The organism is Tessaracoccus massiliensis (assembly GCF_000826065.2).
In the GTDB taxonomy this organism is placed as follows: Bacteria; Actinomycetota; Actinomycetes; order Propionibacteriales; family Propionibacteriaceae; genus Arachnia; species Arachnia massiliensis_A.
The window spans coordinates 397,920-449,136 of record NZ_LN623542.1; the positions used below are offsets into that span (position 1 = coordinate 397,920).

The following is a 51,217-nucleotide window of genomic DNA, read 5'->3' on the forward strand; positions in this document are numbered from 1 at the left end:
GGGTTGGGGCTCATGGCGAGCGCCAGGAGCTGGTCGAGGTTGAGGTGCTGCTCCATCGCGGCGGCGAGGGTGTCGATCATGGCCTCGCGGGCGTCGGCGAATCCCGGCGCATCCGGCCTGGGCTGCCACGTTGAGCCGGCCGCACGGGCGGCCTCCGCCAGCCATGCGCGGCGGAAGTCATCGGATTCGAAGGCGCCGTGCCACATGGTTCCCCAGGTGTTGCCGCGGCGGGTGCCGTCGAGGAACGGCTCGTCGGTGCTGCCAACGGAGGCGACCCCGTGGTGGATCTCGTAGCCGGTGGTGACCGGGTGCCCGCGCCACTGCCCGGTGGGGCGCGAGAGGGTCTTCTCTGCGCGGAAGTCGGTGCGGTGGCCGAGGATTGAAAGTCCACGGGCGCTCTCGCCCTCCACGCCGTCGGCGATCTCGCCGCCGAGCATCTGATAGCCCCCACAGATACCGACGGTGGTGCGGCCGTCGCGGTGACGCTCGGCCACGACATCGGCGAGGCCGCGGTCGCGCAGCCAGGCGAGATCGGAGACGGTGGCCCGCGATCCGGGCAGCACGAGCACGTCGGCGTCGTGCGCCACCCGTGGGTTGGTGGTCACGACGACGTCGACGCCCGGCTCCGAGGCCAGCGCGTCCACGTCGGTGGCATTCGAGATGCGCGGGAAGCGGATGACGGCCACCCTCAGCGACGCCTCGGGCGCGGCGGCGCGGGTGCGCCAGCGGCCCACCTCGAGGGTGTCCTCGCCGTCGAGCCAGACGCCGTCGAGCCACGGCAGCACCCCAAAGCTGGGCATGCCCGTGCGGCGGGTGATCTCGTCGAGGCCGGGAGTGAGGATGTGGGCGTCGCCGCGGAACTTGTTGATGACGTAACCAGCCAGCAATGCGCGGTCCGCGCCATCGAGGAGGGCCCAGGTGCCGTAGAGGGAGGCGAGTACGCCGCCCCGGTCGATGTCGCCCACCAGCACCACTGGCAGGTCGAATGCCGTAGCCAGGCCCATGTTCGTGTAGTCGCCCCGACGCAGGTTGATCTCCGCGGGCGACCCGGCGCCCTCGCAGATCACCAACTCGTGCGTCTCGGCCAACTCGCGATAGGCCGCGTGCGCGGCCTGCGCCAGATGGGCCCGATCCGTGGTGTACTGCCCAGACCTGAGCTCGCCAGCAGGCTGGCCGCGCAGGATCACGTGGCTGGTGCGTTCGCTGCCGGGCTTCAGAAGCACGGGGTTCATGGCGGTTGAGGGCGTGACCAGCGCCGCCTGCGCCTGCAGGTACTGGGCCCGGCCAATCTCGCCGCCCTCGACCACCATCGAGTTGTTGCTCATGTTCTGGGCCTTGAAGGGCGCCACGTCGATGCCGCGGCGCCGGGCGGCGCGGCACAGGCCCGTCACCACGAGGGATTTGCCCGCATCCGACGACGTTCCGGCAATCAGGATTCCGGTCACCGCTTCCTCCTCACGAGTACGGCCAGGGCGGCCGTTGCGGCGACGACAACCGCGCTCAAGGTGCCCGCCTTCCGGGCGTGCTCGGCACCCGGCCGGGGGCCGTCACCCAGCAGGCCCCGCTCCTCCACCCGCCCGGCGTAGACGTTGGTGCCGCCCAGCTGCACGCCGAGCGCGCCGGCGAACGCAGATTCGCACCAGCCGCCGTTGGGGCTGGGGTGGTTGCGCGCATCGCGCAGCATGATCCGCCACGCCCGCCGGGCGTCCCCTCCCACCAGCGGAGCGGCGGTGCAGGCGAGCGCGCCGGTGAACCTGGCCGGGGCCAGGCAGAGCAGATCGTCGAGCCGCGCCGAGGCCCACCCGAAGTTCTCGTAGCGCGGGCTGCGGCTGCCCACCATCGCGTCGAGCGTGTTGACGGCGCGGTGCGCCAGCAGCCCCGGCACGCCAGCGATCGCGCCCCAGAACAGCGACGCCACCGCGGCGTCGGCCGTGTTCTCCGCCACGGATTCGACGGTGGCCCGGGCCAACTCCGCAGGGTCGAGGGCGTTCGGGTCTCGGCCGCAGAGATGGGTGACGCGCTCCCGGGCGGCGGCCAGATCGTCGGCATCGAGATGGTTTGCCATGAGGTGCGCCTCGCGGCGCAGGCTCGCCGCGCCCAGGACGGCCCACGTCGCCAAAGCCGTGACTGCAGCCCGAGCCCAGAAACTGGATCTGGTCAGGCGCTCCGCCGCGACCCCGAGCGCCACCACGGGCCCCACCGTCGCCACCACGTGGCCGACGCCGGCGGCGCGGGAATCGGCGTAGGTGTGCTCCTCCACCTTGGCTGCTGCTTGGCCGAAGATCGCGACGGGGTGCCCGCGGTGAGGGTCGCCGGTGAGGGCATCCGCAGCAACGCCAAGGAGCAGCCCGAGTGCGCGTGGCCCGATCATGCGAACTCCTTCGGGCCGACGACGGCGGCCGAAGGCACGTCGACCCACTCGACGTCGCGGTGCCCCAATCCGTCGATCGCGGCGCACAGGATGCGGATGGTGTCGCCGTGGCTGACGAGGATGGCGTCGGTGGCGAGATCCGCGAGAAACGCGGTGACGCGCGCATGGACGTCCTGCACGGATTCCCCACCGCCCCAGCGGACCTCGGTGATGTGCTGGCCGGGCGGGGTGGGTTCTGCGGCCAAGTCGTCGTAGTGCTTCCCCTCCAGTTCCCCCAGACCCTGTTCCCGGAGGCGGGCGTCCACCTCCACCGTCCCGCCCAGGTGGTCCGCGATGATCTCGGCGGTATCGAGGGCGCGAAGCTGGTCACTGGAGATGATGCGCACGCCCGCCGGCAATTGCGCGGCCGCCTCCACGGCCTGCGCTCGGCCCAGGGGCGTCAGCGGCACGTCCATCGTCTGGCCCTGGAGGCGACGCTCGCGGTTCCAGGTGGATTCGCCGTGCCGCACGAGCCAGATCCTCACCCCGGCTGTCATGCCCGCCCCCTGTGCAGTTGACTGTAGGCATGACGGTGGTGATTGTGGGCGGGACGCTTCAGGCGCGTCGCCTCGCGGCGGAGCTGAATGAGCGAGGAGTGCGCGTGGTCTCCACTCTCGCCGGCCGCACGGCCACCCCTGCCGAGGTTGCAGGTGAGGTGCGCGTCGGTGGCTTCGGAGGCACCGCCGAGATGCGCGATTGGCTGCTGGCCGAGGGCGCCGTCGCGCTCATCGACGCGGCTCATCCGTTCGCCGCCGCCATGCACCGGCGCTGCGCCGTGGTGGCGCAGGAAGCGGGTGTGCCGCTGCTGCGGCTGAGCCGCGCGAGTTGGGCCGACCGCCCGGACGCTGAGGGCTGGACATGGGTGGACACGCACGACGAGGCGGCCGCCGCCGTCGCCCGCACCCCCGCGCTCATCACGGTCGGCAAGCAGGGGGCCGCCGCATACGCGCACATCGACGGCGCCGTCCTGCGCATGACGGAACTGCCCGCCGACCCACTCGAAGGGCTGGCGGAGGTGCTGCTCCAGCGCGGCCCGTTCACGATCGACGGCGAACGCGCCACGTTCACGGAACTCGGCATCCAAACCCTTGTCACGAAGGATTCCGGCGGGGATGAGACCAGCGCCAAGCTCGACGTGGCCGCTGAGCTGGGCTGCGCCGTCGTGGTGATCCGACGCCCAGCCACGCCGGGGGTGCCCAGCGTGACGGCCATCGGCGAGGCTCTCGAATGGTTGGAGAATCACGGGTTCATCCCTCCGGCGTGAAGCCCGCGACGTCACCGATGACGGTGATGGCTGGCGGCTGCACGTCGTTGCTCTCCGCGACGGCGGCCACCTGGCCGAGCGTCGTGCGCCAGACCTGCTCCCCCGCGACGGTGCCGTTGGCGATGATCGCGGCGGGCTGTTCGGCGGGGCGTCCCGATGCGAGGAGCGCCGCGGAGATGGCGGCGAGGTTGTGCACGCCCATGAGGATGACGAGGGTGAGCCCGCTCCTGCCGAGCTGCTCCCACGCGACGGTGCTGCGCTCGTCGTCCGGCGCCACGTGGCCCGAGACGACTGTGAAGCCCTGAACCAGCCCGCGGTGCGTGACCGGGATGCCCGCGACGCCGGGGACCGCGATGGCGGACGAGACGCCGGGGATCACGTTGACGGCGATGCCAGCGGCGGCGCACGCTTCCCACTCCTCTCCCCCGCGGCCGAAGACGAAGTTGTCGCCGCCCTTGAAGCGCACCACGCGCTTGCCGGCCTGCGCGTGCGTGACGAGCAACTCGTTGATCTGCTCCTGCGGCGTGAAAGCGCCCCGCGGGATCTTTCCGGCGTGGATGATCTCGCAGTCGGCGCGGCAGGCCGCGAGGGCGTCGAGGGGGGCGAGGCGGTCGGTGACCACGACGTCGGCCTCCTCCAGGGCCCGGAGGCCGCCGACGGTCAGCAGATCCGGATCACCTGGGCCTCCGCCCACGAGCGTGACGGTGCCTGGGGTGGGGCGAGCAGTCATGGGTTTCTCCTGAGGTTCTGCAGTGCGACGGCGAGTGCCGCGTTGGTGTGGGGGTCCTTGGCCGCGACCCGCAGCCAGGTGGCGTCGAGGCCAGGGAAGGTGTCGGCTCGGCGAGCGGCGAATCCCTCGACGAGCAGGGCCTGCTGCGCTTGGGGATGGCCGGTGTGGATGAGCGCGAACGGGGCGGCCATTGGGGCATCGATACGGGCGCTGAGGTCGCGTGCCATCTCCTGCCACGCCTCGGCGCGCGAGGTGGCGTCAGCCTCTGCCACCGCGATCGCCGCGGCCACCGCGGCGGCCGAGAGGCTCCAAGGCGGCTGCTGCTCGGCGCAGCGCGCGATGGTGCTGGCGTCGGCGGAGATCCAGCCCAGCCGCACCCCGGGGATCGCCCACAGCTTGGTGAGCGAGCGCACCACCACGATGCCGTCGGTGTCGCCCAACAGGGATTCGGGCTCCCGGGGGATCGAATCCAAGAAGGCCTCGTCGACGACGACGCGCAGCCCGGCGTCGCGGATCCGGCGGAGATCTGCGGCCGGGTGGAGCACCGATGTGGGGTTGGTGGGGTTGCCCACCCAGACGGTGTCGCAGCCGCGCGACCTCGCCGTCTGCACCACGAGATCTGGGGACAGCGTGAAGGGCGGTGGCAGGATCATCCGCTCGACTCTCACCCCGGCGGCGCGCAGTGCAGCCTCCGGTTCGGTGAACTGCGGGTGGATCATCAGGGCGCCGTCGGAGGGGAGGGCTCGGGCCAACAAGCCGAAGGCCTCGGCCCCGCCGGCGGTGGGAAGGACGAGTTCGGGCGCGAGACCGTGGACCGTGGCCAGCGCTTGGCGGGCCGGGGTGGCGTCCGGGTACTGGCCGATGTCTGCGGCCGCGATGGCGTCGAGCAGGAACTGCGGCGGCCCGGCCGGGTGGGTGTTGACCGCGACGTTGATGCCGCTGGCTCGAGCGTCCACGTCGCCGTGGTGGTTGAGGTCAGCCGTCTGCCGTTCGGCGTACGACGCGGCGGCCGCGGCGAAGCGCCGCGCGAAGTGCGGGGCGCCCGCCCAGTGGAGGTGCAGGTAGGACGCGTGGAGCGTGGCGGTGGCGGCGCCGTCGTGGGTCGCATCCCACCGCCAGGCCGGGGTGACGGCTGGGCCGACAGTGGCGCGCGTGCGGTGGAACTCGTGGCCCCAGACCTGTTCGCCGTCCCTTGTCAGGAGCGAATCAGGAGCAGTGGCGCGACGGTAGCCCATCGTGAGCCGGGAGTGCATGGCTGCGTCCAGCGGGATGGCGCCGGCCATCGCTTCGCCCTCCAGCGTGCGGCCGAGGTAGAGCATGCCGGCGCACTCGGCGACCGTGGGCAAACCCGCCGCCACCTGGGCCGCGATGTCGTCAAGCAGGGCGCGGTTGCCACCCAGCTCCGTCGCGAACACCTCGGGGAAGCCGCCGCCGAGGTACAGCCCGGCCGTCTCATCGGGGAGGGATGGGGCGATGAGCGGGTCGAACTCCTGGACGTCGCAGCCCGCCGCTTGGAGGAGCTCGGTGGTCTCGGCGTAGCGGAAGGTGAAGGCCCGCCCTGCCGCCACCGCGATCACCGGCCGGTTGGCGGCGGGTTCGACGCCAACGCCCTCCAGATCGAGCGCAGCCGACGGCGACCACGGCGCCACGTCCAGGTCCGGCGCCGCGCGCGCGATCTCGAGCAGGCGACCAAGGTCCAGCCCTGCCTCCACGCGGTCAGCCAAGGCCTGGACAACGTCGCGGGCCTGCTCCCGCTCCGCAGCCGGCACGAGTCCCAGGTGCCTCGAAGGCACCTCGATGTCGGCGTCACGGCGCAGCACTCCCAGCACCGGCAGGGTCTCCTCGACGGCGGCCCGCACCTCCTGCTCATGCCGCGGGGAGGCGACCTTGTTGAGCACCACGCCAGCCACCTGAATCCCTGGATCCCACGTGGCCATGCCGTGCACGAGTGCGCCGATGGAGCGCGACGTATGGGAGGTGTCCACGCACAGGATCACCGGCGTCCTCGTGAGGGCGGCCACGTGCGCGGACGAGCCCTCGCCGCCGGTGCCGAGCCGGCCGTCGAACAGCCCCATGACGCCCTCGATGATGGCGACGTCCGCCATCTCCGGCGTGGCCGCGCCATGCAGGAGCAGCGGGGCGATCAGCTCCGCACCGCACAGCACCGGGTCGAGGTTGCGCCCAGCCCGGCCGCTGGCCAGGGCGTGGTATCCGGGGTCGATGTAATCGGGGCCCACCTTGTGGGCGGAGACCTTCATGCGCCGCGCGAGCGCTGCGATGAGCCCGACGGTAAGCGTGGTCTTGCCGTGCCCGGAGGCGGGGGCGGCAATCAGGAGACGTGGCAGGTTCACCATTCGATGCCCGCCTGCCCGCGCTGCCCGCCGTCGAAGGGGTGCTTCACCTTGGTCATGTCCGTGACCAGATCTGCGGCCGCAACCAACTTCTCGGGCGCCCCCCGCCCGGTGATGACCACGTGCTGCGACCCGGGGCGGTTGCGCAGGTGCGCCAGCACGTCGTCGGTCTGTACCCAGCCGCGCGCCATGGGGTAGGTGAACTCATCCAGGATCAGGAGGTCGTGGCGCTCCGCGGCCAGCTGGGCGCGCACGTGCTCCCAACCGATCCGGGCCAATTCCTCCGCCTCGAGCGGCTGGTCCGCGTGGGGCCGGGACCACGTCCAACCACGCCCAAGGTGCTCCCACGTGACGGGCCCGCCCACTCCGTCGCGGCGGTGTGCGTCGTCGAGCGCGCGGAAGGCGGCTTCCTCCCCCGTGCGCCACTTGCCGGATTTCACGAACTGGTAGACGCCCACGTTCCAGCTCTGCGCCCAGCCGCGCAGCGCGATGCCCATCGCCGCCGTCGTCTTCCCCTTGCCCTCGCCCGTGTGGACGATCAGCATGGGGCTGTTGCGCCGCTCCTTCGTGCTCACTTCACCACACTCCAAGCGACGACGGTGCGCAGCGGCTTCCAGGCCCGCCACGTGGCGAGCGGTTCGAGTTGCTCGACGGCGATCCGCGCGAGCTCGCCGCCGTATCTGCTGTGTGCGTCCAGGAGACGAATCTCGGTTTCGGCGGTGACGCCGTGCGCCACGAGCCGGCCGCCCTCCCGCAACGCGGCGACGCACGCGTCGATCACCTCGGCGGTTCCCCCGCCGCCGATGAAGATTGCGTCTGGAGTTTCTTCCCAGCTCAGGACTGTTGGGAGGGCGTCGCCCACCACCACCTCGACGGCGCCCGGCGCCAGCTTCTCGATGTTGCGGCGGATCCGAGCGGCCCGCTCCTCCCGCTGTTCCACGCCAATGGCGCGGCAGCCCTCAGCCGCCCGGGCCCACTCGATGGCGATGGACCCGGCACCCATTCCGATGTCCCAGAGCAGCTCGCCCGGGGCGGGGCGGAGATGGGCGAGTGCGGAGGCGCGCAGGTGTCGCTTGGTGATGAGTCCGTCGTCCTCGAACACGTCGTCGGGGAGCCCTGGTACCGGGGAGATCATGGCTGTCCTTTGTGGGTGCGGAGCGCAGCGTCGACGGTGCGCGGAAGGGGGTCGAGCCCCAGGGCTCGGCCGACGGTGATCGCGTGCGGGACCCGCAGGTGGGCGACTCGCATGAGTTCGGGGTCGCCCAAGCCGGTGGCTGCGTCGGTCTGGGTGAGTTCGCCGTCGACGAGGACGGCCACTTCGTCGGCCCATTGGTAGGCCAGGTCGACGTCATGGGTGGCCAGCACGATGGCGGTGCCGCGCTCATGGAGCCGTGCGAGCGCGGTGAGCAGGCCGGCGGTGCCCACCTCGTCGAGGCCTGCGCTGGGCTCGTCGAGCAGGAGTACAGACGGGCGCAGCGCGATGGCCCCGGCGCTGACGACGCGCTTGCGCTCGCCGTAGGAGAGTTGATGGGTGGCCCGGCCTGCCAGCTGCGTGATGTCGAACAGTTCGAGGGCGTCCTGCACCCGGCCCCGCACTTCGTCCTCTGGGAGGCCCAGGTTGTAGGGGCCGAATGAGACGTCCTGCGCGACATCCGCGGAGAGCAACTGATCGTCCGGGTCCTGGACCACGAGCTGGACCCGACGGCGGTGCTCGCGCAGCTCGGCTCGCCCCCGCCCGAGTGCCTTGCCCGCGACGCGAACCTCACCCTCCCTGAGTTCGAGGGCGCCGGCCAGCGTGGTGAACAGCGTGGACTTGCCGGAGCCATTGGGGCCAACCAGCGCCATCCGCGTGGCCGGGCCAACGCAGAGGTTCACGCGCCGCAACACGTCGCGATCCCCGCGCCGCACCGTCGCACCCACCAGCTCGAGCATCACAACACCACCGAGGCGAGGCCGCCCACGCCAACCACGGCAGCCGTCGTGACGAGCAGCGCCGGGAAGGGGCGGGTGGGGTGAGGCAGGGTTTCGAGGGCGTCGAGATCTCCGCGCAGGTCCAAGCCACGCTCCAGCCGGGTGGCACGCACCGCGGTGCGCATACCAACGGCGGTCAGCAGCTGCCCCCAGTTGCGCCAACGACGGCGGAACCCCAGCCCCGGCGCGTCGCCGTGGCGGCGCTGGTAGGCGGAGCTCAGCGCCAGGGCCGAGGCCGCCACCACGTAGAGCAGGCGGTACATCAGCGTGGCGAGATCGAGGAGCGGGCCAGGGATGCGCGCCCGGCGGAGCAGCGTCAGTATGTCCACCATGGGCGTGGTCAGCGCCAGCGTGAACACCGCCAAGCTGCCCGCCACGGCATGGCCGAACACCTCCAGACCCCGGAGGATGGAGTGGCGGGTGACGCTGAACGGCCCCCACTGTGCTCCGCCCGAGTCGCCAACGACCACCATGATCGACACCGCGCCCACGGCTATCGACACGAGCGGGATCAGCATCGCCCACCCCAGAACGCGCGCTGGAATCCGCGCCCAGCCGACGATGTAGGCCACCGCCGCCAGCGCGACGATCACGGAGCCCGGCCACGCGGGCAGCGCGAGCGCCGCGACGGTGAGCACTGCCGTGCTGATCACCTTCGCGAGGCAGGAATGGCCACGCCACGGGCTCGCCCAGGCCGCGTCGTCGAGGGCCGTGATGCTCACGGCGCTGGCTGTGGTTCTGCCGCGGCCTCCAGCTTGCGACGGGTCCGGAGGGCGCCCACGGCGTAGCCGAAGATCGCGCCACCCACCCCTGCCTGCAGGGCGAAGAGACCGGATTCCAGTTCACCGCTGTCTGGCGAGAAGACGGGCTCGAACCAAGGTTCGACGCCGTCCTCCTCCAGCATCTCGGTGACCAGTGCATCGGTCCCTGCGAACTCGGAGCCTTGGCCGCCGCCGCCCCAGATGAAGACGGCGCCCATGATCACGGCGATCAGCACCACCGCAATGACGTTCATCCATGTGGTGTTCTTCTGCTCAGACACGGGCCAGCTCCATCTTCTTCAGGCGGTCAGCCGCGTGGGTGCTCAGGAGGTTGTAGATGACGATGCCGAGCAGACCCTCGGCGATGGCGAGCGGAATCTGCGTCACGGCGAAGACTCCGGCGAACTTCACGAACGCCCCCAGGAAGCCGGAGACCGGATCCGGGTGGGCGATGGCGAGCTGGACGGACGTGGTGACGTAGGTGGCGAGGTTTGCCATCGCCATGGCGAAGAACACGCCCAGCCAGGCCGGGCCCTTCGCCGCCTTGATGAGGCGCCAGAAGGCGTAGGCCGTCCATGGGCCGACCACGGCCATCGAGAAGGCGTTGGCGCCCAGCGTGGTGAGGCCGCCGTGCGCCAGGAGCAGCGCCTGGAACAGCAGCACCAGGGTGCCCAGGAACGCCATCACCGGTGGCCTGAAGATGATGGCCCCCAAGCCGGTGCCGGTGGGGTGGGAGGAGCTACCTGTCATGCTCGGCAGCTTGATGGCCGACAGCACGAGGGTGAATGCACCCACGGCGGCCAGCAGCAGTTTGGATTCGGGATTGGCCTTTGCTTCCTTCACGACGGCTCTGGCGCCGTGAACTACAAAGGGTGCAGCCGCGCAATACCAGGCGACGCAGTGGGTGACGGGGAGGAACCCCTCAGCGATATGCATGGATACCGCTCCTTTCTCCGGGATTACGCGTCCCGGTACGAGGCCCAAAAGGAGCAGTTTCTGACTTCCGTCTTTCGACGTTCACAGTGGCGCGACCGTGCCGGCTCTTCCCGGCTTCCTGCCCACCTTTTGGGTGGTAGCCCTCATACTTCCACAGTTGCCCCGGCCGGGTGCCGTTGGGGTCGCCGTACTATCTTCAGGGCATGAGCTACCAGCGTGATCCGCAGCAGATCTACCGGGAATCCTTCGAAATCATCAGGCGTGAAGCCAACATGGAGCGCTTCCCCGCAGACGTGGAACCCGTTGTCGCTCGCATGATCCACGCCTCCGGCTCCGTCGATCTGGCCGATGACATCGACTTCACCCCCGGGGTCGCGGCCAGCGCCCGCGCAGCGCTGCTGGCCGGCGCGCCCATCCTGTGCGATTCGACGATGGTGGCCACCGGCATCATCCGCTCCCGCCTCCCCCGCGACAACGAGGTGGTCTGCCACCTGAGCGATCCGGCCCTGGCCCAGGAGGCGGAGGCGCTGGGCACCACGAAGACCGCGGCCGCCGTCGAGCGTTGGCGAGATCAACTGGACGGAGCCATCGTCGCGATTGGCAACGCGCCAACCTCCCTGTTCCGGCTGCTGGAGGTGTTGGCCGAGACCGACGCCCGCCCCGCCGCCGTGATCGGCATTCCGGTGGGATTCGTGGGGGCCGCGGAGTCGAAGGAAGCGCTGCGGGAGAACGACTTCGGGTTGGACTACCTGGTGGTGCGCGGCCGTCGAGGCGGCAGCGCCGTGACCTGCGCGGCGGTCAACGCGATCGCGTCGCGGGCCGAGATGACCAACGAATCGGTGTGACGTGAAGGAACTCATCGTCATCGGGATCGGCATGGGGTCCCCCGCTCACCTGACGGGCGAGGCCGCCGAGGCCATCCGCTCGTGCGATGCCTTCCTGGTGCCCGACAAGGGCGAGACGACGGACCAGTTGGTCGATGCCCGCCAAACGCTCGTGGAAGCGGTTCGGGGCGTCGAGGGTTACGAGTTCGTGCGGGTGCCAGACCCGGATCGGCCCAGCGACGGCGACCCGCTCGAGGGGCGCTACCGCAAGGGGGTCGCCGAGTGGCGCAGGGCGCGGGCGATGGCCAACGTCGAGGTGCTGGAGCGGCTGCCGGAGGACGCCGTCGTCGGCTTCCTCGCGTGGGGGGATCCGGCCTTCTACGATTCGACGATCCGCATGGCCCAAGAGGTCGCCGAGGTGCATCCCGCGACGGTGCGCGTGATCGCCGGCCTGTCGGCGTTCCAGATCCTGGCCGCACATGGCGGCACGGGGCTCAACACCGTCGGATCTTCCGTGCACATCACGCCCGGCCGGAGGTTGGTCGACGAATGGCACCCGGGACTGGGAACCGTCGTCGTGATGTTGGATTCGTACCTCAGGGTCGCCGAGCTCGCCGAAGAGCACCCAGACATCCGCATCCTCTGGGGGGCGTTCCTGGGGTTGCCGCAGGAGGTCATCATCGACGGGTTGCTGGGCGAGGTCATCGAGGAGATCGCCTCCACGCGGGCGCGGCTGCGCGACGTCCACGGCTGGGTGATGGACACCTACGCGTTGTACCCGCCGCGCTGAGGTTCGTGATGCAATGGGCCCATGTTCGCAGAGCCCGCTGACATCGCCCGCGCCTTCGCCGATGCCTGGAGCAGGCAGGACGCGGATGCCGTGGCCGGCCTGTTCGTGGAGGACGCCAGCTTCGTCAACGTGACCGGCATGTGGTGGCACGACAGGGAGCGGATCCGCGCCGCCCACGCGCGGGGCTTCGAGGTGATGTTTCCCGAGGCGCAGGTACGTCTTGGCCGCACTGAGGTGCGGATGTTGGGCGATGACGCCGCCGTCGTGCATGCCCGCTGGCACATGCGGGGGCAGATCAAGCCGGATGGGTCGCCTGCCGGGGATCGCAGCGGTGTGATCAGCTTCGTGGCCACGCGCACCGTCGACGGGTGGCTGGCCGTATCTGCGCACAACACCGACACAGCCCCGGGGCGAGAGACCCATGTCGCCTCCGACGGCGGGCTCACCGCTGAGCGTTACGCCTGAGCGTCCCCCGCCCTGCTGGGCAGACGGCACGGCATGATGGGGCCATGGAACTCCGCCAGAACCCCTGCTTGTCCCGCTGCGATTGGCACCCCACCAACGAAATCCGCGAGGACCAGCCCATCTTCGAGTGCAAGGCCTGCAAGTCCGAGTGGGCGCCGTCGCAGCCGTGGACGCCACAGAACTGGGACGGGAAGGTCACTGAGGACGTCCACGCCGCCAAGGTCGCCTACCGCTGACGGGCGGACTTGTCCACAGGGTTATTCACACTGGGCATAAGTCACACTGGTGTAACTCAACTGGCGCTGAGGGCCGGTTCGACAGGAGGTTGTCGAGCCGCAGCCAAGATTGAACAAAGGCCCTCTATTCAAAATACCGTTCAAAGTAGAGCGTCGCCGAGCGATCACCCGACCCCAAGAGGCTGTGGTTGCTGTCATACGCAGCCGCAATATGACCCCCTATATGAGGCGTCATATAGGGGGTCATATTGCGCTGCCCAAGGCTCGTCTTGAGCGCAACCGCTGTATCACTGCCTGTATTGCGCGACGTATAGGGCGTCATATGCCAGAGAAGGGGCACGGGGAGATGCCCTCCCGGAGACCTCGCGTTTCGGCAAGCGCGCCCCACTCCTCCTAGCCCGAACCTGAAGCGCCCTGGGTTTGGTTCCGAGTCTCAGCAAGGAGAATCGGAGTATGCCCAAGAAGTTCAGTCCCGAGCTACGTGACCGTGCCGTCCGGATGGTCTACGAGCGCCAGGCGCGTGAGGGAGGCCCGCGCGCGGAGTCGATCCGTGCCATCGCGCCCCAACTCGGTGTCGGCCTGGAGACCCTGCGGATCTGGTGCAATCGCTACGGCCCCACCGAACCAGTCACCGGCAGCGGTGAGTCGCTTGAGGAGGAGAACCGGCGCCTGCGCCGCGAACTGGCGGAGGCTCGTCGAGCCAACGAGATCCTTAAGGCGGCCTCGGCTTTTTTCGCCGCGGAGCTCGACCGCCCCACGACGAGATGATTCGTTTCGTCGACGAGCACCGCGACCGCTATGGGGTCGAAGCGATCTGCCGCGTCCTCGGCCAGACCGAGACCGGCTTCATCACCTCTCGCGGCTACCGGGCCGCCAAGGCACGTCCCGCCTCGGCCAGGGCGCTGCGCGATGAGGTTCTCCTGCCCGAGGTCCGGCGGATCCACGCGGAGAACTACAGCGTCTACGGGGTGCGGAAGATGCACCACGCGATGCGCCGGGAGGGCTGGGACGTGGGCCGTGACCAGGTCGCCCGCCTCATGCGGGCAGCTGGCCTGCGGGGCGTGCGGCGTGGCCGTAAGCTGGTCACCACGCGCTCTACGCAGGAGCCCGATGCCCGCCCGGACCTCGTAGAGCGGCGGCTCATCGCAGACCGACCGCATCGCCTGTGGGTTGCTGACATGACCTACGTGCGGATCCTCGCCGGGTTCTGCTACGTCGCGTTCATCACTGACGTGTGCACCCGCAAGATCGTCGGCTGGGCCGTCTCTTCCACGCTCCACACCGACGGCCTGCCGCTGCTGGCCTTGGAGCACGCGCTGCTGACCAGCGGCGCAGTCCGCAGCAAGGGTGGGCTGATCCATCACAGTGACCGAGGTGCCTAGTATGTTTCGCTGGCCTACTCCGACGCTTTGATCACCGCCGGGGTCACCGCCTCAGTCGGCTCCGTCGGCGATTCGTACGATAACGCGCTGGCCGAAACGGTCAACGGCCTGTTCAAGGCCGAGCTGATCCACTCCCGGCGGTTCTGGGAGTCCACCCAGGCGGTCGAGATCGCCACCATGGGCTGAGTCCACTGGTGGAACAACGACCGTCTGCACGAAGCTCTCGGCTACCGCACCCCCGCGGAAGTCGAAGCGTCCTACACTCACACCACGACGACCGCGCCCGCGACCGTCTAACCACGGAACAAAACCCAGGGCGCTTCAAACCCAAGCCTCATAACGAGACATGTGGCCTGCGAGGGTTCAATGAGATCGAGTGGGTCGCCGGCCCGGCCTGACGCCGATTTCGCGGGTGACAATCAAGATTGAACAAACGGCCGTCTATTTAAAATACCGTTCAGACTAGAGCGTCGCCGAGCGATCGCGTCGCCTACAGGGATGCTGTTGGCATGGACATCTGTGAGTCGAGAGTCAGGCGATGAGCCCCCGGCGTCGTCCACTGCAGGCCCGGCGTCGGTGGCGAGCGCAGAAGGCTGTCCGTGAGCGCCGTCTCCGGAGCGCCACCGAGTTGGCGGGGGTGTTGGTGACCAATGGCAACTGCGCGTTTCCGGGTTCGGGATGGGACGCCGCTGAGATCGGCCACGCTGCTGCCGCCAGTAATCTCGCGGCGGCGACTGCGGCTGCTCCTGCGCTGCAGTTGTGTGCCGCGTGCCCGGTTGTTGAGGAGTGCCGGGAATGGGCAACTGTCGATCGCTATACCGGGTTGGCGGCGGGGAGTTCGTGGGTACGGGGCACGGAGTACGACGCCAGCACTACGCGAAACAACTCCCGGCCGAGGGCATTGCTGGCCAGCTAGGCGGAGTGCCGGCGGTACCAGGCTCGGGCGGCCAACGCGTCGGCTGCGTCAATGATCGGCCGGCTGTGCAGTTTGCTGCGCAGGGCATCCCAGAGGTAGGGCACGTTCTGTTGCGCGCACCACGCCGCCAGGACATCCATCGTCTTCTCGGGCGTGGGTGCGGTCGCCAGTGGCGCCGCTGCTTCGGGTGAGTCCCTTAGCGTGGTGGCATTCTTGAGGCCTTGATCGGCGGGTTGAGAGACCCAGTGATGGGCCATCGGGAATGCTCTATCCGAGAAACGACCAAGTAACTCTGAAAGGACTCACTACCGATGACCCATCAGCACCAGTCTGCCCTAAAGGGCTTGATCAATGAACTCCTCGACGGGAATCAGCACCTGGAACGCGGTGAGGCCCAGCGGCGGCTGCTGGAGGCCGCGATGCAGGAACTGATCGAGGCCGAAGTCACTGCCCGGATCGGCGCGGGCCGCTACGAACGCAACCCGGAGAGAGTCACCCGCCGCAACGGCACCCGGGAGAAGAAGCTGGCCACCCCTTCTGGCACGTTGGAGCTGCAGATCCCGAAACTGCGCGAAGGATCCTTCTTCCCCTCGTTGCTGGAGCCCCGCCGCCGAGTTGATCAGGCGTTGTGGTCAGTGATCGCTCAGGCCTGGATCGGTGGCGTCTCGACCCGCCGGGTCGACGCGCTGGTCAAGGCATTGGGCACCGAGGCCGGGATCTCACGCTCCACGGTGTCTCGGATCTGCTCCCAGATCGATGAGTACGTCGACGAGTTCCTGACGAGGCGTCTTGACGAAGCCTCAGGCTGGTATCCCTACCTCTGGCTGGATGCCACCTACCTCGATGTCCGTATCGGCGGGCGGGTCGTGTCCCAGGCCGTCGTGATCGCCACCGGTTGCGCGGTCAACGGACACCGCCAAGTGCTGGGCATGGCCATCGGTGATGCGGAAACCACCGACTTTTGGACCGAGTTCTTGCGCTCTCTGCGAGACCGCGGACTCAAAGTCGCCAGCCCATCCGATCCACTCGGGGTTGCCGTGGTCGTCTCCGACGCCCACGAAGGTTTGAAACACGCGATCAAGGCGATCCTGCCCGGAGCTGCCTGGCAACGCTGCCGGGTCCACTTCGCCCGCAACGTGACCCGCGCGCTCGGCTCGGCCCGCTCCAAGCCCGTCAACGCACTGATCGGCACCATCTTCGCCCAAACCACCGCTGAGGCCGTCGAGGCCTGCTACAAACACGTCACCGCGTCCCTCGAGGCCTCCGGGTTCACCGAGATCGCCGGCATGCTCGACAAAGCACAAAACGACCTGACAGCCTTCGCGAAAATGCCAACCGAGCACTGGCGCAAGATCTGGTCGAACAACCCCATCGAACGCCTCAACCGAGAGATCAAACGCCGCGCTGACGTCGTCCAGATCTTCCCCGACCGCGGCTCCGTGACCCGCCTCATCGGCGCGATCCTGCTCGAACAACACGAAGAATGGCACTACGGCGAACGCCGCTACCTCTCCGAAACCTCCATGCGCCGCCTCATCGACATTCTCCATGAGCACACCGACACACCCCTCGACCGCCTCCCCCTAACCGCCTAGGAGGGCGCTGAACAAGGCGCGATCTCTGCGTCGCGTTCGAGGTGGGTGGCGGGCGGACGCCACCAATGGGCCGTCGAGCGGCATTTCAGGTCAGCACTCTGGGTGCGACAACGGGGTCTTTCCGCCCGTCCTTTGGGCATTTCGCGCGGCTGTCGGGGCGGCTGCAAGGGGGCCGGCCGCGACCGGTCAGCCCAGGACCCAGGTCCCGTTCTGGTACTGCAGGCCCATGGTGAGGAGGCGGCGCAGGTTGAGTGCTGCGACGCGGTGGTGGAGCCAGTTGTTGTTCTTCTCCACGCCGCGGTAGGGGACGCGACGGGCTCCGTGGGTAAGCCAGGCGATGGAGCGTTCGACCATCGGACGGTGCTGTCGGTAGGTGGCCTGGAAGCTTTCGTCGGTAGCGCGTTTGCGGTGCGCGCGTTGAAGCAGGTCGTGCTCGTGGAGCACCAGTTTGCGGCCGCGTTTGGCGGTGGTGCATCGGGGTCGCAGTGGGCAGCCCGAGCAGGCGGACTCGAAGGTGACGGTGTTCTTGGCCGACACCGGTCGGGTGACGCCGGCCGGGCAGGTCACCGTCCCGGCGTCGGTGTCACGGACGAAGTCGTCGAGGGTGAACCCGTCGGGCACCGCCGGCCGCAGCGGCCAGGGCTTGATGATCGGTTCGTGGCCGGCCTGGTCGAGGTCGTGGAGCATCTCGCCGGTGCCGTAGGCAGAGTCGGCCAGGACCTCGACCGGCTGGCCTTCGCCGATCGTGGTGTCCTCGGCGAACAGGGCCGCGCCCACGTTGGCGTCGGAGTTCGCAGGGCCGCTGGACTTGGTCGCCTTGACCGCAGTGGTCAGCCCTGTGTCGGGCTCGACGACCACGTGGGCCTTGTAGCCGTCCTGGCGCCGTTCGCGGGTCTTGTGGGCGTGCCGGGTGTCGGGGTCGACGGTCGAGATCACCCGGTCCGGCGCGGTCCGCCGCGCGATTCGCCAGCGGCCGTCGGTGCCGTCGGAGTCCTCGGCCGGCTCGACGTCTTGGCCCGCGACCAACGCCAACAGGGCGACCGCTTCGGCCGGCTTTCCGCCGTTCTTGGTGATCGTCTCGATGTCGAGGGCGGCGAGCAGCGCCAGCGCATCGTTGACCAACGCGGTGACCAGCTCATCGCGCGCCGCGGGATCGTCCCACAAGATCGGCGGCTTCCCTGCCGAGCTGTAGTCCTGACCGGTCAGCACAGCCAGCCGGATGCACTCGGTGGCGATCAGGTCCTTGGCGCCGGGCACCTCGCGACCGACTCGGCGGATCTGGGCGATCAACTGGGTAACGGTGTCCTGGCGGGCAACCGCGTCATCGAGGATCGTCGAATCCAGCGCCCGGCGCTGCCTGCCCGCCACCGCCCCGGTTTCGGCAATCACGTCGCGGACCACCTCGAAGATCCGCTGCGGACGGTCGCTGGCCGCAAGCCGACGCCGCCAGTAGGTCAACGTCGAGGGATCGAAGCCCGCCTTGTCGATCGCGTATCCGCACGCCGCCTTCCATCGCAGATCGAAGGTCAACGCGTCGACCGCTTCGCGGTCGGAGTGGCCGTACAGCGCCTGCAGCACGATCACCGAGGCGATCACCTCACCCGGGATCGAGGGCCGCCCACGGCCAGAGGGAAACAGGTCCGCAAACAAGGTGCTCGGGAACAGCCGGTCCCGATGCTCGGCCAGCAGCGCGAACACACTGCCCGACTCGAGCAGATGCCCGGCCACCGATTCCACGTCCAGCAGTTCGCGCTGCCGATCAGACTCACCCTGCATACGCACAGGATTTCAGCCCCACCCGCCGACCGTGGGAGGCGCGCCTTTGTTCAGCGCCCTCCTAGAAAACACCACGCAAAGGGACTTGACCGCTGCTTCCAAGACGCTGGCCCGCTGGCGGGCATCTGCGGTGGCCAAGACGGTTGCGCGAACTCGGCGCAGACCGACGGTGAGCGTGACGGCGTCTCTCCAGATGGCGAAGTCCCCCGGACCTGCTTGGCCGATCTGGCGCAGGAAGTAGTGGGGCCGTCGGGGTGTCGGGTCTGCTGCACGAGTAGGTGACATCTGAGGTGGCTAGCCCGGGAGGGTTAGCCTGGAAGGATGTCATCATGCCCAAGCCGTTTCCCAAGGAGTTCCGCGACGATGTTGTTCGCGTGGCGCTGAGCCGTGATCCGGAGGTCACGTTGGCGCAGATCGCGAAGGACTTCGGCGTGCACGTCGGCACGCTGGATAAGTGGATGCGTCAAGCCAGGATCGATGCCGGTGGACAGACCGGTTCGACCACGACGGAAAGCCGGGAGCTGCGCGAGCTGCGCAAACGCAACAAGCTGCTGGAGCAGGAGAATGAGGTGCTGCGCCACGCTGCGGCGTACCTGTCGCAGGCGAACCTGCCGGGAAAATGATGTACCCGCTCGTCCGCGAGCTGGCCGCGACCGACGCCCCGCTGCGGGTGCCGGTCGCGGTGACGTGCCGGGTACTGGGACTGGCGTGCCAGCCCTACTATCGGTGGCTGGCGCAGCCGGTCACCGATGCCGAGATCACCGAGGCCTACCGCGCGAATGCGCTGTTCGATGCCCACCGCGACGACCCGGAGTTCGGCTACCGATACTTGCTCGATGCGGCTGCCGACGCCGGTGAAGTGATGGCCGAGCGGACCGCGTGGCGGATCTGCTCGAACATGCGCTGGTGGTCGGCGTTCGGTAAGAAACGCGCCAAGAACGGCAAGAAGCCCGGTCCACCGGTGCACGACGACCTGTGCGCCGTCACCGATGAGCACGGTGTTACTCGGCACGAGTTCTCCGCTATAGCGGCGAACGAGCTCTGGCTGGCCGATATCACCGAGCACCGCACCGGCGAGGGCAAGCTGTATCTGTGCGCCATCAAGGACGCCTACTCGAATCGGATCGTGGGCTACTCGATCGATTCGCGGATGAAGTCCCGGCTCGCGGTCGCCGCCCTCAACAACGCCGTCGCCAGGCGCGGTGAGGTCGCCGGCTGCGTCCTGCACACTGACCGCGGCAGTCAATTTCGCAGCCGGAAATTCGTGCGGGCCCTGCATCGTCACGACATGGTCGGCTCGATGGGGCGAGTCGGTGCAGCTGGTGACAACGCGGCCATGGAGAGCTTCTTCGCGTTGCTGCAAAACAACGTCCTGGACCGCCGCACGTGGGCCACCCGAGAGGAGCTACGGATCGCGATCGTGACCTGGATCGAGCGGACCTACCACCGACGACGTCGCCAGAGCACGCTCGGCCGCTTGACCCCCATCGATTACGAGACCATCATGAGCAAGCCAGCCGACCAGGCTGCGTAACTAGGAACTGTCACCTATCCGTGCAGCAGTCCCGTCGTAGGTGTTCAGGCGCTGCTGGCTGAGGCTCTACTTCGCCTGCGGTTAGGTAGCAGCGGTGGTTGGTGCACGCAGTGATCCATGGAAGACGCCAGATCAGCAGGTGCGCACCGTTGACCGAGCACTGTGAGCACCGGGTACGCCGCCCCACCCAGGTCCAGGGCCGTCCCTGACCCGTCGTGGTCTGTCGCAGATGGCCGGGGAGGGCTCCTCCGGCCCACCTGTTCAGGGTCAAGGCGAGGACATCGCCCGGCCCAAGGCGGGTGAGGCTGACCGCTTTGTCCATCTGGTCCGGCGTGAGGATGTCGTCGTTGGGGACCCCGATGTCGCTGCACAGCCTGTCGAGATTCACGGCGTTGAGTTGGGCGAGGCGTTGCAGAAATGATGACCACGATTCCCCAGCAACGGGATGTGGCCACGTGCTGGGCAACCTGCTGGCCGAAGCGTCGCCGGACATGATGCGCCAGCTGCTGCAGAACATGATCAACCAGCTCCTGTCTGCTGATGCCGACCAGGTCTGCGGCGCCGACTGGGGCCAAGCATCGGCGGGCCGGCTGGTTCAGCGCAACGGCTACCGACACCGACCCTTGGACACCCGCGTCGGCGCCGTCGACGTCGCCGTCCCCAAGCTGCGTTCCGGGACCTACTTCCCGGAGTGGCTCTTGGAGCGCCGCAAACGCGCCGAAGCCGCTTTGATCACCGTGATCGCAGACGTCTTCCTCTCGGTGATGAACGAGGCTCCCGTGCGTTCCTCGAGGGACCAGTGCCGGGCTTCCACTATCCATGAGGGCGCCGGGTCGGTTCGTGCCCGGGCCGCGGCAACCTTCTTCGCGTACGCGTTGAGCCGTTGCCAGTCGATACTGCTGTGGTCGTATCCCTCGCGGATCTTCTGCCAGTCAGCCATTCATCCTCCTGGTCGTTGGTGTTGGCTCCTACGTTGGCTGGTTGCGATGCTGGCGCCACACAGGTGGTGTCCCGCGAGGCAGGATGTGCCCCGGCCACCTGGGGTTCAGGCTGGCAGCTTCTTGCCGCATTCGCTGCAGCGCCTGCTGCCCCAGAAGCTGCGGACGATGTCGGCGCCGCAACATGGTGACGTGCCAGGACGCCGCGGCGGTTTCGGAGGGGTCGCGGACTGTGGCCTCGGGTTCTGCAGCAACTGCTTCAGGAGTTTTGACAAGCCGACACCTTTGGCGTGCACGAGCAGTTTCCGGCCCGGCTCTCGGTTGGTGACGACTCCACTGTGGCCTCGTTCCGGGTTGTCAAAGTCGAACACGAGTGCATCGCGGGCGGTGAAGGGGTGTCTGGTCGCTTCCTCTGGGCTGATCCAGAACGGCTTGCTGGTCTCGGTCGTCTTGACCACTTGCTGAACCAGTGAGCCGTCGTAGAGCAGCAGCGTGTGCAGGATTTCCGATTCGGTGACGATGTTGCCTTTTTGGCTGGGGCTTTCCCGGTGCCAGTAGCGGGTGTCCAGCACCCACGCGTCCGTCCCCTTCGGACAGCCGGCACGGCGCTTCTCAGCGGCGACCTTGCGGGCGTAGGTCTGGATTCGGTCCCACTCGAGGACGCTCCGGTCATACTCTTGCCGGATCTTCTGCCAGTCAGCGGCCATCTATCTCTCCCTCGGGTTTGGGCTCCCCGTCGCGGTGCCGGTGCAGATGGTGGCCGGGGCTGCGTGATGGCCCCGGCCACCGCGGTGGTTGATTGGGTTAGGCTTTGTTGCCGCATTCGCTGCAGCGTCTCTGTTGGTGGTTGTCCATCTCGAAAGCTGCGCCGCAGCAGTCAGACAGGTTGTCACCCATGTTCTTCACCCCCTCCCCGCGCTCGCTCCGATACGCTCACTGGTATGGGAGCCGCTCGAGGTTCGCCTTCCAGTTGGCGAACGGTTTCCCCTTGGACCCGACGAAGAAGTTGATCGAGATTGGTTGGAGGCTCTCCGTCTTCTCGGTGTTCGGGTAGATGGCGCTGCTCTCGACGTAACTGACGCTGTGGGACCAGAACGTCCCATCCGGCGCCAGAATCGTCCAGCTGTTCCCCCACGCCTCCTTCCAGAAAGTGCTACCACCGGAAGGTGTCACGGAGTTGCTGTAGTTGTCTGAGTCGATCTCCCAGCCGGTGATGGATCGGCCGTCGTCGAGTGTCCACGTACGGGTCCTTTTGCCTCGTTGCTGCATCGCGGCGATGGTGTCGGCGACGGCCTGTTTGAAGTCGGCTTCGTAGTCCACTGTTACTCCTGGACGGTTTGGTTCCTTATATGGTCAGGCATCCGATCGACGATGTACACGGCTAGTTCCCTCCAAGCCTCGAACTCAGCACCATGCGCGCCAGACATGTTCGTGAACACCCAATCGCCGGTCTCCATCCAGAAGTCGTCCGTGAGTTCCAGGAACGTGGACAGTTGATGGAGCGAGTTACGGAACCGGGGGCCTCCCTCAATGATCGAGAGGTGCCCGGCCTCGATTGCCTGTCCGGTTCCTTGCAGGGTAGCGAAGTGCTGCTCGAGGTAGGCGCGCGAGTCGCTCATCAGCTCTGCCCACTCGTGTGGGATTCCAGACCAGGGATCCGACGTTCGCTGTCGACGACGTCACGGTCCGCTTGGGGCCGGCACCGCTGTGCCGCATACTCCCCCTCCCTGATGGAGACGCGGTAGTCGCTGATTTCCCTCTTGAGATCTGCACGTGTTGGCATATCTGTCCCCCCTGGAGTGTGGTCGCACCTCCCTGGAGCCGGGCTCCGAGGCGCACTATTTGACAGTCGGGACCTCACATCGATGCGGGGCCCGCTGTAGCGAAGGAAGGTCAGCGAGCGTCGCCGCAGCCGACACACTTCTTGTTGTTCGCGCCGTTCCTTGCGCCGCACTTGCCGCACACACCGTCATCGTTCGACATTCGGATTCCCCCTCAGGATGTTGTGGTGCCTGGCGTCGGTGCCGAGCTCCCACCCGGACAATATCGGCCCGGAATGGAACTTGCAAGACCAAACCGAAACGGTGTCGGTGCTGCCTTGCCCCGTACGCATCGGATCGTTGGCAGTGGGTCGCTTTGTGCCACACCAGTTGATTTGGCAGCAGAGAATCCGCAGGAGAACGGTGAAAAAGTAACGGTGGCAAACGAGCGGTACGACCGGAAGTTCCTGCCCGGCATCAAGGTCGCATGGCAGGATGGGGTTATGACATCAGGGGGGCTTCGGGGGCGTCGGCGACCACGTCCGACGATCAGGTTTCTGAGGTTGCTGCCATTTGATTCGTTTCCCGATGCGGATCAAGCACGCTGCATCGCGCAGGGTCGGTGGCAGGACATCGACATCAGCAGAATCAGACACCCATTGATCGAGGACGCAGCACTGCGTTTCGCCCAGGGCGACCCGACGAAGCATCGAAGTTCTTCCGCGCTCGCCGACCGTCCCGTCTATGAAGTGCGATCCCGCACCGGTGCTGGTTGGCGGGGGGCGGTCGTGCTCGATGATGCCGGGGACCCTTGGCTGATCTGGGCTGACAGGCATGACCAGTTTAACGATCATGCTGCTGACGCGTTGAAGAGAGCATCCATGCAGCACTGGCTTCCCAAGCCGGTGGAGTACAAGCTGCGGCTAAGGGATGACGCCGCCGAAGCCCACCGAGCATGGAGGGTGGCCGCCGTGGCGACGTTCGTAGAGGTTGTGGCAGAAGCTCTGGAGAGCGCCGAGCAACGCTCAACCGTTCAGCTTGCCTGCGCAGATGGTGAGGAACTGAGGGTAGATGTGGAGCTTGACCATGACCTTCCCGGGGGACACCCCGAGGACGATACGTCTCTGCTGACAGTGATGATCCGGGTGGGAAGCCAGCAAGCCGACGATTTCCTACGGTTCGTCCTGCCTGCAATCCAGCCTGACACTTCCCGTATTGATGCCGTCTACGGGCGAGACTCCACGCTAGAAACCTGGGTGACGGTAAGCCAAGCGGAACTAACGCTGTTCATAGCAGCCGTCCGTCTGGCGGCAGCCCCCAACGGCGCGGAAGCGCTATGCGCACCCAACACCCACCTGCACTACGTGGACAAGTACACCCTCGCCGATCTGATGATCGAGGGCCGTGCAGCCCGCGGGATCTGCGGCTTCTGGTTCGTTCCCACCCGAGACGAGCATGCCGCGCTGCCTGTCTGTCCGAAATGTGAGGCTCTCGAGCCGGCCGCAGAACGGACGGTTCATCTGATCCGTCAGGCGCTAGCCGTTGAGAACCTCTAGTTCCTCAAGATCGGTTTCAGTTAGCGCGGCGGCACGATCCTGCACGGCCTTCAAACCGTGCTCGCGCGTTCCAAGGAGTTCATGGACATGGGCGTTGGCGCGTTCGTGGCGGTCGATGTAGTCAAGCAAGTCAGCCATAGCGATACGGCGGTGTGTGCCGACGCGACGGAATTCTAGAAGACCACGGTCCATGAGTTTGAGCAGATGTGGGCGACTGACCTTGAGCAGTTCCGCAGCTTCGGCCGGGCTGAGCTCGCTTCCCTGCTCCAGGAAGGTGATGTCCCTTCCGCGGTCCATTGCCTCGACGACGTACTGAAGCATGACCGCGATGGGCGAGCCAGATGGCAGCGTGCGGGCAAACTCGACGGTTAGTTCGAGCTCGGAATTCTTGACTCCATTGGCGTGCAGCGTGGTCGGCATGGCCGTTCTCAACTTTCCCTGTCCTTGGTGTAGTAACTGTAACACCTGTCATAACTGTAACTGTGTTCGTTGGGAACCGCAACTCCCGACCCGCATGGAGCGTTGTCTCCAGCGTCAACACCTACACCCAGCATGAGGCACCCATCTGGGGCGCGGACCGTGTCGCCCGCAACGCTGAGTTCATGGTGCAGGGCCGGTACAACACCCTCAATGCCGCCACCCTCGAACTGTTGGCCACGGTATGACCGGGGACAGCTACCAGCACGGCTTCAAGGCCGGCTACAGCGCCGCGAAGCAGTTCTACGGGCTGGCGGCACGGGAGCGTCTGGAGCGCATCCAGCGGGCCACCGAGGAGCTGCAGGCCGATCGACTTGGCCGCAGCGATCTTACGAGAGGGACTCAGTGCTTCACAAGACTAGGGACGTGATGATGCTGTCGGTCAGGCCAGCGTACGCGAAAGGGATTCTGACTGGGTCCAAGAGCGTGGAACTGCGCCGCACGCGACCGAGCATCAAGGGCGATCAGTTGACAGTCATCTACGCGTCGACCCCTGTCCAAGCCGTCATAGGTGCTTGCACGATCAGCTGCGTGGAGAGCGGAGAGCCACAGGACCTGAAGTTGCGGTACCTGACCGAAGCTCAAATCAGCGAAGATGAATTCGATAGGTACTTCGAGGAAGCCGAAGTGGCTTGGGCGCTCCACCTCCGGCAATCGATGTTCTTCGAACAGCCCGTTTCGCTGGAACGCCTCAGGGCATCCTCAGTCCTGCCGGTCCAGAGTTGGCGGTTCCTTGATTGGCGAGCCTTTGCTGCTCTACTTACGTCAGAAAGCGACCGGATCAAGCTTGGGAATCTGTTAGCAAGTGGTTCGGGGTAAGAGTGGGTACGCTCTTTTGAGCACGCCAAGACGCGAGAACTTCCATTGTCGCCACAAGCATGGTCGGTACGCTGCTGGTTGAACTCCAAGTGGAAGGCAATGATGGCGACGGTTGATTAGGTAATTGCTGCCTTCGATGCAGCGGGTTCGCAGTCGGAGCGTGGCACCAAGTTCGAAGAGTTGATGGTGGACTACTTTCAACTCGACCCCACTCTCTCCTCTCGCTACACCAACGTTTCTCGCTGGGTGGATTGGGCGCATCGCGGAGAGTCCCCGGACGTAGGGATCGACCTCGTTGCCCAAGACAAGGAGACGGGCGGCTGGTCTGCGATCCAGTGCAAGTTCTTCGCCCCGAACCACTACCTCCGCAAGGAAGACATCGACTCCTTCTTCACCGCCTCCGGCAAGAAGTGGGACGGCGTCACCGGGACTGCTGCACGGATAGGTGACAGTTCCTAGTTACGCAGCCTGGTCGGCTGGCTTGCTCATGATGGTCTCGTAATCGATGGGGGTCAAGCGGCCGAGCGTGCTCTGGCGACGTCGTCGGTGGTAGGTCCGCTCGATCCAGGTCACGATCGCGATCCGTAGCTCCTCTCGGGTGGCCCACGTGCGGCGGTCCAGGACGTTGTTTTGCAGCAACGCGAAGAAGCTCTCCATGGCCGCGTTGTCACCAGCTGCACCGACTCGCCCCATCGAGCCGACCATGTCGTGACGATGCAGGGCCCGCACGAATTTCCGGCTGCGAAATTGACTGCCGCGGTCAGTGTGCAGGACGCAGCCGGCGACCTCACCGCGCCTGGCGACGGCGTTGTTGAGGGCGGCGACCGCGAGCCGGGACTTCATCCGCGAATCGATCGAGTAGCCCACGATCCGATTCGAGTAGGCGTCCTTGATGGCGCACAGATACAGCTTGCCCTCGCCGGTGCGGTGCTCGGTGATATCGGCCAGCCAGAGCTCGTTCGCCGCTATAGCGGAGAACTCGTGCCGAGTAACACCGTGCTCATCGGTGACGGCGCACAGGTCGTCGTGCACCGGTGGACCGGGCTTCTTGCCGTTCTTGGCGCGTTTCTTACCGAACGCCGACCACCAGCGCATGTTCGAGCAGATCCGCCACGCGGTCCGCTCGGCCATCACTTCACCGGCGTCGGCAGCCGCATCGAGCAAGTATCGGTAGCCGAACTCCGGGTCGTCGCGGTGGGCATCGAACAGCGCATTCGCGCGGTAGGCCTCGGTGATCTCGGCATCGGTGACCGGCTGCGCCAGCCACCGATAGTAGGGCTGGCACGCCAGTCCCAGTACCCGGCACGTCACCGCGACCGGCACCCGCAGCGGGGCGTCGGTCGCGGCCAGCTCGCGGACGAGCGGGTACATCATTTTCCCGGCAGGTTCGCCTGCGACAGGTACGCCGCAGCGCGGCGCAGCACCTCATTCTCCTGCTCCAGCAGCTTGTTGCGTTTGCGCAGCTCGCGCAGCTCCCGGCTTTCCGTCGTGGTCGAACCGGTCTGTCCACCGGCATCGATCCTGGCTTGACGCATCCACTTATCCAGCGTGCCGACGTGCACGCCGAAGTCCTTCGCGATCTGCGCCAACGTGACCTCCGGATCACGGCTCAGCGCCACGCGAACAACATCGTCGCGGAACTCCTTGGGAAACGGCTTGGGCATGATGACATCCTTCCAGGCTAACCCTCCCGGGCTAGCCACCTCAGATGTCACCTACTCGTGCAGCAGACCCCGATCCGAGAGCTACTTGGTCGCTGGGGCAGCTGTAACACTTCTACTGCAACATCGCGTTACAGGCGGGGACTCACGACTAGAGGGCGGGTGGCGCCTTCGAGTCCGTAGACGGCCATCAGGTCGTCGGCCTTGACCACTGAACGCCTACTACGAGCGGCCGGCGATGCTCAGCCTGTTGGGTGATGTCGAAGGGCGCGAGGGTCAGGCGCGGGCGCGACGGGCGTGCAGCGCGCGCACCCGCTCGGCCAGGTGGGGAACCGGGCCCTCAACATCGGCGTCCGGGACCACCTGTTGGATGGGCAGGGGCGCGACCGGGCCAGGCTCGAAGCCGATCTCGGCCAGCCAAACACCGAGCTGGGCCGACGATGACGCGTAGACGATGCGGCCAAGGCCGACCCAGCCGTGCGCTGCCGCGCACATGGGGCAGTGCTCGCCCGAGGTGTAGACGGTCGCCGCTCGACGCTGGTGGGCATCGAGGTGGGCCGCTGCCCAGCGCGCGATCGCGAACTCGGGGTGTTGCGTGCGGTCGCCGGATGCCACATGGTTGTGATCCTCGAACAGCACCTCGCCGTCCGCTGACACCAAGATGGAGCCGAAGGGCTCGTCGCCCGCCTCAAGGGCGCGCTCGGCGAGCTCGACGGCCCGGGTCAGGTGGCGGAGGTCGTCATCATCGATCGACATGCCTAGCAGGGTAGCCGAGGAGATGGCTCGACAGGTTCGCCGCGACACCCTGACTTCACCTGCGCGCAGTCACTGAGCGCACGGCGCTAGATTGCCGCCATGGAGATCACCCGCCCGACACCCACCTACCACGAGTCCTTCCTCGCAGCCTGGGCCGAGTTCGACGCCGAAGGCCCCGATGCAGGCGACTGGATGGGCGCCTTCCACCACACGCGGGAGGAGGTCTCCTCCCCCGAGGGATTCGCGGCGATGTGCGCGCACGACCTCCAGCAGGAAATCAACCCAGACGACGGCTGGGTCCCGGCGACCATGCTCTGGGCCGTGGCCGACGGCGAGTGGCTTGGCCGAGTCTCCGTCCGGCACGAGCTCAACGACTTCCTCCGTCAAGTTGGCGGCCACATCGGCTACGCCGTTCGGCCCAGCGCGCGCCGTCGCGGGATCGGCGGGTTGCTCATGCGTGCTGGGCTCGATCGGCTGGCTGAGCTCGGCGTCGACAACGCGCTGGTGACCTGCGACGACGACAACGTCGCCTCCTACCGGATCATCGAGTCTGCGGGCGGGGCCCTGGAGAACGTCGTGGAGGGGAAGCGACGCTACTGGGTCCCCACGGCCCCTGTTGGGACCGTCCGCGAGCATCTGGTCATCGTCCCCGAACTCGACGATGCCGAGGCGCTGGCCGAGGATCTCCGCGAAGAGGGCTTCGACAGCGTCCGCGTCGTGCGAGAGGCGGCCAAGACCGCAGAGGATGATGAGGACATTGAGTGGGCCGTCCACATTGTCGACACTCGGCCCCTCAGCGCCGATGAGACCACAGCGCTGCGGGAGCGCCTTGTCAGGATCGCAACCGAACTCGACGGCTGGTACGACGAATAGGCAACTGGCCATGGGCTAAGCCAGCCACTCCTACGAGCCGTTCAGCCACGGGAAGATCACCGGCCGCCACAGGAGCACCTGAACAACGCGGGCGATGAGGAACACGGCCATTGGGATCGCTGCTCTCGCGACCCAACCCAATCGATGAGCCAGGCAGGCGGCGGCCCCCATTGTCAGAAGGGCCAGCAGCATCGGCGCTGCCTGCAGCACTTCCTGCCACCCGTTCGGCCAGCAATTGGGGCGAACGCACGGGCGTTCATCGATGTACATCTCTGAGAACGCGACGTTCAGGACTGTGGCGAACCCAGTGACAAACAACAACCATGCGGCTGCCGCCAACTGACCGAGGTTGACCCACCCCGCCCGCCAACGGCTGGACCCGGTCACCAGCAGTAGACCCACCACGGCGATCCCCATGTAGCCCAGTTCACATGGCACGGACGGTGATGCCGTCGAGAATCTGCTCAGGGTGACTCACGGCATCCCTGAACCGGACCCCGCCCACATGGCCGCATAGCTGGCGACGAGGATCCGCGGCAGGAAGGTCACCCACGCGAGAAAACCCCAAGCCAGCCGTTTGGCGAGAGGCTCTTCCGTGGACATCCTTCACACTAGGTGCCTCGCAACGGGCGGGCCATCAACTTTGGGGCAGCGAGGCTCGTCCTTCGGGTGGAGACGCGCCCAGAAGACGTCTGCAGGGATAGGCTCGATGCATGATCAAGCAGCGCGAGGGGACGACGTACGGCGTCCCGGTGGGCATGTTCGCGATGGCGATCATCGCCGCCGTCGCGCTCCTCTTCAGCCCTGGGGTGTGGCCCCTCGCCGCGGTCGCCTTGGTGTGGGCCGTCTACTACGCGCTGCGGCCGTGACGGCGCCGTCGCTGGTCATCCAATTCGTCACCGTCTGGTTGGCGATGGTGGTCATGTTCTTCACGACGTGGTCTGACCTCGCCGGTTCGCTGCTGCTCAGCCTGGGTGTTGCGTTGCTGTTCGCCGTGGGGTTCTTCGCGCTGTGGATGATTCCCGTCGGCTTGGCAGCATCGTTCCTTGCCAGCGGCCGCACGTCGTCGGCCGTCAGGCCAAGCTGACAGACAACTCCGACGCTTGGGCTGGACGATGCTGATTCCTCAGCCCGGGACCTACCCCTCGTCGCGCATGATGAGATGGAGTGCATGACCGATGTAGCCACCTCTGGCCGACGGCGGGTTCTCGCCCGCGTGGGCGTGATCGCGCTGGCGCTCGTGTCGGCCCGCACCCATCTCGTCGCGAACTCCCCAATGCTCGGCAAGACGGTCACCGTCAGTGCGGTAGATGTGGATGGTGGCCATCGAGTACAACTCCATCGGCGGCAAGGCGGAGGTGCTCAAGGCCTGCTACGACGTCACACTTGCTGGCGACGACGAACCCGTCCCCATGAACGAGCGCCCCGAATTCCAGGCGATGCTGAACACCCCCAGCGCCGCGGTGTTCATCGAGCGCTACGCCGCGTGGTGCCGCACGGTCTTCGACCGAGTGGCCAGCATCATCGGCGCGGTCAGCGCACCGGGCATTGGGGACGCCGGGGCTCAGGCGTTCGCCGAAACCATCGAGGCCGAGCGGCGCCTCGGCACGACGCGGGCCATGGGTCGACTCATAGAAGTCCACGGCCTACGCCACTCGGGGTTGAGGTCGGCGTCCTGCAGCGTGGTGGTGACCACGTACTTGGGCAGCGTGTTGTAGCGGGCGGATTCCTCCGTCATGGTGGGCCACACGGCGCGAACTCGGTGTAGCTCTGGCGGCCTAGGAGCAGCGCCGCGGCTTCCTCCTGCTCACGACCCTTGAGCTCGTAAGCCGCTGGGTCGAACTCCACCTCGGTGAACGTCCATTGAGGGTTCTCCATCACGCCGTCGAGGGAGAGGAATGTGGTGACAATGACCTGCGCCATGGTCGCAAAACTAGCGCCTTGAACTCTGCCTGTGAAGCGCCGAGCGGCCCCTACCCCGAGCACTGGGGAGGGGCCACCGTGGGCGCCGTCAGCGACAGTTGGGTCGGCCTGGGGCGCGGTGTCGGGATTGCTCCCGGTCCGTTTCCCCAGGCCGCCCGCCGAACCGGACGTGCGACTTTCACCGCATCCGGCTCTCCATGAGAGAGGGCTGGTTCAGCTGGTGGTGACAGCTGGCCGGTCCCAGGGGGTAGGAATGTGGTAGCCGCGGTAGCGGTACCTGGTCACCGGGACGCTGGCGGCGCCGGTGAACCTCTTCCCGTTGTGAGCGAGGCGCCAGGTTCCGGGCAGGCAGTACCTGCGGCGGAGTTCCGGCCATCCGAGTCGGCGGTGCTTCTTGCGTAGCCATGCCGTGATCCGCTCCCACGTGTAGGAGTCGATCGCGGCGAAGGTTGCTTTGGCCACCGCATACCGGAAGTAGTTCGCCCATCCCCGCAGCACCCGCCCGAGATAGTCCATGAGGTATCCCGGGTCCTGGTGCAGGGTGTTCCTGTAGGTCATGGTCTTCACCCGCTGTCTGATCGAGGCGATCGCCTTCTTCGCGGGCAGGGTGTAGACGTACCACTTGTTGCTGCCTCGTCTCCGCATCCGTCGGATGTGGAAACCGAGGAAGTCGAACCCGTGGTCGATGTGGACCACGCGGGTCTTCTCCGGCGACAGACGCAACCCCATCGGGGCCAGCACGTCTGCCACCTCGTGACGCAACTGCTCGGCGTGTTCCTGCTGACCCTTCACCACGATGACGAAGTCATCGGCGTAACGGATCAGCCGGTAGGACGCTTTGCCGTGGTCACGGCGCCAGGCCCGCTTTCCGGCCGTGCCCATCTCATGGTCCCAGCGGCGAGTGAACTCGTCATCGAGGACTGATAGGGCAATGTTGGCCAGCAGCGGGGACAAGATCCCGCCCTGTGGGGTGCCGGTGATCGTCCCCTCGGTCGTGCCCACCGTGGTGAGCACTCCCGCTTTCAGGAACGCCTTGACCAGCGCGAGCACCCGCTTGTCACCGATCCTGCACCGGAGCCGGTCCATCAAGGCGGTGTGGTCGATCATGTCGAAACACGCCTCAATGTCGGCCTCCAGCACCCACTCATACGATTTGCTCGCGAAGTGGTGGATCTCGGCGACCGCGTCCTGCGCGCGCCGGTTAGGTCTGAACCCATAGGAGCACGACTTGAAGTCGGCCTCGAAGATGGGTTCCAGGACCAGCTTCAAAGCTGCCTGCACCACCCGGTCGGTCACGGTCGGGATGCCCAACTTGCGCAGCTTGCCGCTGGCCTTGGGGATCATCACCTGCCGCACCGGCACCGGCCTGAACTCTCCAGCCCTCAACTGGGCTCGAATGTTTCGCAGGAACTCCTCCACCCCGACCCCGGAACTGATCCGTGCCACGGTGACACGGTCCACCCCGGGAGTCTTGGACCCCTTGTTCCCGGCGACGCGTTCCCACGCCATCGTCAAGAACGCCGGATCACACACAAGGTTCCACAGGTCATCGAACCGGCGACCACCATCGGTGGCCGCCCAACCATGCAGCTTGGTCTGCATCCTCCGTACCCCCAGATAGGCCCGAGCATCGCTGGGCCATCCGGAGGCGCCGACATTCACCGGCGCGTCTTCGGACATTACATTCACCTTCTTCTGCTTTCTCTCACTGCCGCCCTTCCCCATGTGACCGGCTTTCCCGGCCTCGGAGTACTACGGCGGCTCCGCCCCACCCACACCCTTCGGCAGGCAACGCACCTATCCCCAAGAAGCGGGGAGCGGAATGCGGATGGTTCCCACGTTCACTGTTGTTCGGTTGACGGGCGAGGCGTCCGGCTTTACCCCTGCGGCATCGTCGTGGCTACGCCGTAGACCTTCACCACGACCTGCCGGACCCGACACATACCACCGTTCCGACAGTTCCCCCCCCGCCACGACCATCAGCGACGGCCCCGACAAGCGGTTACGCACCGCAAACCAGCCCCGATCCACCGGGTTAGAGCTGGGCGACGATTAAGAGGCTTTACGACACCGGTTCCTCTCGTACACCTTCCCGTCTTGCTCACCAGACACGGCCCATCCGGTAGTACTGGACCGTCCTGACTTTGTCACGGCTGCTCCCACCCACCCCAGGCGTTCCCCCAGGACAGGCTGCCGTCAGCTTCACTTGGCCGCTACGACGGCCAACCAATGCAGGTCTCCCACCTCCATCCGATACAACAGCGCCTCGTGGCGCACGACGACCTCGTCGAGATTCAGGCCCTGACGCAGCGCTTCGCCGTCGATGATGGCGTGGAGGTACTGGGCTTCACCGCCGTACATCTCCGCGAATTTCGCCTCCGTGGCGTAGAGCCGGCCCAGCAGCACCTGCTTCTCCAAAGTCGCCTCGTAGAAGTACCCAATGGAACGACGGTGGGCCTCCACCAGCGGGGTCGCTTCGGGGAAACCGGGTTCGACACCACGTTCGCGCGCCTCGGTCAGTTGGGCCACGAACGCGTCGTGGTCACGCTTGACCTGCTCCCAATCCTGAAGGCTCATCGACGCCTGAGCGGCCTGCGCCTGTTCCCATTCGGGGGTATCCCCCCAGCGTGCCTCTGCCTCCGCCTGGTAGTTCGGCAGGTTCTGGCCGAAGATCTTCACCTTCTCGTCCATGGTCATGACGTGCCCTCCTTCGAGCAATGTGTCGACTGCCCGGACCATCCCGTGCAGTTGACGGATTCGTTCCACCAGAACTTCACGCTGTCGACGGAGCACCTCCTCCGCCGGCCCACCCTCCTTCATCAGGCTGAGGATCTCCTTCGATGGGAGCCCAGCCTCACGGTAGATGAGGATGCGCAGCGCCGCGTCGAGGTCATCGTCGGTGTAGATCCGATGCTCAGACCAGGTGCGGAAGCTGGGCTCGAACAGCCCAATCTGATCCCAGTGCCGCAGGGTGCGGGTGGTGACTCCCAGGATCTGGGCCGCTTCTCCGATGGTGTATTCGGTCATGGCCTCACTCTTTCGGTTGACGTTGCGTCAAGCGCAAGCGGGATCGCGGGGGAACAGCCGTCAGAACAGGTGGACGAGCACCCCGATGAGCAAGGTGGTGGCCGCGGCGAGGGCACAGCCGAGCTCAACGAGCATGCCCAGACCCACGGACTTGAGCGCTCCGACGCTGGAGGTGAGGGCCTTCTTCCAGTCGCGCACGCGCAACCACTCGGAGAGCAGAAGGCTCGCGGCGAACCCGATGGGCAGGCCGAAGAACGGCAGGACGAACAGGCCGATGACCCCGGCGATGAGGCCGATGATCACGGAGCGGCTGGGGATGTTGCGCTTCTTCAGGCCGCGCCCGGTGATCAGGTACTGCGCCGACATCCCGACGAGCACCAGCGCGGTGCCGATGCCGAACACCAGCCAGCCGGCGGCACCGGAGCCACCGAAGATCGCCCACACCAGCAGTCCGGTGATCACGGCGAGGCTGCCGGGCAGCACGGGCACGACGATCCCCGTGACCCCGACGACGGTCAGGAGCACGGCGATGATGGCGACAACCAGATCAGGCACACGACGAGAGTACGCCCGGATGGGCAGTCCACGCCGGAGCGAATCCTCCAGCTATGTATGTGTCCCGGCCTTGGCTAGATCCGAAGGCCGGGGCACCTACATAGGTGAAGGGCGGAACGGGCTCCATACACTTGTCCAATGCGACTTTGGAGCCTCCACCCCCGCCTCCTCGACCGCGCCGCCCTGGTTGCCGGCTGGCGGGAGGGGCTGCTGGCCCAAGCGGTGCTGGCAGGTCGCACCCGCGGCTACCGCTCCCACCCACAACTCGAGCGCTTCAAGGCCACGGAGGATCCCTCCGGAGCCATCGTCACCTACCTCTGGGAACTCCACGCTGAGGCCACCCGCCGCGGCTACCGGTTCGATCCCACTCGTCTCGACGGCGAACCCAACGGGCAGTTGAGGCTGGCAGTTGCCTCGGGGCAATTAGAGTTCGAGTTGGCGCATCTGCGCGCCAAGGTGCGGCAGCGTGCTCCCGAATGGGAATCACGGTTGGGTTCGCCTGAGCCACATCCGATGTTCGACGTGGCGGTAGGCCCCGTGGCGGCGTGGGAACGGGCAGCTTCCTAGCTGCGCAGCCCCGCGGCTGCAAGGGCGGCTGCCGCGGTACGCCTGCCGCCTCCTCGGTGATCACCCCATGCACTGGCCATTCGGTACCACTCGAGCGATGACTCCCAACTCATGCCGCCAAGGACTCCGATGGTCTTCATGGGCTCATCGTATGGGCGAGGTGGTTGGATTGAGCCGTGGCCCCGGATGCACGCTCTCCCGATTTCTTCGTCGTTTCGGTAACCCTCCGCAACATCGACGGCGACCTGCTCATGGTGCGCAAGCGAGGCACCCACCGATTCATGTTGCCCGGCGGCAAGGTTGAGCCGGGCGAGACACACCTGCAGGCCATTCTTCGCGAAGTCGAGGAGGAGGTTGGGCTCACGCTCGAGCCTGCCGCCGTCGAACTGCTCGGCCACTGGACCGCTGGGGCGGCCAACGAACCAGGGCTCGTCATCTCCTCGGACGTGTTCATCGCCCCGCTGCCAGGCGACCCCCGCGCCTCCGGCGAGATCGAGGAACTGCGCTGGCTGCCCATCTCGGCCGAGATCGACTATGACGCCGACCCCACGTTGTCGCCCATGCTGACCGAGCACGTCGTCCCCGCATTGGTCACGTTGAGGGATGTGGAAAACCTTCAGGGTGTGAATTTCGACAGATAGCCCCCATATGCCGCTATCTGTCGATATTCACACCCTGAAGGAACCGCGCGAGGTCAAACTGTTCGACGATGCGCCGCCCAATCAACTCCGCTCACGGGCCCAGATGTTGTTGCACGCCACGCACACGTCGTCGGGGACGAAGCCCGCCCGCATCATCTGCGCGAAGATCCAGCACCCGGCGCAGAAGGCGAAAGCAGCCTCGAGGAAAGCGAACAAGACCAGCACGCTGATCAGGACCGCAGCCGCACCGGTCAGACCGAAGCCCAACCCAAGCACCGAGGCGACGGTGGTGACAGCCAGCCCGATCCCCTGGGCAAAGCGCTTCGGAGGGCCAGGCACCAGGATGGGATCGCCCAGCCTGGGCGCGATGACCCTCGTGGCCAACTGCCCCAGCGCCGAGAACCTCGGGCCGGCCAGCACCCGGGCCAGGAAGCCCAGTGCCATGACCGGGATCAACCACTGCCAGCCGGTGAACAGGACGGTGAGCCCCATCAGGAGCACGCCGGCGGCCACCACACGGGCGGCCTTTTCGTTGACGGGATTGGGGAAGCTGAAGAGCTGAGTCACGGTGCGAGCGTAAGCGGGCCCTTCCCTGTCGGGCTACCCAATCTGCTGACGGCGTAAACCCGGAAATGTCCTCTCGACGGCACCACCCCCTCGATTTGGAAGGGGGACACCCCGTCGAGTGGACATCTACCGGGCCCTTTCGAGATTGACGAAGGGGAAACCGTGAGCCGAGGGCAAGCCAACGCTCAGGTAGCGTGACCCCGTGGCCCGAACCTTCGCCGTCGTCCCCTCGTCCTACGTGTTCCTGCGCCGGGGCGACGAGGTGCTGCTGCAACTGCGCCAGAACACGGGGTACATGGACGGCCGCTGGGTGGCCGGCGCTGCCGGGCACGTGGAGCCGGGCGAGACCGCGAGACAAGCTGCCGTCCGCGAGGCCGCGGAAGAGCTTGGCATCACCATCCGCCCAGAAGACCTCACCCTCATCAGCGTGATGCAACGCACTGACCGCACGGACAACCCACGTGAGCAACGCGCCGATTGGTTTTGGACGGCCACCGAATGGGAGGGCACGCCCGCGATCCTCGAGGAGGCCAAGGCCGTCGACGCCCGCTGGTGGCCGCTCGATGCACTTCCGCCCAAGATGCCGGATTACGAGCGGCAGATCCTGGAGGCCCTCGCCACAGGCACCCTGACCCTCGACACCTCCTTCGGGTTCGACGGCCCCACCGTCCGGCTGCGACCCATGCAGCCAGACGACGAAGAGGTCTTCGCCGCCTGGAACAGCGACCCCGATTTCTGCGAGATCGCCGGCTGGACCCACGGCCCACACACTGAGAATCTGGAGTTCTGGACCAAGCTCGTCAGGAGCCCGCCGCCGGATCTGCTGCGGCTGATCGCAGAGGTCGACGGCGACCCCATCGGCTTCGCGGATCTCCACGGCCTCGAGCCGCACCGTCGGGAGCTGGGCTTCCTGATCGGCACCACAGCGAACTTTGGCAAGGGTCTGGGCACCGCCGTCGCGCGCGCCGGTCTGGCATACGGCTTCGAGCAGTTGGGGCTGACCGAGATCTGGGCGGAGGGGGCCGACGCCAACGCCACGTCCATCGCCGTGCTGCAGAAGGTGGGGATGCGGGAGACGGGCCGGGGCGACGAGGTCGCCTACTTGGGCGAGCCCAGCTTCTACCGACAGTTCGTCATCACGCGGGAGGAGACGACATGATCACCGCCGCCGCGTTCCTGGGGTTCCTGATCGCCATCGTCCCCATCACCGTCACGCCGGGCGCGAGCTTCACGCTGGTAAGCAGCCGTGGGCTCGTGGGCGACCATCGCGGTGCATGGGCCACCATCGTCGGAACCGCCGCCGGAATCCTCACTCACGCCGTTGGGGGTCGCGTCGATGCTGCTGTTGGCGGCCATCCATGTCGCGGTGATGGTTGCCTGGCTGGGCCTGTGGACGTTGGGTTTGAAGCAGCTCTCCGCCCGCTTCGACCCGCAACTCTGGCGCCGACGCATCGACGCGGTCGGCGGAGCGGTCCTGGTGGTCCTGGGGATCCGCACCGCTATTCAGCCGCGCTAGGCGGAATCGAGCCAGGCCAGGATGCGGGCGGCCGACTCGGCTGGGGGTACACCGTCGGTGTCCAGAACCAGGTGCGGGTGACTGGTGAGCAGACTCTCAGCCAAGTGCAGGCCGTTCTCCGACGTCATCTGCCACTGGGCTTCAAGCTCCCGCACGTTGTCATCTGACCAATCGACGTCGCGCTTCGACGGCTTGTGAAGCAGCCGTTCCTCCGAGCGGTTGCGCTCCAGCCGAGTGTCGAGGCCCGCGCGGAGCTCGACGAAGGCCACGTCGCCGTCGAAGATCTCGACGTAACGCTCGATGATCTCCGAGTCCTCAGCGCAGTCCAGGGCCCAGACCAACGAGAACACGAGGTCGACACCATGCCGCGCCGCCTCTTCGAGCACGCGCGTGCGGAACTCGCCGTTCAGCGAGTTGAACGGCGGGGTGCCGTAGCCAAAGGTCTCCAGCAGGGGCTCGATGGTCATGTGGTTGTGGAACAGCCGGAAGCGGCCCTCGTCCGCCATCGCGCGCCCCACCGTCATCTTCCCCACCGCGGGAGGACCGAACAGGAGCACCAACATGGAGTCAGCCCCGCTCCGCTTGGCGGCGGCGCGAGGCTTCGACGAACGCCGCGATCCGCGCCCGCGCATCGTCGGTGTCGAAGGCCTCTCCGATGGTGCGGGCCTCTACCTCGACCTGCTCCTCGAACGAGCGGCCAGCGGACGAGCGGATGAGTTGCTTCGCCACGCCGTAGGCGCGCGTCGCGCCGGTGAGCCAACTCCGGGCGACCTCTTCGGCCCGGGCGAGCACGCCGTCGTCGGGGACAACCTCTGCCACGAGGCCCCAGTCCAGAGCCTCCTGCGCCGAGAGGAGTCGCTCCGTCAGCACCAACTGCAGCGCGCGGCGCTCCCCCACAGCCCTGGCCAGGTGCGCCGTGACGGAGAGATCCGGGGTCAGCCCCATGCTGGCGTACTTGCTGCCGATCCGCGCGGACTCACCAGCGACGGCGTAGTCGCTGCACAGCATGATCCCCAGGCCTCCTCCCGCGGTGGCGCCGTGCAGCGCCGCGACGACAGGCACCCGCGAGCGCGTGAGCCCGAGGATCCCCTCATTGATGGTGCGCGCCAGATCCGCGACCTCGGAGCCGCCGCTCATGGTGCCGGCCATGTCCGCCACGTCGCCGCCGGCGCAAAACGCCGGGCCATTGCCGCTCAGCAGCACGGCGCCGATGTCGTCGCGCGTGGCGATCTCCGCCACGGCCTGAGTCCAGGCGTGCGCCAGTTCAGCGTTGAAGGCGTTGAGCCGATGGGGTCGGTTCAGGGTCAGGCGCGCGAGGCCGTCGTCGACGCTCAGCAGGATTGGGTCGGTCATGTCTCTCCGTCCTCGCAGAACAGTTCGGCCAGCCTAGCGGTGTGCCCCGCATTCAGGCCTCAATCTCCCACCCAGAACCCGCACGCCAGCGCCGTCGATCTGTTGGAGCAGCGCGCGCCTGAGGGAGGAATCGGCCGGCAGCGCGCTGAGGTCGACGGGTTGCAGCGCGGGCTCGTGGCGGAAGCCGTAGAACAGCGCGTCGCGCCACCCATCCTCACTGTCTCCCGTCAGTTCGAAGCGCTCCGCGAAGCGCACGAAGTTCGACTCAGGGTTCAGCAACCCCGCGACCCCGGGATCCAGCAGCCAGGATTGGATCATGAAGCGGTCGACGGCGTACTCGGGGAACACGCGTGGGGCCAGTTCGCGGGCCCAGGCGAGCGACTCGTCGACGGCCTCGGGCGTGAGCGGCCCGCTTTCGGGGATGTGCACACCCAGGAACGTTCCTTCGTCGTCGCGCTCGAGCGTGTACTGCAGCCGCCCCAGCCAGAGGAGCCTGCCGGTGTAGTTGCTGGCGCACCACCCCCGTGCGAGAAGCCCGAAGCAGCCGAACACCTGCCGGAAGATGTGGGCCTGCTGGCCGAGATCTGCCAGCGAAGCCCAGGCCACGTCGTCGGGCACGCCGCGCCGCACCATCTCGGCGTGCACGTCCTCGGCCACGGCCACGAGGGCCAGCACGGTAATGAGGCCTGGCCGAGCGAAACGTTTCATAGGCATCGAACGGCTGGCCCAACGAGATGCCCTCCAGCGCCTCGTCAGCCGTGCGTGCCATCGTCGCGATGTAGCCCTCCACCTGCCGACGGTACAGCCCCAGCCGCACCAAGTTCCGGCGCCGGGCGTGATCCGGTGGGTCCGAGACAACAACAGAGGTAGGCCCGTCGACGGGGATGAGCACCTTCATGGCCTCGTAGGCGCTGAAATGCTCGTCGTGGGCGAAGACGAACTCGTTGGCCTCAGGGCCCACGGAGACATCACCCACATCGACATCCCCGTCAGCAACCTCAACTCAGCCAAGGAGTTCTACGGAACCCTCTTCGGCTGGCAGATCAACGAACTTCCCGGCTTCGAGGGCTACCCCATATGGCAGGCCCCGAACAAGACCAGCGGCGGCGGCCTAGCCCCACGCGAGGAGGGGTTCACCCCGCCCCGCTCCTACGTCGAGGTGGATTCCATCGACGACACACTCGCCCAGGTGGAAGCCTCCGGCGGCACGGTCGTGATGGGCGGGTGGCGCGACGCTTCGGCGGCGGTGGGGCCAACGCCTCGCGCAGCAGAGCCGCCATGCGCCCGCGCGCAGCCGCCCGGTTCTGGAACTGCGAGCGCTTCTCCGCCGCATCAATCGTGAGCACCGTGCCCACCAACCGGTGCCGCAAACGATGCAAGACCCGACGGCGCTGCGCCTCGGTGAGCACCGTCGAGGCCGCCACATCGAAGGACAACTGCACCCGGCTGTCCGTCGTGTTGACGCCCTGACCTCCCGGCCCAGAGGCTCGGACGAAGCGCTCCGCCAACTCGCCCGCGGGGATGACCACACCGTCGGGCACTCCAGGCCCGGGTTAGATGGTCAGTTCACTCACGCGCCGGAGTCTACGGGCCCGTAGACTCGGCGAATGCTGCCGCTGAAGTCCATCGCCTTGTTCGTGCTCGCCGCGCTCGCCGAGATCGGCGGGGCGTGGCTGGTCTGGCAAGGCGTGCGCGAGGGCAAGGGCGCCTGGTGGATCGGCGCCGGCGTGATCGCGCTGGGCCTCTACGGATTCGTCGCGACTCTCCAGCCTGACGCCAACTTCGGCCGCATCCTCGCCGCGTACGGCGGGGTATTCGTCGCGGGGTCTCTCGCCTGGGGCATGGTGGTCGACGGCTTCCGCCCAGACAGGTGGGACGTGATTGGCGCCGCCATCTGCCTCGTGGGGGTCGCTGTCATCATGTACGCCCCACGCGCCGCAGCCTGAGCTACTCCCCCGTGCGCCCGTCGATAGCCTGCGCCAAGAGGTCCGCGTGGCCTGCGTGCCGGCCGTATTCCTCCACCAGGTGCACCAGGATGTAGCGCTGGGCTTATCCGCAAATTGTGGACACGTCCCGCTTACGCGGCTTGTTCCATGGTTGAGGTTTCAACCAGGTGGTGTTCGTAGTTGACCGGGGACAGGTACCCCAGTGCCGAGTGACGGCGGCGACGGTTGTAGACGACCTCGATCCATCGCGCGACCGCGGTACGCGCTTCGGCCCGGGTGGGCCAGGCCGAGCGGTGGTAGAACTAACTCGGTCTTCAAGGTGGCGAAGAACGACTCGGCCATCGCGTTGTCGAAACACACCCCGACCTGTCCCATCGACTGATCGATCTTGAGCTCTCGCAGGCCAGATGTAGCTGGGACGAGGTGTACTGGGTGCCGCGATCGGCGTGGAACACGACATGAATCGGGCACGTCACCGCGCAGGGTCTTGGCAGTGCGCAGGGCTCGTTCGACCAGGTCGGCATCTTGCCCTGCTCCTGGACGCGTAACTACGCTTCAAACATGCCCGGCGCATCCCTCACCTGACTCTCTGGCCGAAGGCGTTGTTACCCTGACGTCGATGAACGTTCCGGAGAAGCGACGAGGTCGGGGCAAGATCCGTGCCGGCGACGACAGCGCACTCGCCCCCTTCACACCGTGGCACGCCCTCTGGCGGTCAACGTTCCACACCCGCCTGGCGGACGACGCCACCAGCGCCGAGCGCCTGTACACCGTCGACATCGACTACTTCGACTGGGACGCTCACCTCTACGTCGACGGCAAGCAGGCGGCGGTCGCCACGCTGCCGGCGAAGTTCCCCGTCCCGGGCGGCGCGATCGACGTCGAATTGACCACCTTCGGAGTGAAACGGATGCACTTCGTGCCCGACGACGGGTCGGCCGAGTCGCAGCTTCACCCCGACCCCCGCAGCGCGGAGGCGATGCGCGCCCGGTTCAGCCGTCGTCATCCTGTGGCCAGCCGGGTCATCGCGTGGACTGCCGTCGCTACCCTTCTGGCCTCGCTGGCGCTGTTGGCACCGCAGTTGATCGAACAGATCAGCCAGATGGGCTGGATCGCCGAGCGCTTCGGTACGTTCACCTCACCGATCGCTCTGTCTGCCGAGATCAATACGGCATTGACCGTCGCTGGTGTGGCGGCCTCCATCGAACGTGCTCTCACGCTGCGCTACCACTGGCTGATCGATGCCGACCCGTGGTGGCTCGAGGACTGAGCGCCCGATGCCCGGGCCCGCGTGAACAATCCCGCATCCGGCCGCGTGGTAACGGCTGCGGGCTTCGTCCTGAAGGGTTGCGGGCCAGGCGAGTTCTTCGGCGACTTGGCGTCTCGGCACGGTCGTGAGCCGGGCGTCTAGCCTTGGGGCATGACTATCCACAGCGGACATCCGTTTGCCGAGGCCTTTAGCGAACCCGAGCGTCGCTTCCGGGGACGACTGGCCGCGCGGGTGTCGCTCTGGACGTCGGGCGAAGGACGCGACCGCGCGGGGCTGACCGTCAGCTCGCAGCTCGTCGCGATGGGCGACCCGTGGCGCGTCGTCGCGGTCCTCAACCCTGATTCCGACCTCGCGGCATCCCTTCAGAGCACACGCCGCGCGGCGATCAGCCTGCTCCAGCCAGACCAGCGTGCCCTCTCGGATGCCTTCGCCGGCGGCCCCGCACCGGGCGGACCCTTCCGTCTCGCCGAGTGGGAGCAGACCGAATGGGGACCGGTCCCCGCGGAGCAGCCCGCGTGGGCGGGCGTAGCTCTGGAGAGCACCGTCGAGTTGGGCTGGCAGCTGCTGGTCACCTGCACGCTGGATCATCTCGTGATCAACGATGAGGACGACCCGCTCGTCAACCACCGCGGCCGGCTGAGGAGCCTCGGGAACGGCTGACGCTCAACCGCGTGGCCGCTGTGAGACCATCCTGCATAGCAAGCACTGAGCCCTCAGTGCCTTGGTAGCGTGGCCCCATGCCCGCAGCTCAGCCAGAGACCCTGCCCATCCGCCTGATGGGCACCTTCGGCGCGTTCAGACTGTCGACCCTGGCAGAGGTTCGTGGTTTCGGCCATGCCCCTGACATGGTATGAGAGTCAAGGGGTCAGACATTCCAAGGATTCAGCACAGCAACACCAGCGTGTTCGAAGTTTTTGACGTTGCGCGTGGCGCAGGTGGCGTCCGTGGAACTATGAGCCGCTCGGATCAGGACCGCTTCGCTGACATCAAGGCCACCATCGCACGATGCCGGGCCTACGCAAAGCACCTCAGGGACGACGATGCTCTCGTTGGCATGGCGTACGACGCCATACTCCGAAATCTCGCAGTCATCTCAGAGGCGGCACGCGCGCTCTCCACTGAGACCCGGGATTCTCTCTTGGACATCCCCTTGGCGTCAATCACCGGGCTCCGGAACGTCGTCATTCACGAATATTTCCGGGTGGACAAGACACTGATACTCGACATCGTCGACCAGGAGCTTGCCAGTGATTCAGTCCAACTGGATGCTCAGCGTTAGGTAGGTTCACCATGCGCCTGTGGAGTCTGCACCCCCGGCTGCTGGACCGCGCCGCGCTGGTCGCGGGCTGGAGGGAGGGGCTGCTCGCCCAAGCCGTGCTGGCCGGGCGAACCCGCGGTTACCGCTCACACCCGCAGCTTGAGCGCTTCAAGGCCACCGACGATCCGGTTCGCGCCGTCGTGACCTACCTGGCCGGCCTCTACGAGGAGGCGAGCCACCGCGGCTACAGCTTCGACCTCACCCGGCTCGACGGCGAACCTGACCCCACTGTTCGCCTCAGCGTGACATCGGGACAGCTCGGCTTCGAACTCGCCCATCTCCGGGCGAAGGTCCTGAACCGGTCTCCCGAGTGGGAGCCGCAGCTCACCGGCCCGCTCCCCCACCCGATGTTCGACGTTGTCGACGGGCCCATCGAGCCGTGGGAACGTCCGTGACACCATAACGCTACCGATTCGGCCCTCAGGTGTGGATAATCGACACCTGACCCTCTCTCCGGTAGCGATAATTCCGCGATCGGCCCTGCAGATGAACCCTTGACGACTTAGCGTGGGACCAGCGAACGAAGGGAAGCCCCATGAGCGACAACACCCACTTCGAGAACCTCCGCCGTGACGAGGAGCAGAGCCAGCACGAGCGGGCCGTAAACGACGCCTTCGCTGAGCGGGCAGGCGCACACGACGCTCCCCAGTTCGAAGAGGGCAAGGAACCCGGCCACCTGGGCAACGACACCAGCGGCATGACCCTCCTGGAAACAGACCTCGCCAACCTCACCCGCCAGGAGAGTGAGCCCAACGACGATGTCCGTCAGGCGCTGAAGCACCTGAAGAAGTTCGACATCCGCGAGGCCATCGAGGACGCCGACAACTGAGCCCTCCCGGGGTCTCCGACGCCCGCCCAGTCAGGCTAACGGCCCGGGTCCGCTGGTAGGAAGCGCTGAGCGGATGAGGGCAGCGAGCCAGGCAGCCTCACTTGCCGGCACCTCCTGGGCCTCGTTGGCGCTGCGCTGGGGCACCCGCTCGGTGACCCAGTACACCCCGTCCTCTCGGGCCAGATATCGGTAGTCAACAAGCTCCCGGCGCAGGAAGGCCACATCGTCATGGGCCTCACGCAACACTGCGTTGACCTCGGCCTCCGAGTATCGGCGACCGGGCTCGAACCACCGCAGCAGCTCCAACAACACCGACGCCCGCGCACGACGCTTGGCGGGGATCTGCTTGAGGCGCCTGCCGTCGAAGAAGTTGCGCACCACCTTCGCGTGCTGCTCATCCGCCACCGGTTCGACGGCGGGCGCCTCGCCGCGCACATCGTCGAGCAGCCCGAGAGCCAGGGAGTACCGCCGCCTGGTGCCGTCCACCTGCGCGGACACGATGCCCACCTCGGTGAGCTTGCCCATGTGGTGGCTGACGGTGGCAGCGCTCAGCCCGAGCGCATCGGCCAGCTCGCGCCCCGTACGCGGAGCCTCGGCCAGAAGACCCAGGATCCGCAGCCGGGTCACGTCCGCAATCGTCTTCAGCAGCTGGACCTGCGCGTCAATATCCTTCGAGCCAACATCCTTTGACATGTATCTAACGTTAGACGGACGTCAAAGCATGATCAAGCGGTGATGAGCCGGACGAGGCGTTCGTGATACATCGGCGGCAGGCACCCCGCGTCGACCACCCTCCGTGCCGCCACCTTGTCGCCCTGAGCAGCGCGGAAGGCGGTGAGCATGTCGATGCTGTGCCCGGGCCGGCCCACCAGCTCCACGGCGTCGCCGGCAGCGATGCAGCCAGGCTCGATCACGCGCAGGTAGGCGCCGCAGTGCCCCCGCTCCGAGAACCGCTTGACCCAGCCGCGCTCGCCCAACCACCCGGCGAACGTGCGGCACGGCTGGCGCACGACCGAGACTTCAAGCACCGCAGAGCCGATGTGGAGCCGCTGGTTGATGAGGATGCCCGCCAGATCGAGGCCCTCGGTGGTGAGGTTCTCTCCGAAGCTCCCATTCGGCAACTCGCGCCCCAGTTCGCACTGCCAGAAGTCCAGCTCCTCCCGGGCGAACGCGTAAACGGCCTTCTGCGCACCGCCGTGATGGGCGGAATCACCGACGGTGTCCCCGGCGACTCCGGAGCCGTCACCGTAGGACGGGCCGGGAATGTCCACGTCAATGGAGGGCTGAGGCCGCTTGTCGATGCCGCTCACGCGCTGGGCGCCGCCGGGATCAGGCTGGGCGACGGCGACGTTGGTGGAGAGGATCCGCGGATGCATGACCTGAGCCTAACCACCCGGCGGGGCCTTGGCGTCATGTCTCCGTGCGGCGCGCCATGCGGTAGCGGGCGCAGACGAAGTCTCGGTTGCGGGCCGTGTCGACCAGTTCCAACTGCAGGCTGCGCGGCAGGAGCGGCCGCCCCTCCTCCTTGAACACCTCAGCGACGTCACCGCTGACGATGCGCCCATCCGCCCCTGCGGGCACCGGGGGCTCGCGGTGGGTGAAGACGAACGTCGGCTGGGCGTACTCCCAATTCTCCTGATGCGCGAGCAGCCACTCGTAGGTGGAGCCGCCCATCACGAGCGCGCCGATCTGTTCGATGAACGCGGGATAGGCCATCGGCCCGTCCGTGTCGAAGTCCTGCATGAAGAGCCACTCGAGCGAGTGCTCCGGCGTCGCGATGAAGCCGCCCAAGCTGGAGGCGGTGTAGAAGTGGGTGACCATGATCAACCCTACGCCGCGGAATAGTGTGGGCTCCATGGCGAACTCCCCCACGAAGACGATCGGCACGTTCCACGAGAAGGAACTGGCGAACCTCCTTCTGCGCCTCGTCCGATACTTCGACGCCTACCGGGCAGGCGACATGGCCCCCTGGGAGCTGGACCACGTCCTGTTCCACTACTCGCTCGCGGCGAAGGAGCTGTGGACGTTCTGCAACACCGGATCCCGAGCCGTGACGGCAGACCTCATCAGCCAGGGCGTGCACAGTGACTGGTGGGAGCGCAGCACGCCTCGCAACTGCAAGCGGGACGGCTGCATCATGCCGCCACTCATCCAGCTCCGGCCGATGGAACCGGCCGACGCGGAGGTGATCGCGGCCTGGGGCGACGACCTGCTCTTCTGCGACGAGGCCGGCTGGTCCAGAGAGCTGGATCCCCTGGAGCGGCGCCGACGGTGGGCCGAGCTGGTGGCCGACCTGCCGTCGGACCTCATCCGGCTGACCGCGGTCAGCGACGGCGAGGTGGTGGGTTTCGTCGACCTCCGTGGCGACGAGCCCGAGCGGCGGGAACTCGGCTACGTCGTTGGCGGCCGGGAGCGCTGGGGCAAGGGCCTCGGGACAGCACTGGCCCGCGCGGGGCTGCTCCACGGATTCGACGAGCTGGGGCTGAACGAGATCTGGGCGGAGGCGGCCGACGCCAACCCGGCCTCGGTGCGGATCCTGCAGCGGATCGGAATGACCGAGACGGGCCGCGGCGACGACACCACCTACCTCGACCGCCCCACGTTCTACCGACAGTTCAGGATCACCCGGCTCACCTGACCGCGCGGTCGAGCCGCCCCTGTACCCGCTCGGCATCGATGGCCTTACAGCTCATGCACCTCCAGGCCATCGATGCCGCGGAAGTCATCGGCGTTCAGGGTGTAAACAGGCAGGCCTCGAGATAGCGCTACCGCTGCGATCAAGGCGTCGTAGGCGCGGGCCTTGTGTTTGCGGCCCGCCTCTCGCAGGGATGATGAAACCCGCCCGAAGGCGCGGGCAGCAGCCGAGTCGAACGGCAACGCCTCGAAATCAGACTCAGCCTGCTGCAGAACGACCTGGCGCGCGGCACGAACTGATTCATCTGGAGCAACGAGCGGGCCCACGGACAGTTCCGCGAGGGTGATGGCGGTGATCACCGGCTCGGCTGGGAGCTTCTCGGGCCTGAGCGTGGGCAATGCGATCACCGCCGAGGTATCCAGCACGCCTTCCTGCGGGCGGCTCATAAGGACGGATCCAGCAGCGAATCGATCTCAGCACGCAAGGCGTTCGCGTCGATCTGCGGAACATTGCGCCATCGGGCGGTCAACTCTTCGGCGTTGAGCCGCCGGCGCGGCAGCGGCACCACTTCCGCTACGGGCTCGCCATCCCTGGTGATCGTGAGCGTCTCGCCGCCCGCCACCCGCGCCAGAACATCCGCGCTGCGGTTTCGCAGATCTCGCACCGTTACTCTTCCCATCTCCTCAGTGTATCGCCGGTGATACGCCCTGCCTCGGCAGTGCGCCTGTTCTGGCCCTGGGAAACTGTGCTCCCCGCTCACGCGGGGACGATCCGCCTTGAGGATGCGGTGATCGACCCCGTTGCCGTGGATCGCGACGACGGCGAGCCCTTCGCCCTCCCTGATCACGTGCGCGCGGGGCTGTGCGGTTGCGTCTGTGGTGCTGGGGCCGACCCTACCTGCGGCGGGTAGGTGATGGTGGTGCCGTCGACGGCGGCGAAGTCACGCAGCGTCGCGGGGCCCAGCCGGCCGTCGGGCATGATGTGGCTCACGTCGAAGCCGCGCACCAGCATCGCCTCGGCGACCATCGAGCGGTGGCACCGCCACCAGACGGCCTCCGCGCACATGATGGCGACGGTGTGCTCGGCCGCGGCGTCGATCAGCCGGTCGAGGCCTCGCAGGAACTCCTCGGTGAGCATGTGGTCCGCGTAGCCCTGGAACGACTTGTTCCGCCAGCCGCCGTTGGGCGAATCGGCAGTGACCTTCCGGAGCCCGCCCAACTCGCGCACGTACTCGTGGCCGATGCCGTACTGCTCGAGCGAAGCCGGCAGCGCGTCGAGGTTGAACTGCGGATTGGTCCGCGACCTGGGAACGGTGCGGATGTCCAGCAGCAGGTCGACGCCGTGCTCCTGCAACAGGCCGACGAACTCCTCCAACGGATGGGTGGAGTGCCCGATCGTGTAGAGCATGCCGCCAGCCTACGCCCCAGGCGCGGAGGGCTGAACGTTGGCGCGGACGCCTCAGCCGGCGAGGGCAGCTGTTCCGCTTCAACCATTGCTATCGCCGTAGATGTGTGGCAGTGTTCAGCCCATGATGACCATCAGGAAATGACGCGCTCAGCGCCGCCCGCCTCGAGCGTCCGCTCGGTGGGCCTTTTCAACCATCCCTGATCACATCTCCCGAAAGCACTGAGCATGCTCACCATCTCTGAAATCACCCTGCCGGAAACCGTCGACGACGCCTGGCGCGAGTACCAGCGCATCACCCATGACCACAACGACGAACTCGTCGGCGGCCCCCAGTGGGACGTCTCCTTCGAGGCTGCGTTGGCCGCCGCCCGCGCCGACACCGAGCACGAGGTCCACCGCTACCTCGCCCACCTCGACGGCGTGGCCGTCGCCCACGCCAACACCCGCGTCAACCTCCTCGACAGCCCCGACACGATCAACGTCTTCATCTGCACCATGCGGGAGTTCCGTGGGCGCGGCATCGGCAGAGCGCTCGCCGAACACCTCCGCATGGTGGCCTCCGGCTACGCCGTCCACCAGGCGTGGGCCATGTGCCCCGTTCCAGTACCGGGCGACGACGCCCTCACCCCACCGACAGGTGCGGGCGCCGCGCCCGCCCACCATCCGGCGGTCAAACTCGCGCTCGACTACGGGTTCGCCTTCGAACAGGTCGAGCGGGTGAGTCGCTACGACTTCGCCACCCCATCGATCGACCCCGCCGCGGCCCTCGCAGAGGCGATGAGTCACGCCGGCGTCGACTACGAGATCGTCGCCTGGGAGGGCCCCGCAGACGACGAGATGCTCGCCGACCTCTGCCGCCTTCGCGAGCTCATGTACACCGACACCCCTGCGGGCGGCATGACGGTGCCCGAGGCGAAGTGGGACGTCGACAGGATGCGAGCCTCCGACGAGGAACGCCTGCTGTCCAACCGGATGTTCCGCACCGTCGTGCGCCACATCCCCTCTGGCACGGTGGTCGGGCTCAACGAGCTGATGCTGGACCGCTCCAACCCAGAGGCGTTCGTCGACCAGTGGGACACCGTCGTACTCCCCGAACACCGCGGCAGGCGACTGGGAATGGCCGTCAAGGCCGCCAACCTCATCGCGCTGAAAGAGGCGGTGCCGACGGCGTCCTCCATCATCACCTGGAACGCCGAGGAGAACCGCCACATGCTGGCGGTCAACGAGGCGCTGGGGTTCTACCCGATCCTCGCCGAAGCGGCGTTCGAACGTCGCGGCTGACCACACCCCGATAATCAGCGCTTCCCTAGATTTGGCGGGAGAAAACTGCCATAAGCCTCTATACAGAGGGCATGCGGCTGCTTCCTCCCGCCAAATCTCAGGCGGTCTGGCCTTCGTCCTTGCCCTTGCCGATCTCCTCAACCAGTCACCCCTCCCCCAACTCCCCCAACGCGTCCTCGAAGGCCCGCAAGAGAGGCTCGGAGAAGAGGACGAACCGCACCACTTCCACGCCGGAGGCCTCGGTAGAACGGACGGTGGCCGCTGCGATCCGCGCTACCTCACTGGCATCCCAACCGTAGATGCCGGCGCTCACGGCCGGGAAGGCGACGGTGCGCGCCCCCACCTCCGAGGCCAGCAGCAGCGAGTTACGGAAGCAGGCCTCCAGCAACGCCGGATCCGTCTGGCCCGCGTGCCGGTCGGGGCCGACGGTATGGATCACCCAGCGGGCGGGCAGGTCGTGCGCGCCGGTCGCGACGGCCTCGCCCGTCGGGAGCCCGTCCGGGAGATCGGTCTCGCGGAGCCGACGACACTCGGCCAGCAGCCCCGGCCCCGCCGCCCGGTGGATGGCGCCGTCGACCCCACCCCCGCCCAGCAGGCTGGAGTTGGCGGCGTTGACGATGGCGTCGACGTCCTGGGTGGTGATGTCGCCGAGGACGGCCTCTACGCGGATCGGGTTGCTCATGGGCCCCACGCTACGTCGCGAACGGAACCCGTGTCGCTGTTCCGCCGCACCGTAGGCTGTCCCCATGGACGTCAACCAGTTCTGGGAGCATGCCCGGCAGAGCCCCAGCCTCAACCCCATCCAGGAGTGGATCGGCCCGCGGGTCACCGGCACCGTTCCGCCTCCCGCGTGGGCGTTCGGCGACACCGCTGAGGTCGCCGACCAACTGGCCGACGAGGTGGTCGCCGGCACCAAGACGACCTCCACCAGCCTCCTGTGGCAGTACGAGGCCGAAGGCGCGCCGCTGCCCGAGAAGGGGGATCTCGGCATCGTGCTGGACGGCCGCGACAAACCGCGGGCGCTCATCATGACCACCGACGTGCGGGTCGTGCCGTTCAACGAGGTCGACGACGGGCACGCCCTGGGCGAGGCGCCCAGCCTCGACGAATGGCGGCGTATCCACGAGGAGTTCGCGCGCCGCGTCGACGACGGATCCCATCCGTTCGCACCGGACATGCCGGTGGTGTTGGAGCGCTTCGAGTTGTTGTACTAGCTGCTTGCGCCCTTCGTCGTGACGCGGTGCTCGTTCTCGCACCCGCCACGGCTGGGTCAGGCGCGCAGGGCGTCGCGGACGAGTTCGATCGCGTCGACCGTCTCCACCCGCAGAGCTCGCACTGTCCGGGCGTAGGCTTCGGCCGCCCGCCTGGCATGCTCGAGGGCCTCGGCCGTGACGGGCTCGGCGCCACCGTCGGCGACGAAGGTGCCCGCACGGCCCCGCCCCACCACCAGCCACTCGGCCTCCAGTTCCCGGTAGGCGCGGGCGACGGTGTTGGGTGCGATGCCCAGGTCGTCGGCCAGTTTGCGCACGGTGGGCAGCCTGTCGCCTGGCTCCAGCTGTCCCTGCCGGATCTGCTCAGCGACCTGCCTGCGGAGCTGTTCG

68 protein-coding genes, 5 pseudogenes and 1 other annotated feature (2 of these 74 only partly in view) are annotated in these 51,217 nt (G+C 67.1%); of the genes and pseudogenes, 31 read left to right on the plus strand and 42 right to left on the minus strand.

Features of this window, described 5'->3' with window-relative positions; translation table 11 throughout:
• The 3 genes in view from BN1186_RS08880 to BN1186_RS08890 are tightly spaced (each overlapping or abutting the next) and all read right to left on the minus strand, a layout consistent with a single transcriptional unit that may run on beyond the window.
• Window positions 1-1,445: the 5' portion of a cobyric acid synthase gene (locus BN1186_RS08880; protein ID WP_040283675.1), read on the minus strand. The gene continues 16 nt to the left of window position 1, outside the view; the window shows 1,445 of its 1,461 coding nt (coding positions 1-1,445); its start codon is at window positions 1,443-1,445; the stop codon falls past the left edge of the window.
• The gene (locus tag BN1186_RS08885) at window positions 1,442-2,371 is read right to left on the minus strand and encodes a cobalamin biosynthesis protein (RefSeq protein ID WP_040283676.1); all 930 of its coding nucleotides are present in this window, start codon (window positions 2,369-2,371) and stop codon (window positions 1,442-1,444) included. Before BN1186_RS08885 ends, BN1186_RS08880 begins: the two co-directional genes overlap by 4 nt.
• Window positions 2,368-2,907 carry a histidine phosphatase family protein gene (locus tag BN1186_RS08890; protein WP_040283677.1) on the minus strand — a complete coding sequence of 180 codons (540 nt, stop codon included), beginning with the start codon at window positions 2,905-2,907 and terminating at the stop codon, window positions 2,368-2,370. The genes BN1186_RS08885 and BN1186_RS08890 overlap by 4 nt, the downstream gene beginning before the upstream one ends.
• A 29-nt stretch (window positions 2,908-2,936) precedes the next feature.
• Between BN1186_RS08890 and BN1186_RS08895 the strand changes: the two genes are divergently transcribed.
• On the plus strand, window positions 2,937-3,674 hold the full coding sequence (locus BN1186_RS08895; protein ID WP_040283678.1) for a cobalt-precorrin-6A reductase: 738 nt from the start codon (window positions 2,937-2,939) through the stop codon (window positions 3,672-3,674).
• Here BN1186_RS08895 and cobA read toward each other — a convergent pair.
• From cobA to BN1186_RS08935, 8 genes are read right to left on the minus strand one after another with little or no spacing between them, the layout of a single operon-like run.
• Window positions 3,658-4,404 (minus strand): uroporphyrinogen-III C-methyltransferase, encoded by a 747-nt coding sequence (cobA, locus tag BN1186_RS08900; protein WP_040283679.1) that lies wholly within the window; start codon window positions 4,402-4,404, stop codon window positions 3,658-3,660. The genes BN1186_RS08895 and cobA overlap by 17 nt on opposite strands.
• A complete protein-coding gene (cobBC, locus tag BN1186_RS08905; protein ID WP_180349046.1) occupies window positions 4,401-6,758 on the minus strand; it encodes a bifunctional hydrogenobyrinic acid a,c-diamide synthase/histidinol phosphate aminotransferase CobBC in 2,358 nt (785 codons plus the stop codon). The genes cobA and cobBC overlap by 4 nt, the downstream gene beginning before the upstream one ends.
• The gene (cobO, locus tag BN1186_RS08910) at window positions 6,752-7,300 is read right to left on the minus strand and encodes a cob(I)yrinic acid a,c-diamide adenosyltransferase (RefSeq protein WP_246043297.1); all 549 of its coding nucleotides are present in this window, start codon (window positions 7,298-7,300) and stop codon (window positions 6,752-6,754) included. The genes cobBC and cobO overlap by 7 nt, the downstream gene beginning before the upstream one ends.
• A gap of 26 nt (window positions 7,301-7,326) precedes the next feature.
• A complete protein-coding gene (gene cbiT, locus BN1186_RS08915; protein WP_052459984.1) occupies window positions 7,327-7,890 on the minus strand; it encodes a precorrin-6Y C5,15-methyltransferase (decarboxylating) subunit CbiT in 564 nt (187 codons plus the stop codon).
• Entirely contained in the window at window positions 7,887-8,687 is an 801-nt protein-coding gene (locus tag BN1186_RS08920; protein ID WP_040283681.1) for an energy-coupling factor ABC transporter ATP-binding protein, read from the minus strand. Before BN1186_RS08920 ends, cbiT begins: the two co-directional genes overlap by 4 nt.
• Window positions 8,687-9,448, minus strand: a complete 762-nt coding sequence (gene cbiQ / locus BN1186_RS08925) for a cobalt ECF transporter T component CbiQ (protein ID WP_040283682.1) — start codon at window positions 9,446-9,448, stop codon at window positions 8,687-8,689. The genes BN1186_RS08920 and cbiQ overlap by 1 nt, the downstream gene beginning before the upstream one ends.
• Window positions 9,445-9,768, minus strand: a complete 324-nt coding sequence (locus tag BN1186_RS08930) for an energy-coupling factor ABC transporter substrate-binding protein (protein ID WP_218975441.1) — start codon at window positions 9,766-9,768, stop codon at window positions 9,445-9,447. Before BN1186_RS08930 ends, cbiQ begins: the two co-directional genes overlap by 4 nt.
• Window positions 9,761-10,423 carry an energy-coupling factor ABC transporter permease gene (locus BN1186_RS08935; protein WP_040283683.1) on the minus strand — a complete coding sequence of 221 codons (663 nt, stop codon included), beginning with the start codon at window positions 10,421-10,423 and terminating at the stop codon, window positions 9,761-9,763. The genes BN1186_RS08930 and BN1186_RS08935 overlap by 8 nt, the downstream gene beginning before the upstream one ends.
• Window positions 10,424-10,626: 203 nt before the next feature.
• Here BN1186_RS08935 and BN1186_RS08940 point away from each other — a divergent pair, with 203 nt between their 5' ends.
• From BN1186_RS08940 to BN1186_RS08960, 5 genes and pseudogenes are all read left to right on the plus strand, one after another.
• Complete coding sequence (locus BN1186_RS08940; protein WP_040283684.1) at window positions 10,627-11,268, plus strand: precorrin-8X methylmutase; 642 nt, start codon at window positions 10,627-10,629, stop codon at window positions 11,266-11,268.
• A 1-nt stretch (window position 11,269) separates the two neighbouring features.
• Window positions 11,270-12,037 (plus strand): precorrin-6A synthase (deacetylating), encoded by a 768-nt coding sequence (gene cobF, locus BN1186_RS08945; RefSeq protein ID WP_040283685.1) that lies wholly within the window; start codon window positions 11,270-11,272, stop codon window positions 12,035-12,037.
• Between the two features lie 21 nt (window positions 12,038-12,058).
• Complete coding sequence (locus BN1186_RS08950) at window positions 12,059-12,502, plus strand: YybH family protein (protein WP_040283686.1); 444 nt, start codon at window positions 12,059-12,061, stop codon at window positions 12,500-12,502.
• 44 nt (window positions 12,503-12,546) lie between these two features.
• Window positions 12,547-12,738: a hypothetical protein gene (locus tag BN1186_RS08955; RefSeq protein ID WP_040283687.1), complete on the plus strand. Its 192-nt coding sequence runs from the start codon at window positions 12,547-12,549 to the stop codon at window positions 12,736-12,738.
• Between the two features lie 453 nt (window positions 12,739-13,191).
• A pseudogene (locus tag BN1186_RS08960) lies at window positions 13,192-14,417 on the plus strand (IS3 family transposase).
• Window positions 13,464-13,581, plus strand: a sequence feature (AL1L pseudoknot). It overlaps the preceding pseudogene by 118 nt.
• 615 nt (window positions 14,418-15,032) lie before the next feature.
• Here BN1186_RS08960 and BN1186_RS08965 read toward each other — a convergent pair.
• Entirely contained in the window at window positions 15,033-15,293 is a 261-nt protein-coding gene (locus BN1186_RS08965) for a hypothetical protein (RefSeq protein WP_139650982.1), read from the minus strand.
• 54 nt (window positions 15,294-15,347) lie between these two features.
• On the opposite strand from BN1186_RS08965, the gene BN1186_RS08970 reads away from it, so the two are divergent.
• A complete protein-coding gene (locus BN1186_RS08970) occupies window positions 15,348-16,631 on the plus strand; it encodes an IS256 family transposase (protein WP_040283689.1) in 1,284 nt (427 codons plus the stop codon).
• Between the two features lie 186 nt (window positions 16,632-16,817).
• Here BN1186_RS08970 and BN1186_RS08975 read toward each other — a convergent pair whose 3' ends face one another.
• Window positions 16,818-18,407 carry an IS1182 family transposase gene (locus BN1186_RS08975; RefSeq protein WP_040281789.1) on the minus strand — a complete coding sequence of 530 codons (1,590 nt, stop codon included), beginning with the start codon at window positions 18,405-18,407 and terminating at the stop codon, window positions 16,818-16,820.
• Between the two features lie 329 nt (window positions 18,408-18,736).
• Here BN1186_RS08975 and BN1186_RS08980 point away from each other — a divergent pair.
• Window positions 18,737-19,941, plus strand: a protein-coding gene (locus BN1186_RS08980; RefSeq protein ID WP_139650984.1) for an IS3 family transposase whose coding sequence is annotated in 2 segments (ribosomal slippage) — window positions 18,737-19,021 and window positions 19,024-19,941 — 1,203 coding nt in all. Because the reading frame shifts where the segments join, the coding sequence is not laid out codon by codon here.
• A gap of 10 nt (window positions 19,942-19,951) precedes the next feature.
• Here the strand turns inward: BN1186_RS08980 and BN1186_RS16505 are convergent.
• Window positions 19,952-20,458, minus strand: coding sequence for a TniQ family protein (locus BN1186_RS16505; RefSeq protein ID WP_074436981.1), 507 nt, complete (start codon window positions 20,456-20,458; stop codon window positions 19,952-19,954).
• Between BN1186_RS16505 and BN1186_RS08990 the strand changes: the two are divergent.
• A pseudogene (locus BN1186_RS08990) lies at window positions 20,397-20,702 on the plus strand (transposase); the annotation flags it as partial. The gene BN1186_RS16505 and the pseudogene BN1186_RS08990 sit on opposite strands and share 62 nt — an antisense overlap.
• Here BN1186_RS08990 and BN1186_RS15480 read toward each other — a convergent pair.
• From BN1186_RS15480 to BN1186_RS09000, 4 genes are all read right to left on the minus strand, one after another.
• Window positions 20,621-20,881, minus strand: coding sequence for a hypothetical protein (locus BN1186_RS15480; RefSeq protein WP_040283693.1), 261 nt, complete (start codon window positions 20,879-20,881; stop codon window positions 20,621-20,623). The pseudogene BN1186_RS08990 and the gene BN1186_RS15480 sit on opposite strands and share 82 nt — an antisense overlap.
• A 105-nt stretch (window positions 20,882-20,986) precedes the next feature.
• A complete protein-coding gene (locus BN1186_RS15485) occupies window positions 20,987-21,586 on the minus strand; it encodes a hypothetical protein (protein ID WP_040283694.1) in 600 nt (199 codons plus the stop codon).
• 226 nt (window positions 21,587-21,812) lie between these two features.
• Window positions 21,813-22,199 (minus strand): hypothetical protein, encoded by a 387-nt coding sequence (locus tag BN1186_RS08995; RefSeq protein WP_040283695.1) that lies wholly within the window; start codon window positions 22,197-22,199, stop codon window positions 21,813-21,815.
• A 2-nt stretch (window positions 22,200-22,201) separates the two neighbouring features.
• Window positions 22,202-22,498: a hypothetical protein gene (locus BN1186_RS09000; protein ID WP_040283696.1), complete on the minus strand. Its 297-nt coding sequence runs from the start codon at window positions 22,496-22,498 to the stop codon at window positions 22,202-22,204.
• 536 nt (window positions 22,499-23,034) lie between these two features.
• Between BN1186_RS09000 and BN1186_RS09005 the strand changes: the two genes are divergently transcribed.
• The gene (locus BN1186_RS09005; RefSeq protein WP_180349048.1) at window positions 23,035-24,195 is read left to right on the plus strand and encodes a DUF3039 domain-containing protein; all 1,161 of its coding nucleotides are present in this window, start codon (window positions 23,035-23,037) and stop codon (window positions 24,193-24,195) included.
• Here the strand turns inward: BN1186_RS09005 and BN1186_RS09010 are convergent.
• Entirely contained in the window at window positions 24,175-24,615 is a 441-nt protein-coding gene (locus BN1186_RS09010; RefSeq protein WP_040283698.1) for a helix-turn-helix domain-containing protein, read from the minus strand. The genes BN1186_RS09005 and BN1186_RS09010 overlap by 21 nt on opposite strands.
• 62 nt (window positions 24,616-24,677) lie before the next feature.
• Between BN1186_RS09010 and BN1186_RS09015 the strand changes: the two genes are divergently transcribed.
• The 3 genes from BN1186_RS09015 (at window position 24,678) to BN1186_RS09030 (ending at window position 25,950) form a co-directional block, all read left to right on the plus strand.
• Entirely contained in the window at window positions 24,678-24,860 is a 183-nt protein-coding gene (locus tag BN1186_RS09015; protein ID WP_040283699.1) for a hypothetical protein, read from the plus strand.
• A 178-nt stretch (window positions 24,861-25,038) separates the two neighbouring features.
• Window positions 25,039-25,491: an ASCH domain-containing protein gene (locus BN1186_RS09025; protein WP_040283701.1), complete on the plus strand. Its 453-nt coding sequence runs from the start codon at window positions 25,039-25,041 to the stop codon at window positions 25,489-25,491.
• 183 nt (window positions 25,492-25,674) lie between these two features.
• The gene (locus BN1186_RS09030; RefSeq protein ID WP_040283702.1) at window positions 25,675-25,950 is read left to right on the plus strand and encodes a restriction endonuclease; all 276 of its coding nucleotides are present in this window, start codon (window positions 25,675-25,677) and stop codon (window positions 25,948-25,950) included.
• Here the strand turns inward: BN1186_RS09030 and BN1186_RS09035 are convergent.
• Window positions 25,951-27,155 (minus strand): IS3 family transposase gene (locus BN1186_RS09035; protein WP_139650988.1). Its coding sequence is split into 2 segments (ribosomal slippage): window positions 25,951-26,868 and window positions 26,871-27,155, totalling 1,203 coding nucleotides; the frame shifts between segments, so codons are not numbered across the junction.
• A gap of 273 nt (window positions 27,156-27,428) precedes the next feature.
• Entirely contained in the window at window positions 27,429-27,908 is a 480-nt protein-coding gene (locus tag BN1186_RS09040) for a nucleoside deaminase (protein WP_040283704.1), read from the minus strand.
• A 99-nt stretch (window positions 27,909-28,007) separates the two neighbouring features.
• On the opposite strand from BN1186_RS09040, the gene BN1186_RS09045 reads away from it, so the two are divergent.
• A complete protein-coding gene (locus tag BN1186_RS09045; RefSeq protein WP_074436982.1) occupies window positions 28,008-28,781 on the plus strand; it encodes a GNAT family N-acetyltransferase in 774 nt (257 codons plus the stop codon).
• Window positions 28,782-28,811: 30 nt separating this feature from the next.
• Here BN1186_RS09045 and BN1186_RS09050 read toward each other — a convergent pair whose 3' ends face one another.
• A complete protein-coding gene (locus BN1186_RS09050; protein ID WP_040283705.1) occupies window positions 28,812-29,198 on the minus strand; it encodes a hypothetical protein in 387 nt (128 codons plus the stop codon).
• 296 nt (window positions 29,199-29,494) lie between these two features.
• On the opposite strand from BN1186_RS09050, the gene BN1186_RS15490 reads away from it, so the two are divergent.
• Both BN1186_RS15490 and BN1186_RS09055 read left to right on the plus strand, forming a co-directional pair.
• On the plus strand, window positions 29,495-29,650 hold the full coding sequence (locus BN1186_RS15490; protein WP_180349049.1) for a hypothetical protein: 156 nt from the start codon (window positions 29,495-29,497) through the stop codon (window positions 29,648-29,650).
• Window positions 29,647-29,868 carry a hypothetical protein gene (locus BN1186_RS09055; RefSeq protein WP_040283706.1) on the plus strand — a complete coding sequence of 74 codons (222 nt, stop codon included), beginning with the start codon at window positions 29,647-29,649 and terminating at the stop codon, window positions 29,866-29,868. Before BN1186_RS15490 ends, BN1186_RS09055 begins: the two co-directional genes overlap by 4 nt.
• 51 nt (window positions 29,869-29,919) lie before the next feature.
• Here BN1186_RS09055 and BN1186_RS15495 read toward each other — a convergent pair whose 3' ends face one another.
• The gene (locus BN1186_RS15495) at window positions 29,920-30,108 is read right to left on the minus strand and encodes a hypothetical protein (protein ID WP_180349035.1); all 189 of its coding nucleotides are present in this window, start codon (window positions 30,106-30,108) and stop codon (window positions 29,920-29,922) included.
• Between BN1186_RS15495 and BN1186_RS15500 the strand changes: the two genes are divergently transcribed.
• Complete coding sequence (locus BN1186_RS15500) at window positions 30,101-30,499, plus strand: hypothetical protein (RefSeq protein ID WP_180349050.1); 399 nt, start codon at window positions 30,101-30,103, stop codon at window positions 30,497-30,499. The genes BN1186_RS15495 and BN1186_RS15500 overlap by 8 nt on opposite strands.
• 16 nt (window positions 30,500-30,515) lie before the next feature.
• On the opposite strand, the gene BN1186_RS09065 is transcribed toward BN1186_RS15500, so the two are convergent.
• The 4 genes from BN1186_RS09065 to BN1186_RS09085 all read right to left on the minus strand — a co-directional run bounded on the left by BN1186_RS09065 (window position 30,516) and on the right by BN1186_RS09085 (window position 34,286).
• On the minus strand, window positions 30,516-30,704 hold the full coding sequence (locus tag BN1186_RS09065) for a dihydrofolate reductase family protein (protein ID WP_052459986.1): 189 nt from the start codon (window positions 30,702-30,704) through the stop codon (window positions 30,516-30,518).
• A gap of 213 nt (window positions 30,705-30,917) precedes the next feature.
• Complete coding sequence (ltrA, locus tag BN1186_RS09075) at window positions 30,918-32,384, minus strand: group II intron reverse transcriptase/maturase (RefSeq protein WP_040283344.1); 1,467 nt, start codon at window positions 32,382-32,384, stop codon at window positions 30,918-30,920.
• 522 nt (window positions 32,385-32,906) lie between these two features.
• Window positions 32,907-33,731 (minus strand): MerR family transcriptional regulator, encoded by an 825-nt coding sequence (locus tag BN1186_RS09080; protein ID WP_074436985.1) that lies wholly within the window; start codon window positions 33,729-33,731, stop codon window positions 32,907-32,909.
• A 60-nt stretch (window positions 33,732-33,791) separates the two neighbouring features.
• Complete coding sequence (locus BN1186_RS09085) at window positions 33,792-34,286, minus strand: DUF456 domain-containing protein (protein WP_040283707.1); 495 nt, start codon at window positions 34,284-34,286, stop codon at window positions 33,792-33,794.
• 138 nt (window positions 34,287-34,424) lie between these two features.
• On the opposite strand from BN1186_RS09085, the gene BN1186_RS09090 reads away from it, so the two are divergent.
• Window positions 34,425-34,853, plus strand: coding sequence for a pyrimidine dimer DNA glycosylase/endonuclease V (locus BN1186_RS09090; RefSeq protein WP_040283708.1), 429 nt, complete (start codon window positions 34,425-34,427; stop codon window positions 34,851-34,853).
• Between the two features lie 176 nt (window positions 34,854-35,029).
• Window positions 35,030-35,494: an NUDIX hydrolase gene (locus tag BN1186_RS09100; RefSeq protein ID WP_040283709.1), complete on the plus strand. Its 465-nt coding sequence runs from the start codon at window positions 35,030-35,032 to the stop codon at window positions 35,492-35,494.
• An 81-nt stretch (window positions 35,495-35,575) separates the two neighbouring features.
• Here the strand turns inward: BN1186_RS09100 and BN1186_RS09105 are convergent, their stop codons facing one another.
• Window positions 35,576-36,061, minus strand: a complete 486-nt coding sequence (locus BN1186_RS09105) for a DUF4395 domain-containing protein (RefSeq protein WP_040283710.1) — start codon at window positions 36,059-36,061, stop codon at window positions 35,576-35,578.
• A gap of 202 nt (window positions 36,062-36,263) precedes the next feature.
• On the opposite strand from BN1186_RS09105, the gene BN1186_RS09110 reads away from it, so the two are divergent.
• Window positions 36,264-37,220, plus strand: a complete 957-nt coding sequence (locus BN1186_RS09110; RefSeq protein WP_074436986.1) for a GNAT family N-acetyltransferase — start codon at window positions 36,264-36,266, stop codon at window positions 37,218-37,220.
• 87 nt (window positions 37,221-37,307) lie between these two features.
• Entirely contained in the window at window positions 37,308-37,577 is a 270-nt protein-coding gene (locus tag BN1186_RS09115) for a hypothetical protein (protein WP_218975442.1), read from the plus strand.
• Here BN1186_RS09115 and BN1186_RS09120 read toward each other — a convergent pair.
• Genes BN1186_RS09120 through BN1186_RS09130 form a run of 3 tightly spaced genes read right to left on the minus strand, consistent with a single transcriptional unit; the run spans window position 37,574 to window position 39,791 of the window.
• Window positions 37,574-38,140 (minus strand): ATP-binding protein, encoded by a 567-nt coding sequence (locus tag BN1186_RS09120; RefSeq protein WP_040283712.1) that lies wholly within the window; start codon window positions 38,138-38,140, stop codon window positions 37,574-37,576. The genes BN1186_RS09115 and BN1186_RS09120 overlap by 4 nt on opposite strands.
• A gap of 4 nt (window positions 38,141-38,144) precedes the next feature.
• Window positions 38,145-38,930, minus strand: coding sequence for an enoyl-CoA hydratase/isomerase family protein (locus BN1186_RS09125; RefSeq protein WP_040283713.1), 786 nt, complete (start codon window positions 38,928-38,930; stop codon window positions 38,145-38,147).
• A 33-nt stretch (window positions 38,931-38,963) separates the two neighbouring features.
• Window positions 38,964-39,791: an acyltransferase domain-containing protein gene (locus BN1186_RS09130; protein WP_222704311.1), complete on the minus strand. Its 828-nt coding sequence runs from the start codon at window positions 39,789-39,791 to the stop codon at window positions 38,964-38,966.
• Window positions 39,792-39,846: 55 nt separating this feature from the next.
• On the opposite strand from BN1186_RS09130, the gene BN1186_RS09135 reads away from it, so the two are divergent.
• Entirely contained in the window at window positions 39,847-40,272 is a 426-nt protein-coding gene (locus BN1186_RS09135) for a VOC family protein (RefSeq protein ID WP_246043280.1), read from the plus strand.
• On the opposite strand, the pseudogene arfB reads toward BN1186_RS09135, so the two are convergent.
• Window positions 40,187-40,471: pseudogene (gene arfB / locus BN1186_RS09140) on the minus strand (alternative ribosome rescue aminoacyl-tRNA hydrolase ArfB); the annotation flags it as partial. The gene BN1186_RS09135 and the pseudogene arfB overlap by 86 nt on opposite strands.
• 66 nt (window positions 40,472-40,537) lie before the next feature.
• Between arfB and BN1186_RS09145 the strand changes: the two are divergent.
• A complete protein-coding gene (locus BN1186_RS09145) occupies window positions 40,538-40,876 on the plus strand; it encodes a YnfA family protein (protein ID WP_040283714.1) in 339 nt (112 codons plus the stop codon).
• Between the two features lies 1 nt (window position 40,877).
• Here BN1186_RS09145 and BN1186_RS09150 read toward each other — a convergent pair.
• Together BN1186_RS09150 and BN1186_RS16050 are read right to left on the minus strand one after the other, a co-directional pair.
• Window positions 40,878-40,973 (minus strand): annotated as a pseudogene (locus tag BN1186_RS09150) (mycothiol transferase); the annotation flags it as partial.
• Window positions 40,974-41,007: 34 nt separating this feature from the next.
• Window positions 41,008-41,404 (minus strand): annotated as a pseudogene (locus BN1186_RS16050) (integrase core domain-containing protein); the annotation flags it as partial.
• A gap of 91 nt (window positions 41,405-41,495) precedes the next feature.
• Here BN1186_RS16050 and BN1186_RS09160 point away from each other — a divergent pair.
• The 5 genes from BN1186_RS09160 to BN1186_RS09180 all read left to right on the plus strand — a co-directional run bounded on the left by BN1186_RS09160 (window position 41,496) and on the right by BN1186_RS09180 (window position 44,293).
• Window positions 41,496-42,146 (plus strand): hypothetical protein, encoded by a 651-nt coding sequence (locus BN1186_RS09160; RefSeq protein ID WP_040283715.1) that lies wholly within the window; start codon window positions 41,496-41,498, stop codon window positions 42,144-42,146.
• A gap of 150 nt (window positions 42,147-42,296) precedes the next feature.
• Window positions 42,297-42,806: a flavin reductase family protein gene (locus BN1186_RS09165; protein ID WP_040283716.1), complete on the plus strand. Its 510-nt coding sequence runs from the start codon at window positions 42,297-42,299 to the stop codon at window positions 42,804-42,806.
• Window positions 42,807-43,047: 241 nt separating this feature from the next.
• Entirely contained in the window at window positions 43,048-43,425 is a 378-nt protein-coding gene (locus tag BN1186_RS09170; protein WP_180349051.1) for a HepT-like ribonuclease domain-containing protein, read from the plus strand.
• 11 nt (window positions 43,426-43,436) lie between these two features.
• Window positions 43,437-43,859 (plus strand): pyrimidine dimer DNA glycosylase/endonuclease V, encoded by a 423-nt coding sequence (locus tag BN1186_RS16055; protein WP_040283717.1) that lies wholly within the window; start codon window positions 43,437-43,439, stop codon window positions 43,857-43,859.
• 140 nt (window positions 43,860-43,999) lie between these two features.
• The gene (locus tag BN1186_RS09180) at window positions 44,000-44,293 is read left to right on the plus strand and encodes a hypothetical protein (protein WP_040283718.1); all 294 of its coding nucleotides are present in this window, start codon (window positions 44,000-44,002) and stop codon (window positions 44,291-44,293) included.
• A gap of 30 nt (window positions 44,294-44,323) precedes the next feature.
• Here BN1186_RS09180 and BN1186_RS09185 read toward each other — a convergent pair whose 3' ends face one another.
• From BN1186_RS09185 to BN1186_RS09195, 3 genes are read right to left on the minus strand one after another with little or no spacing between them, the layout of a single operon-like run.
• Window positions 44,324-44,986 (minus strand): DUF2087 domain-containing protein, encoded by a 663-nt coding sequence (locus tag BN1186_RS09185; protein ID WP_052459988.1) that lies wholly within the window; start codon window positions 44,984-44,986, stop codon window positions 44,324-44,326.
• A 32-nt stretch (window positions 44,987-45,018) separates the two neighbouring features.
• Window positions 45,019-45,669: an MOSC domain-containing protein gene (locus BN1186_RS09190; RefSeq protein WP_040283719.1), complete on the minus strand. Its 651-nt coding sequence runs from the start codon at window positions 45,667-45,669 to the stop codon at window positions 45,019-45,021.
• Window positions 45,670-45,703: 34 nt separating this feature from the next.
• Window positions 45,704-46,150, minus strand: coding sequence for a dihydrofolate reductase family protein (locus BN1186_RS09195; protein ID WP_246043281.1), 447 nt, complete (start codon window positions 46,148-46,150; stop codon window positions 45,704-45,706).
• Here BN1186_RS09195 and BN1186_RS09200 point away from each other — a divergent pair.
• A complete protein-coding gene (locus tag BN1186_RS09200) occupies window positions 46,149-46,931 on the plus strand; it encodes a GNAT family N-acetyltransferase (protein ID WP_180349052.1) in 783 nt (260 codons plus the stop codon). The two genes, BN1186_RS09195 and BN1186_RS09200, sit on opposite strands and share 2 nt — an antisense overlap.
• A 44-nt stretch (window positions 46,932-46,975) precedes the next feature.
• On the opposite strand, the gene BN1186_RS09205 is transcribed toward BN1186_RS09200, so the two are convergent.
• From BN1186_RS09205 to BN1186_RS09215, 3 genes are all read right to left on the minus strand, one after another.
• Complete coding sequence (locus BN1186_RS09205) at window positions 46,976-47,374, minus strand: type II toxin-antitoxin system VapC family toxin (protein WP_040283721.1); 399 nt, start codon at window positions 47,372-47,374, stop codon at window positions 46,976-46,978.
• A complete protein-coding gene (locus tag BN1186_RS09210; RefSeq protein WP_040283992.1) occupies window positions 47,371-47,607 on the minus strand; it encodes a type II toxin-antitoxin system Phd/YefM family antitoxin in 237 nt (78 codons plus the stop codon). The genes BN1186_RS09205 and BN1186_RS09210 overlap by 4 nt, the downstream gene beginning before the upstream one ends.
• Window positions 47,608-47,771: 164 nt before the next feature.
• Window positions 47,772-48,335, minus strand: coding sequence for a DUF488 domain-containing protein (locus tag BN1186_RS09215; protein ID WP_052459990.1), 564 nt, complete (start codon window positions 48,333-48,335; stop codon window positions 47,772-47,774).
• A gap of 225 nt (window positions 48,336-48,560) precedes the next feature.
• Between BN1186_RS09215 and BN1186_RS09220 the strand changes: the two genes are divergently transcribed.
• Window positions 48,561-49,616 (plus strand): GNAT family N-acetyltransferase, encoded by a 1,056-nt coding sequence (locus BN1186_RS09220; protein WP_040283722.1) that lies wholly within the window; start codon window positions 48,561-48,563, stop codon window positions 49,614-49,616.
• Between the two features lie 145 nt (window positions 49,617-49,761).
• On the opposite strand, the gene BN1186_RS09225 is transcribed toward BN1186_RS09220, so the two are convergent.
• Window positions 49,762-50,298: an O-acetyl-ADP-ribose deacetylase gene (locus BN1186_RS09225; protein ID WP_040283723.1), complete on the minus strand. Its 537-nt coding sequence runs from the start codon at window positions 50,296-50,298 to the stop codon at window positions 49,762-49,764.
• A gap of 64 nt (window positions 50,299-50,362) precedes the next feature.
• Between BN1186_RS09225 and BN1186_RS09230 the strand changes: the two genes are divergently transcribed.
• Complete coding sequence (locus BN1186_RS09230; RefSeq protein ID WP_040283724.1) at window positions 50,363-50,830, plus strand: ASCH domain-containing protein; 468 nt, start codon at window positions 50,363-50,365, stop codon at window positions 50,828-50,830.
• Window positions 50,831-50,886: 56 nt separating this feature from the next.
• Here BN1186_RS09230 and BN1186_RS09235 read toward each other — a convergent pair whose 3' ends face one another.
• Window positions 50,887-51,217 carry the 3' portion of a GntR family transcriptional regulator gene (locus BN1186_RS09235; RefSeq protein ID WP_040283725.1) on the minus strand. The gene runs 41 nt beyond the window's last position, so only the last 331 of its 372 coding nucleotides appear in the window; its start codon lies off the right edge, out of view; the stop codon is at window positions 50,887-50,889.

Excerpts from the sequence above, each read along its gene's own strand:
- BN1186_RS08885 (WP_040283676.1), bottom strand. The coding sequence starts at position 2,371 with ATGATCGGGCCACGCGCACTCGGGCTGCTCCTTGGCGTTGCTGCGGAT.
- BN1186_RS08890 (WP_040283677.1), bottom strand. The coding sequence starts at position 2,907 with ATGACAGCCGGGGTGAGGATCTGGCTCGTGCGGCACGGCGAATCCACC.
- BN1186_RS08895 (WP_040283678.1), top strand. The coding sequence starts at position 2,937 with ATGACGGTGGTGATTGTGGGCGGGACGCTTCAGGCGCGTCGCCTCGCG.
- cobA (WP_040283679.1), bottom strand. The coding sequence starts at position 4,404 with ATGACTGCTCGCCCCACCCCAGGCACCGTCACGCTCGTGGGCGGAGGC.
- cobBC (WP_180349046.1), bottom strand. The coding sequence starts at position 6,758 with ATGGTGAACCTGCCACGTCTCCTGATTGCCGCCCCCGCCTCCGGGCAC.
- cobO (WP_246043297.1), bottom strand. The coding sequence starts at position 7,300 with ATGCTGATCGTCCACACGGGCGAGGGCAAGGGGAAGACGACGGCGGCG.
- cbiT (WP_052459984.1), bottom strand. The coding sequence starts at position 7,890 with ATGATCTCCCCGGTACCAGGGCTCCCCGACGACGTGTTCGAGGACGAC.
- BN1186_RS08920 (WP_040283681.1), bottom strand. The coding sequence starts at position 8,687 with ATGCTCGAGCTGGTGGGTGCGACGGTGCGGCGCGGGGATCGCGACGTG.
- BN1186_RS08935 (WP_040283683.1), bottom strand. The coding sequence starts at position 10,423 with ATGCATATCGCTGAGGGGTTCCTCCCCGTCACCCACTGCGTCGCCTGG.
- BN1186_RS08940 (WP_040283684.1), top strand. The coding sequence starts at position 10,627 with ATGAGCTACCAGCGTGATCCGCAGCAGATCTACCGGGAATCCTTCGAA.
- BN1186_RS08950 (WP_040283686.1), top strand. The coding sequence starts at position 12,059 with ATGTTCGCAGAGCCCGCTGACATCGCCCGCGCCTTCGCCGATGCCTGG.
- BN1186_RS08955 (WP_040283687.1), top strand. The coding sequence starts at position 12,547 with ATGGAACTCCGCCAGAACCCCTGCTTGTCCCGCTGCGATTGGCACCCC.
- BN1186_RS08965 (WP_139650982.1), bottom strand. The coding sequence starts at position 15,293 with ATGGCCCATCACTGGGTCTCTCAACCCGCCGATCAAGGCCTCAAGAAT.
- BN1186_RS08970 (WP_040283689.1), top strand. The coding sequence starts at position 15,348 with ATGACCCATCAGCACCAGTCTGCCCTAAAGGGCTTGATCAATGAACTC.
- BN1186_RS08975 (WP_040281789.1), bottom strand. The coding sequence starts at position 18,407 with ATGCAGGGTGAGTCTGATCGGCAGCGCGAACTGCTGGACGTGGAATCG.
- BN1186_RS16505 (WP_074436981.1), bottom strand. The coding sequence starts at position 20,458 with ATGTTCTGCAGCAGCTGGCGCATCATGTCCGGCGACGCTTCGGCCAGC.
- BN1186_RS15480 (WP_040283693.1), bottom strand. The coding sequence starts at position 20,881 with ATGGCTGACTGGCAGAAGATCCGCGAGGGATACGACCACAGCAGTATC.
- BN1186_RS15485 (WP_040283694.1), bottom strand. The coding sequence starts at position 21,586 with ATGGCCGCTGACTGGCAGAAGATCCGGCAAGAGTATGACCGGAGCGTC.
- BN1186_RS09000 (WP_040283696.1), bottom strand. The coding sequence starts at position 22,498 with ATGAGCGACTCGCGCGCCTACCTCGAGCAGCACTTCGCTACCCTGCAA.
- BN1186_RS09010 (WP_040283698.1), bottom strand. The coding sequence starts at position 24,615 with ATGCCGACCACGCTGCACGCCAATGGAGTCAAGAATTCCGAGCTCGAA.
- BN1186_RS09030 (WP_040283702.1), top strand. The coding sequence starts at position 25,675 with ATGGTGGACTACTTTCAACTCGACCCCACTCTCTCCTCTCGCTACACC.
- BN1186_RS09040 (WP_040283704.1), bottom strand. The coding sequence starts at position 27,908 with ATGTCGATCGATGATGACGACCTCCGCCACCTGACCCGGGCCGTCGAG.
- BN1186_RS09045 (WP_074436982.1), top strand. The coding sequence starts at position 28,008 with ATGGAGATCACCCGCCCGACACCCACCTACCACGAGTCCTTCCTCGCA.
- BN1186_RS09050 (WP_040283705.1), bottom strand. The coding sequence starts at position 29,198 with ATGGGGATCGCCGTGGTGGGTCTACTGCTGGTGACCGGGTCCAGCCGT.
- BN1186_RS15490 (WP_180349049.1), top strand. The coding sequence starts at position 29,495 with ATGATCAAGCAGCGCGAGGGGACGACGTACGGCGTCCCGGTGGGCATG.
- BN1186_RS15495 (WP_180349035.1), bottom strand. The coding sequence starts at position 30,108 with ATGGCCACCATCCACATCTACCGCACTGACGGTGACCGTCTTGCCGAG.
- BN1186_RS09065 (WP_052459986.1), bottom strand. The coding sequence starts at position 30,704 with ATGGCGCAGGTCATTGTCACCACATTCCTCTCCCTCGACGGCGTGATG.
- ltrA (WP_040283344.1), bottom strand. The coding sequence starts at position 32,384 with ATGTCCGAAGACGCGCCGGTGAATGTCGGCGCCTCCGGATGGCCCAGC.
- BN1186_RS09080 (WP_074436985.1), bottom strand. The coding sequence starts at position 33,731 with ATGACCGAATACACCATCGGAGAAGCGGCCCAGATCCTGGGAGTCACC.
- BN1186_RS09090 (WP_040283708.1), top strand. The coding sequence starts at position 34,425 with ATGCGACTTTGGAGCCTCCACCCCCGCCTCCTCGACCGCGCCGCCCTG.
- BN1186_RS09120 (WP_040283712.1), bottom strand. The coding sequence starts at position 38,140 with ATGTTGGTGCTCCTGTTCGGTCCTCCCGCGGTGGGGAAGATGACGGTG.
- BN1186_RS09125 (WP_040283713.1), bottom strand. The coding sequence starts at position 38,930 with ATGACCGACCCAATCCTGCTGAGCGTCGACGACGGCCTCGCGCGCCTG.
- BN1186_RS09135 (WP_246043280.1), top strand. The coding sequence starts at position 39,847 with ATGCTCGTCGTGGGCGAAGACGAACTCGTTGGCCTCAGGGCCCACGGA.
- BN1186_RS09145 (WP_040283714.1), top strand. The coding sequence starts at position 40,538 with ATGCTGCCGCTGAAGTCCATCGCCTTGTTCGTGCTCGCCGCGCTCGCC.
- BN1186_RS09160 (WP_040283715.1), top strand. The coding sequence starts at position 41,496 with ATGAACGTTCCGGAGAAGCGACGAGGTCGGGGCAAGATCCGTGCCGGC.
- BN1186_RS09165 (WP_040283716.1), top strand. The coding sequence starts at position 42,297 with ATGACTATCCACAGCGGACATCCGTTTGCCGAGGCCTTTAGCGAACCC.
- BN1186_RS16055 (WP_040283717.1), top strand. The coding sequence starts at position 43,437 with ATGCGCCTGTGGAGTCTGCACCCCCGGCTGCTGGACCGCGCCGCGCTG.
- BN1186_RS09180 (WP_040283718.1), top strand. The coding sequence starts at position 44,000 with ATGAGCGACAACACCCACTTCGAGAACCTCCGCCGTGACGAGGAGCAG.
- BN1186_RS09185 (WP_052459988.1), bottom strand. The coding sequence starts at position 44,986 with ATGTCAAAGGATGTTGGCTCGAAGGATATTGACGCGCAGGTCCAGCTG.
- BN1186_RS09190 (WP_040283719.1), bottom strand. The coding sequence starts at position 45,669 with ATGCATCCGCGGATCCTCTCCACCAACGTCGCCGTCGCCCAGCCTGAT.
- BN1186_RS09200 (WP_180349052.1), top strand. The coding sequence starts at position 46,149 with ATGGCGAACTCCCCCACGAAGACGATCGGCACGTTCCACGAGAAGGAA.
- BN1186_RS09195 (WP_246043281.1), bottom strand. The coding sequence starts at position 46,150 with ATGGAGCCCACACTATTCCGCGGCGTAGGGTTGATCATGGTCACCCAC.
- BN1186_RS09205 (WP_040283721.1), bottom strand. The coding sequence starts at position 47,374 with ATGAGCCGCCCGCAGGAAGGCGTGCTGGATACCTCGGCGGTGATCGCA.
- BN1186_RS09210 (WP_040283992.1), bottom strand. The coding sequence starts at position 47,607 with ATGGGAAGAGTAACGGTGCGAGATCTGCGAAACCGCAGCGCGGATGTT.
- BN1186_RS09215 (WP_052459990.1), bottom strand. The coding sequence starts at position 48,335 with ATGCTCTACACGATCGGGCACTCCACCCATCCGTTGGAGGAGTTCGTC.
- BN1186_RS09220 (WP_040283722.1), top strand. The coding sequence starts at position 48,561 with ATGCTCACCATCTCTGAAATCACCCTGCCGGAAACCGTCGACGACGCC.
- BN1186_RS09225 (WP_040283723.1), bottom strand. The coding sequence starts at position 50,298 with ATGAGCAACCCGATCCGCGTAGAGGCCGTCCTCGGCGACATCACCACC.
- BN1186_RS09230 (WP_040283724.1), top strand. The coding sequence starts at position 50,363 with ATGGACGTCAACCAGTTCTGGGAGCATGCCCGGCAGAGCCCCAGCCTC.